Below are 56,887 nucleotides of genomic sequence, written 5' to 3'. Positions count from 1 at the left end.
AAGGTGGCCGACTATCCGTCGCTCGAGGATGCCGCGCGGCACTACCTCGACGGCCTGCCCGGTGCGGCCGTCGCCAAGCCGCGGCATGCGGCCATCGGGTTGGCGAATCCCGTGACCGGCGACCACGTCAAGCTGACCAACCACAACTGGTCGTTCTCGATCGAGGAGATGCGGCGCGCGCTCCGGTTCGACACGCTTGTCGCGATCAACGATTTCACGTCGCTGGCGCTGGCATTGCCATATTTGCCCGATGGCGAGCTCGTGCGCGTGCGCGCGGGAACGCCGGTCGCCACCGCGCCGCGCGCGCTGATCGGGCCGGGCACGGGCCTCGGCGTCTCGGGCCTCGTGCCCGCGCCTGGCGGCGGTGCCGTGGCGCTGGCGGGGGAGGGCGGCCATATCGAGATCATGCCCGTGACCGACGACGAATGGGTGGCATGGCGCGCGGCGCACGCCGCGCATGGACGCGTGTCGGCCGAGCGGCTGCTGTCGGGCATGGGACTGTCCCAGATCCATGCCGCGCTTGCCGCAGAAACGGGTACGCTTTTGCTCGCGCCCCTCTCGCCGGCCCAGGTCACGGAGGGTGCCGTCGAGCGCGGCGATCCGCTTTGCCAGCGCGCGTTTCGCGTGTTCTGCGGCCTGCTCGGCTCGGTCGCGGCCGATGTCGCGCTCGTGCTGGGCGCGCGCGGCGGCGTCTATATCGGTGGCGGCATCGTGCCGCGCTTTGTGGAGGCGTTCGCCGCATCGCCCTTTGCCGAGCGCTTCGCCGCCAAGGGCCGCATGGGCGCATACCTGGCCGATATCCCGGTGTACGTGATCACGTCCGAGTATCCGGCGCTGCCGGGGCTGGCCCACGCGCTGGCGGACCGGCTCGAAGGCGGCATGCGCCGCGATCCCTCCCGACGCTCCTGAAAGTCCCGAACATGCGTGTACTGCTGGTGGAAGACGACGCCATGATCGGCGAGAGCGTGAAGCTCGCGCTGCGTCAGGAGGGCTTTACGCTCGACTGGGTGCGCGACGGCGAGTCCGGGCTCGATGCCGCGTCCGGACAGGGCGCGGACGGCGGCCACTACGACCTCGTGTTGCTCGACCTCGGTCTGCCGCGCAAGTCCGGGCTCGAGGTGCTGCGCGCGCTGCGGGCGCGGAATAACCGCACGCCGGTGCTGATCCTGACCGCGCGCGATGCCGTGGCCGATCGCGTGGCCGGGCTCAACGCCGGGGCGGACGACTACCTCGTGAAGCCATTCGATCTGCAGGAGCTTGCGGCGCGCATGCATGCGCTGGCGCGGCGCGCGGAAGGCCGTGCCGAGCCCGTGCTGCGCTATGGCGACATCGTGGTCAATCCATCTACGCGGGAAGTCACGCAGGCGGGCGAGGCCGTCAAGCTGTCCGCGCGCGAGTTCGCGCTGCTCTCCGCGCTGATGGCGCGTCCGGGCAAGGTCTGGTCGGTCCCGCAGTTGCAGGAGCGCCTGTACGGCTGGGACGACGAAGTCGGCAGCAATACGGTAGAGGTGTATATCCACGCGCTGCGCAAGAAGTTCGGCGCCGCGCTGATTCGGAACATTCGTGGTGTCGGCTATCTCGTGCCGCAACTTGAAGAAGGAAGCGGGGACTGATGCGATCGATCCAGCGAACGTTGCTGTGGTGGCTCGCGGCCGGCCTGCTGGCGGGCATCGCGATTGCCACCGCGCTGATCTACGGCCAGGCGCGGCAGGAAGCCAATGCGCTGTTCGACTACCAGATGAAGCAGGTGGCCGCCGCTTTGCCGAGCCAGTTCAGCAATCCCGTCGCGCCGCCGTTCGACCCATCGGATGGCACGGGCGCGGATCTGCTCCACGGCGACGAGGACGTCGTCATCCATATCTGGGACGGTTCCGGCCGCAGCCTGTATCTCTCGCATGCCCATCCGGCGCTGCCGCCGCGCGCCGAACTCGGATTCTCGAACGTGCGGACCGATCAGGGCGAATGGCGCATCTACAGCGTCCAGCTAGGCCCGGCGGTCGTGCAGATCGCCCAGCCGCTCAGCGCGCGGCGCACGCTGGCCGCGCATATGGCGCTGCGCACGGTGGCGCCGCTGCTGTTGCTGTTGCCGTTGCTGGGCTGGCTGGTGTGGCTCGCCGTCGGCCGCGGGCTGCGGCCGCTGCGGCAGATTGCGAGCGAGGTGCGCACGCGCGATGCCAATACGCTCACCCCCCTCGCGCTGGGCCCGATGCCCGACGAGATCGCGCCGGTGGCTACGGCGCTCAACCAGCTGCTCGAGCGGCTCTCGCATGCCATCGACACGCAGCGCGCATTCGTTGCCGATGCCGCGCACGCGCTGCGCACGCCACTGACGGCACTGCAGCTGCAGGCACAGCTCGTGGAGCGCGCGGACAGCGCGGAATCGCGCCAGCAGGCGGTGGCGCAGTTGCGCGCGGGGCTCGAGCGGCTGACGCACCTGGTGGCGCAGCTGCTCACGCTCGCGCGGCAGGAGCCCAATGCTTCCGCGCCCGTGCACGATGCCGTCGACCTGCGCGCGCTGGCCGGCCGCGTGGTGGCGGACATGTCCCAGGCCGCGATCGATCGGGAAGTGGACCTCGGCCTCGAAGCCGCCGACGATGTGGTGGCGCACGTGCAGGGCGATGCCGATGCTTTGCGCATCCTGCTGACCAACCTCGTGGACAACGCGCTGCTTTATGTGCCGCGCGGCAGCCGCGTGGACGTGCGCGTTTGCCGCGCCAACGGGGCGGGCGAGGGTGGAGATTCGATCGATCTGGTGGTCGAGGACAATGGTCCCGGCATTCCGGCGGCCGAGCGCGCGCGGGTGCTCGACCGCTTCTATCGGTTGCCCGACGCGCCCACCGGCGGCAGCGGACTTGGGCTGTCGATCGTCGCGGAGATCGCGCAGCGGCACGGCGCGAGCGTGGCGCTCGAAGACGCCGCGCCCGGCCTGCGCGTGCGGATCAGGTTTCCGCTGCCGCGCGTGGATTGACGATCAGTCCGTGACGATCAGTTGACGGGCGCGACGAGCGCCTCGCCCGCGAAATGGCAACGGGCGTTCTCGATGAACTGTTCGATGGACGCGTTGATCGCCTCGGGCGACCATCCTGCCATGTGCGGCGTCAGCACGACGTTCGGGCAATCGAACAGTTCGACCGGCGGTGCCGGTTCGCTCTCGTAGACGTCGAGGCCCGCGCCGCCCACTTCACCGGCCTGCAGCGCATCGGCCAGCGCCGAGGTATCGACCACGCTGCCGCGCGCGATATTGACGAGGAAGCCCTGCGGGCCGAGCGCGCGCAGCACTTCGGTGTTCACGAGGTGACGCGTCTCGGCACCGCCCGGCGTGGCGATGATCAGGTAGTCCGCCCATTCGGCCAACGCCTTCACGTTATCGAAATAACGGTAGCTGGCGTCGGGCCGCTGCTTGCGATTGTGATAGCCGATCTCGCAGTCGAACGCGGCGCCGCGCTGCGCGATGCGGCGGCCGATCGTGCCGAGGCCGATGATCCCGAGCTTCTTGCCCGACACGTTCGGCGGCAGCGGCAGCGCGTTGCGCCAGATGCCGTCGCGCGTGGCGCGGTCGAGCGTGGGCACGCGGCGCACGGTGGCCAGCAGCAGCGCCATCGCATGATCGGCCACGCAGCTGTCGTTGGTGCCGGCGCCATTGCCGACCGCGATGCCGCGCGCGCGGGCATGCGCGATGTCGATATTCTCGTAACCCGCGCCCAATGCGCAGACCAGTTCGAGTTCCGGCATCGCATCGATCTCGTCGGACGTGAGACCCGTCGTGCCATTGGTCAGCACCGCGCGGAACGTTGGGCCGTGCGTGGCAATCTCGGCGACGCGGCCGGCGGTAGTGGGGGCGTAGCGGATCGCGTAGTGCTCGCCGATACGGGCGAGGTGCTCGGAATCCAGCTGAATCAGGATTAGCAGGGCGGGCTTCATGACGGGCAGGGGCGAGGCGATGGGAAGAAAAACTGACGCGCCATTCTAGCCTTCCGACGATGAAGATGCTTGTCGGACGTGTGATAGCTGCCCGATTATCGACCGGTTGATGGCACGCAGAAACGGGTACGCATCGCCACGGATGGCGCGCGAAAAGCCCACGCAGAAACGGGTACGCTTACGGGCCCACTTTGGCCGCGCCGGCCTATCGCAAGCGCGCCCGACGCGCTAGGCTTGCGGGCATGTCCTCGACGCCGCTGCCTCCCGCTCCGCCATCGCCGGTCGCGCCCCCGCCCGACGCGGGCCGCTGGCGCTGGCTGCCCGCGCCCGATAGCTGGCGCTATCACCTGCTGCTGGGCGCCGCGGGCATGCTCGTGCTCGGGCCGCTCGGCAGCGTGGCGGCGGCGTATATGAACTTCTCGCTCGGGTTCTTCGTCGGCGGGCAGGTGCTTGCCGGCATTCTCGGCTCCGCGGTGACCGTCGGATATGGCGCGGCCGGCCGCCACGGCGCGAATTACATCCAGACAGCCGCCGCGTCGGTGGCGGGCATGGGCGGCATGGCGGTGATCATCCAGGCGATGGGGTGGATGGGTCTGGCCGAGCCGCCGCTCTGGCAGCTGGTGGCCTACATGCTGTGCATCGGCATGTATGGTGTCGGCGTGGGCATGCTCTACACCCCGTTGCTCGTGGACCGCATGCAGCTGACCTTTCCGTCGGGACTCGCGGTGGCCAATATCCTGCGCGCGCTGACCGATCCCGTGCTGTTGCGGCGCTCGATCGCGCGGCTCGCGGGCGGAATGGGGCTGGGCGTGTTGTGCGGCATCGGCGCATCGCGTGTGGCGTTCCTCGGCGCGATCGACCTGTCCGCCTCGACGTTCGGCGCGGGCATGATCGTCGGCGCGCGCATCGGCCTGGCGGCGCTCGTCGGCGGGCTCGCGGGCTGGCTGCTGACGCCGTTCTTCGTATCGATCGGGTGGCTTGCGCCCGGCGATCCCTATCGCAAGATCACGTTCCTGATTGCGCTTGGCATGATCATGGGCGCCGCGGCAGTCGATGTGTCGCTGCTGCTGGCCCGCGCATGGCGCTCGCGCAGCGGGCCACCGCCCGATCTGGCGGCGCATGCGGCCTCGCGGACATCGCCGTCCCTGACGTGGGTCGTGCCATGGGTCGTCGTGTGGGGCCTCGCCGTGGTCGTGGCGGGCATGGTCTGGTTCGGTCAGCCGCTCGGCTACCAGCTGATGGCGGTGCTGCTGGTGCTGCTGTTCGCGCTCGTCAACGGTATCTCGGTCGGCATGGTCGATCAGAACCCGATCTCGTCGGCGTTCGTGCTGACCGTGATCCTGATGGCGGCCATGGGACTGCACCAGCCGCACGTGGGCCTGATCGCGGCCACGGTCCTACTGGTATCCACCTCGGTCGCGTCCGACATGCAGCAGGATCGCTCGACCGGCTGGCGGCTCGGCACGGACCGCGTGATCCAGTTCGGCTATCAGGTGGCGGGCATCGTGGTCGGCGCGCTGCTCGCGGTCTGGCTCGCGCGCCTGTTCATGGGCGCGTATCCCGTGCTGCGGCTCGACCAGACCGTGCTGCCGGCCGATCAGCAGCCCGCGCGCTGGACCTCGGCCATGACGTACAAGATCGTCGGCGCGCTGCGCAGCATGACCGAAGACCGGCCGTATCAGCGGCTGGCCGTATGGATCGGCCTTGCGATCGGGCTCGTGACCGAGATCCTGCGCAAGGCGATTCGCGCATCGGCGCGCTGGCGGCGGTTCGTGGCCGCGCGCCGCTCGGGAAAGATTGGCGACTTCCTGCTGGACGCCGCCATCCTGCCCTCTCCGTACGCGTCATCGTTCGGCGGCTTCGTCAATCTGCCCGCGGCCGCCTGGATGGCGGCGGGCGGCGTGCTCGCGAGCCTCGCCGACCATCGCGCCTCGAAGCGCGCGGACAGTGGCGAGCGTGTCGCGCTGCCGGAGGACATGACGACGACCTCGCTCGTAGGCGGTGGCCTGATCGCCGGCGACGCGCTGGCCGCGCTGGCGATCGGGCTGGCAGGTCTGGCCGCCGCGCTGGGCGGCTAGACCTCAGACTTCTTTCGTCATGCCCTTGAAGTCGATCCACTGGCCGAACTGTTCCTCGGTCACGTGGCTCGACGCGATCGCGGCTTCGCGCAGCGAAAGGTTCTTCTTCACGGCGAGCTTGGCGATGTCGGCGGCCTTGTCATAGCCGATATGCGGATTCAGCGCGGTCACAGACATCAGCGAGCGTTCGAGCAACTCCTGGATGCGCGCGCGATCGGGCTCGACCCCTTCGACCATATGCTCGGCGAAGCTCGCGGCCGCATCGGCAAGCAGCGTGACCGACTGCAGCAGGCTGTAGATGATGACGGGTTTGTACGCGTTGAGCTCGAGCGTGCCGAGGCCGTTCGCGAACGTCACGGTGGTGTGATTGCCGATGACGCGGCAACACACCATGGCGAGCGCCTCCGCCTGCGTGGGATTGACCTTGCCCGGCATGATCGACGAGCCCGGCTCGTTCGCGGGGAGGATCAGTTCGGCAAAGCCCGCGCGCGGGCCCGAACCCAGCAGCATGAAGTCTTTCGCGATCTTGAGGAACGACGACGCCGTGGTGTTGAGCGCGCCCGACAGATCGGCCAGTGCGTCATGCGAGGCCTGCAATGCGTAGCGGTTCGGTGCCGGTTCGAACGGCAGGCCCGTGTAGCCCGCGAGCGCGCGCGCGAACGCGGCGGCGAAACCGTCGGGCGAATTGAGGCCCGTACCCACCGCGGTGCCCCCCTGCGGCACGGGCATGGCGCGCAGCATCGCCTGCTGCAGCCGCGACTGCGCGTCGGCGACCTGCGTCATGTAACCCGAGAATTCCTGGCCGAGCGTCAGCGGGACCGCGTCCTGCAGATGGGTGCGGCCGACCTTGACGATATCGGAGAACGCATGGACCTTGCGCGCGAACGTCTGCTGCAGCATTTCCAGCGCGGGCAGCAGCTTCTGCTGGATCGCGCGTGTCGCGGCGATATGCATCGCGGTGGGAAAGCTGTCGTTGGACGACTGGCTCGCGTTCACGTGGTCGTTCGGATGCACGGGCTTCTTGCTGCCGACTTCGCCGCCGAGCATCTGGATCGCGCGGTTGGCGATGACCTCGTTGAGGTTCATGTTGGTCTGCGTTCCGGAGCCGGTCTGCCAGACGGACAGCGGAAACTCGTCCGGCCACTTGCCGCCGATGACTTCCTCGGCGGCGCGCTCGATCGCGTCGGCGAGCTCCGGCTTGAGTACGCCGAGTTCGCGGTTGGCGCGGGCCGCGCAAAGCTTGAGAATGGCGAACGCCTCGATCAGCGAGGGAGGCATCTTCTCGATGCCGATACGGAAGTTTTGCCGTGAACGCTCGGTCTGGGCCCCCCACAGGTGATCGGCCGGGACGGGAACATCTCCCAGGCTGTCTTTCTCGATGCGGGTGGACGTCTGGGTGGACGGTGACTTGTCGGACATGCGCGGACTCCTGATTCAGGAAAAGGGGCGACAGAGCCCTCTAGAATATCCGCGTTGTCCGCCAATCGTCGTGAAACACGCCGATGCCCCTGTCGGCTTCATGCGCATTGCGCGCGGGGTCTTCTACCGGCGTGTCATGCGCATGTCATGCTCAGGCGGTCATCTTGAGGCAGGCATCCATGCATGCCGCGCAGGCCTTCGCGCATTCCTGGCAGTGCCAGGCATCGTGATGCTCGCACTCTTCCTTGCACCATTTGCAGATCTCGGCGCAGTCCTCGCAGACGAGGGGCGCGAATTCGCTGTTGCGCAGCATATACGAGGCGGCAAGCGCGCAGATGCCCGCGCAGTCCATGTCGAGCGCGATGCAACGCGTCATCTTGCGCACGTCAGGTTCTTCGAGGCACGCCGCCGCGCACTTGAGACACGCGGCCGCGCAGGCATTGCAGGCATCGATGCATGCGGCATAACGGCTGAAGTTTTCCTGCACTGAGGGACGGATCATCGGGAATTCTCCTTGGGGGTGAGAGGCCGTCAGGCAGGCAGAACCACCGGACCGCCTGCTTTCACAATAGCAGCCGGGGTGGCGTTGCGCCGCGTTATACGCAGGGCGGCGCTACAATGACGCACCGCCGTACGTAAGCAACGGCGCACGCGCTCCGAGGGAACGCACATCGATCGAGATCGTGGGCGTTCAATGAATATTGGTAGGGTTTGGCGCGAGTCAGCCGCAGATAAGGATAGTTATCATGGGTGAAGCAAAGCGGCGCGGGACGCCCGAAGAGCGGGCGCAACAGGCACAGGCGCGCGTGGACGCGCTGCGGCCGCAGCAACTTGTCTGCGGCGCGTGCAAGACGGCATTCAAGGAATTCGAGGCGCTCGAGGCGCCGGGCCTGCGTGGCATCGACGCGATCTTCGGTGGGCAATGTCCGAACTGCGGCAACGACGTACTCGTTTTCAAGGGCGAGTCGAAGGCCGTGGCCGAAGCGATGCTGGCCTACGAGAAGATGATGGGAGAAGGCACCAAGCTCGGCTACCAGCATGCCGACGGCACGCATGTCGCGTTCGATGCAACCGCCCCGCAGGCATCGGACGCTTCGGACAAGTCCACCCCGCACTGAAGGCTGCCGAGGACCGCCGCGGCAACATCGGCCCGGCCAGCTTTCGGCGCTGAAAGCTGGTTAGAGCTCCGCCTCGAGCAGCTCCGACGGGCCAATCTCGTAGCGGCCGCGCCCCTGCGTCTTGGCGCGATAGAGCAGCACGTCCGCGCTGCGCATCAGCGCGTCCTCGGTCATCGCGCCGCCCTGGAACAGCGCGATGCCGATACTGACATCGACATCGGTCGGGACGCCGTCGAAATGGAAGCCGCGCGCCACGGCTTCGAGGATCGACTCCGCCACGCCGCGCGCGCTGGCGGCGCTCTCGATGTTCTCCAGAATCACCGCGAATTCGTCGCCGCCGAGGCGCGAGACCACGTCGGCATCCCGCACGCAGCGCCGCAGCCGCAGTGCGAACGCCTGCAGCAGCAGATCGCCGACCGCATGGCCGTGCTGGTCGTTGACGGCCTTGAACCGGTCCATATCGAGGAACAGTAGTGCCATCAGCCGCCCGTCGTCGCGGCAGCGCGACATGGCCGCGTGCAGATGCGACTCGAATGCGCTGCGGTTGAACAGCTGCGTCAGATGATCGGTCTGCGACATGCGCGACAACCGCAACGTTTCCAGCTTGCGCTCCGTGATGTCCTGCGCGTGGATATGCACGCCGACCACCTGACTGCCGTCTTCGCTCCATTCGGGGCGATACGTCATTTCCATCCAGTGCGGCTGCGGATCTTCATACTCGGCGTCGAAGCTGACGATATGGCCGGCGAGCGCGCGTTGCAGGTGCGGCCGCGCGCGCGCGTAGCGGGCCTCCCCGAGCAGCTCCCGCACGGTCTTGCCGCGGATTTGTTCCACGGGCATGCCATAGACGCGCTCGTAGGCGATGTTGTTGAAGACGTAGCGTTCGTCCATGTCGATGAACGCCAGCAGTGCCGGCAGCGTATCGGTGACCGCGCGCAGCCGGCGCTCGCTCCGGGCCAGCAGCAGGCCGCGCTGGCGGACATCGCGCATCAGCCGGACGAACGCGCGCGTGACGTCGCCGATTTCGTCGCGATGCGGGCGAGGCGGCAGCCGTTCGAACGCCGACGCGTCGCCGGCGCTGTCGCGCACCACCTGGTGCAGGCGCGACAGCGGCGCGAGCAGCCGCCGGATGACCAGCCACAGGAGGGCGGCCGCGACCACGAGCGCGAGGCCGGACAACAGCACGAAGCGTTGCTGCATCTGCTTCAGCGGCGCGAAGGCTTCCTTGGCGGGCAGGACGGCCACGAGCTCCCAGCCCGTGGTTGCCATCAGGTAGCGCGCGATGACGGGCCGCGTCGGCGTCAGGAATTCGAGCCAGGAGCCGTTGTCGTCCACGCCGCAGGTATCGCCGACCGCCCGCGCGGGCTGCTGGCGCTGGGCGGCATCCGGATGCTGCACGTAGACGGGGTCCGGTCCCGACGAGACCAGGCAATAGAAGCCCGTGTTGCCGAGCCGCACATGCGACAGTTCCACCAGAAAGTTCGAACTGGAAAGATCGAGCCAGCCACCCGCTATGCCGAGGAACGCGCTCGCGTCCGACAGTACGGGCACCGCCACGAGCACGCCGATCGTCCCGGAGACGCGCGCGCGAATGGGCGCGGTGACTACCGGCGACAGCGTGCGTGCGGCTTCACGGAAGTAGCTGCGGTCGGAAACCTCTACCGGCACGTTGAGCGCCGTCAGCACATGACCGCCCGCGTCGGCGACCATCAGTGCGTTGAACGCCGTGGGAATCGGGATCGAGCGCTGCAGCGTTTGCAGCAGTTTCGGACCCAGCACGGCGGCCGGTTGCGTGGGGCTGGTGGCGAGGTTGTCGCGCAGTTGCGGTGTCAGGTGGCTGAGCAGCAGGATGCGGTCGTCCATGGCCGTATCGAGCTGATCGGCAGTGAGCTTGACGATCGAATCCTGCTGGTTCTGAAGTGCCTCGCGCAGATCCCGATGGGCGTAATAAAGCGAGCCGAGGACAATCCCAGCTCCGAACACGGCGACGAGAGCCGCCGCCATCAGTGCGATCCGCGTTTTCAGCGACGGCAATAAACGAGGCATAAGGCAAAACGGAACACGGGGCTGCCCGGAGGGATGCAAATGTCGTTCCGGGTGGCAAGCCAGCCACCACGGTAGCACGCTGCATGGGACTCGGTCAGCCGGGGAAGCAGGGGTTTGACAAGCCGGGATTTGGCAAGCCCGCCATGCGGGTCTCCGCGCGGTGTGGCGCCAATGTGACCTGTGTGCGGCGCGGCACTGTCAGCGTTTGAGGCGGCAAGGTATAGTGCGCCGTCGCGTCGGGCCCCCTGGATAAGCCGGGCCCGCGGTGTCGGGCGCGCTGCCGCGCGCCCCGCCGTCGCCGGCATGTCCGCCCGCCGCCTTTATTTGTCCTGCCATGAAATTGCCGTTCCTATCGCCTGGGTTGCTTGCGCTGCTGGTCGCAGCGGGAGGGGCCTTGCTGACGGGCGGCGCATGGCAGCAGGCCAAACGGCTCGAAAACCAGGTCGCCCAGCAGGACGCCGCGGCGCTGCTCGATCGCACGGCCGACGCGATTCGTGCACGGCTGGAAGAGAACGAGCGTCTGCTGCGCGGTGCGGCGGCACTGATGGCCGCCGACCCCGCCACCACGCGCGCGCAATGGCGCGGCTATGTCTATACGGCGCAGTTCGATGAATTGCCCCCGGGTACGCTGTCGATCGGGTACGTCAAGCTGGTCACGGCGGAGCAGGTACCGGCGCTCATCGACGCCATCCGCGCCGAAGGTCTCGGCGACTTCGAGATCCATCCCGTCGGCGAGCGGCCGCTCTACGCGCCCATCGTCTACGTGGAACCGTTCGCGGGGCGCAACGCGCGCGCGGTCGGCTACGACATGCTCAGCGACGCCACGCGCCGTGCGGCCATGGAGAATGCGCGCGACACCGGTCATGCCACGCTCACGCAGGGTCTGGAGCTAGTGCGGGAGGTCGAGGCGCAGACGCACCAGCGCGGCGCCGTGCTGTACGTACCGGTGTTTCCGGCCGGCATGCCCGCCGCCACGCGCGACGAACGCCGCGCAGCGGTCAGCGGCTACGTCTATGCGACGCTGCGCCTGGGCGATCTCATGCGTGGGGTAAGCGGCCCCGCCGCGGGCGAGCTCGTGCTCAGCCTGTATGAAGGCAACGCGAAGACGGCGCCGAACCTGCTTTCGGGCGAAGGCACCGACGGCGAACGCCGCGCGGACGGCCGCAAGCCGATGGTCGAGGCCGAACGGCAGCTGCAGTTCGGCGGTGTCATGTGGACGCTGCACGCCGCCACGCGCCCGGCATTCGAAGCCACGCACCGCAGCCAGGCCGGCATGCGCGTGCTGGTGCTGGGGACGCTGGCCACGGCCTTCATGGCATGGCTTGCGGGATGGCTGGCGCGGCAACGGCGCGATGCGCGCGAGCATGCGGAACGGGCGCGCGATGCGAGCCTCGAGGAGAACGAACGTCTGCGCACCTCGCTGGGCAAGGCCGAACTCGATGCGGCAACGGCCGCGGCGCGCTACGTCCGCCTGCTCGACCATGCCGCCTTCTGCGTGATCACGTTCGACGAAGCCGGCATGATCACGAGCATCAATCGCGCGGGGCTGCGCATGCTCTGGTACACGGAGGCCGAACTCGTCAGCCGCATGCCGTATGCGAGTCTCTACGATCCGGACGAACTGGCCGCGCGCGCACGCGACCTGTCGCAGGATCTTGGCACGCTGGTCGCGCCTGGGCTGGCCGCGCTGGTGGCCAAGCCGCGGCTGGGCCTGGCCGATGAGCGCGAGACGACCTATCTGCGCAAGGGCAGCTCGCGCCTGCCCGTGCACGTGACGGTGACCGCGATGTCGGATGCGCGCCCCGGTGAGGGCGGGTATCTGGCGATTGCGCACGACCTGACCGAGCGCCGGCGCGTGGACGAATACATCCGCCACCTCGCGCAGCACGACGCGCTGACGGGGCTGCCCAATCGGACCGAGCTGCACGACCGCACCGAGACGCTGTTGCAGGAAGCGCGTCGCAAGGGCAACCGCGTGGCGCTGCTGCTGCTCGATCTCGACCACTTCAAGCACATCAACGAATCGCTGGGCCATCCGGTCGGCGACGATGTGCTGCGCACGATCGCCGACCGCATCCGCGGCGCGGTGCGCCCCCGCGACGTGGTGGCGCGCATGGGCGGCGACGAATTCGCGGTCGTGCTGGGCGATCTGCGCCACGACAGCGAGGCGGAACTCGCCGCGTCCAAGATTCTGGCGCGCGTATCGGAAGAGCTCCAGCTCGCGGGACAGGCGCTGCGCGTCACGCCCTCGCTGGGCATGGCGATCTATCCGGAAGACGGCGATTCGCTGACGGACCTGCTCAAATCCGCGGACTCGGCGATGTACGCGGCCAAGCAGGGCGGGCGCGCGCAGTTGCGCCGCTTCGCAAGCGAGATGGCGGAAGCGTCGCTCACGCGCTTTACGATCGAGGCGCTGCTGCGGCGTGCGCTGGCCGAGCACGAGTTCTATCTGCGGTACCAGCCGATCGTCGATGTGGGCACGCGGCATGTGATCGGCGTGGAAGCGCTGGTGGGGTGGGAAACGCCCGAGCGCGGCGTCATGCAGCCTTCGGAGTTCATTCCGATCGCCGAGCAATGCGGCCTCATCGGCGAACTCGGCGAATGGATTCTGGCGACGGCATGCCAGGACATTCAGGCGCTCCGTAACGAGCTGCACCGGGAGCTCGACGTCGCGGTCAACATCTCGCCGCTGCAGTTGCGCCAGCCGGGCTTCCCGGAGACCGTCATGCGCTGCCTCGATGCGGCGGGCCTGCCGCCCGACTGCCTGACGATCGAGGTGACCGAGGGCATCCTCGTCGAGGGCGGCGATACCACGATCGAAACGTTCCGCCAGATCCGCGACCTGGGCGTGGGGTTGTCGATCGACGATTTCGGCACCGGGTATTCGGGGCTTGGCTATCTGACGCGCCTGCCGATCAGCAAGCTCAAGATCGACAAGTCGTTCGTCGACGATGTGGCCTCACCGGGCCATGATCGCGCGGTGGCGGCGGCCATCATCACGCTGGGTCATCAGTTGCAGCTGCAGGTGGTGGCGGAGGGTGTGGAATCGCAGGCGCAGTTCGACGTGCTGCGTCACGACGGTTGCGACGCCGTGCAGGGTTTCCTGTTCTGTCCGCCCGTCGGCCTCGCGCGCCTGCGCGAGATCCTGTCCTCGGGACTCGAGGTGCCCATGCAGGAAGTGGTCACTGTGCGCATCTGAAATCACCACGCAGAAACGGGTACGCTTCGCGAATAAAAAACGGCATGGAGGATCCATGCCGCGTGTTCAGGTGACTTCAGCGCTCAGGTCTGGCTGGGCTGCAGCGTCTGGCTGCCGTCGGGGTTATGCAGGCGGCGGTAGAGTTCGTCGATGCGGGACCGGCTGCTCGCGAGTTCTTCGCGGCCCATCTCGGTCAGCAGGTAGACCCGGCCGATCCCGTCGCGCAACACGCTCTCCAGATAGCCTTCCATCTGCAGCGCTCGCAGCAGCGGGCGTACGGTGCCGATATCGACCTGGAACCCGTACTCGACGAGCATTTCCGCGAGCATGGCGACCGTGGCGGGCACCTCCAGGGCAAATTGCATCACATAGACGCGGGCCAGCAGGCCAAGGAACTGTCTTTTCATTTCGCAGGCAACGCAAAACTGGGGGTGGCGGTTGACGCCGGACAGTTTACGCCGGCTTACAAGCAGACGCGCGCGAACTCACCCCCCATCGCGCAGCGCCAGTAGCGTACGATACTCCATTCCCGCTCCGCACAAAAAAAGAAGCCGCCAGGAGGGCCTGGCGGCTTGTCGGGAATGCGTCGGAGGGGTCAATTAACTCTGGCGCAGGACAGAGTTTAAAGGAATCGAATACGCGATGTCACGTCTTGTGGTAGCGCCCCCTCCATTTGGGGGGTGCCGGCGTTCGCGATGTGATGCTGGGAACGCAGCATATCTGCAACAACGCCCGCGTTTGCCCCGTTCGCGTGCATAAAACGGCTGTTTTGCCACGGATTCCCGATTTCCATGGCGCGATATGACCCGGGCAGGGAAAGGTCCGAAACCGGCTTGCAGGGTGCTTCGGAAGCCGCTGTAATGCCTGTTGGACGCGGTAGCAGTGTTCCCAAAGGTATCGGGAAGGCGCTTTCCAGGCGTGCTGTGTGTTTTGCGCAACAATAAGCGGCAGCGTCGCGCTGCCATCCGTACGTCAGAGGCGTACGTCATCTCGTCATCTCTCCACTGCCGCATGAAACCAAACGATATCGTTCGCCTGCTCGCGCTGTCCGCGATCTGGGGCGCCAGCTTTCTGTTCATTCGCATTGGCGCGCCCGTGCTCGGACCGCTGCCGGCGGCGTTCTTTCGCGTGCTGATCGGCGCCGCCACGCTCGCGGCGTGCCTGGCGTTCATGCGCGTGCACTGGGACATGCGCGGCAAGTGGCGCGCGGTGATGACCCTTGGCGTCATCAACTCCGGCATTCCGTTCGTGATGTATGCCGTGGCCGCGTTATGGCTGCCGGCCGGGTACTCCGCGGTGTTCAATGCGATGACGCCGCTGATGGGCGTGCTGATCGGCGCGCTCTTCTTCGCGGAACCGCTGACACGCGCGAAGGCCATCGGGGTGGTGCTGGGTTTGCTGGGGGTGGCCGTGCTGACGCGGACCGGGCCCGTCACGTTCTCGCCGGTGGTGCTGCTGGGTGCGGCGGCCTGCCTCGTGGCAACGCTCTGCTACGGACTGGCCGGCTTTCTGACGCGCCGCTGGATCACGGCGCAGGGCGGGCTCGACAACCGTCTGGTCGCCGCGGGCAGCCTGATCGGCGCGACGCTTTTCCTGCTGCCGTTCAGCGCCGTTGCCCTGATGCGCGAGAACACGCTGCCGCTGGCGGGGGCGGGCGTCTGGGCCGCGATGCTCGCGCTGGGCATGTTCTGCACGGCCATTGCCTACGTCATGTACTTCCGGCTGATCGCCGACATCGGCCCGGTACGGTCGCTGACGGTCACGTTCCTGATTCCGCCGTTCGGCATCGTCTGGGGCTGGATCTTCCTCGGGGAGACGCTGTCGCCCGCGCATGCCGCGGGCATGGCATTGATTGGCGGTGCGGTATGGATGGTATTGCGGCCGGCAAAGCCGGCCGCCGAGGCGCGCACCGCCTGATAGCCGCGGGGCGCGACGGATGCGGTCAGCGATCAGTGATGATGCGGGCCGTGGTCGTGGTCGTACCCGGCGTAGTGGCCATGCGGGTCATGCCAGCCGCGCGGGCCGGGGCCACCATGACGGCCGCGGTCGTGCCACTCGCGGTACTCGTTGCGCGAATACCAGCGGCGGCCATCCCAGTAGCGGTCGTTATGCCAGCCGATCACGACGGGCGCGACGACGACCGGGGCCGGGGCAACGACGACCGGGGGCGGCGCATAGGCCGGAGCCGCGTAGACGGGGGCCGGGGCGGCATAGACCGGAGCCGGTGCGCCGATATTCACATCGACATCGACGCGGGCCAGTGCGGACGTGGAGGCGGTCAGCGCGGCCAGACCCAGGGCCGCGATGGTCAGGGTGGACGCGATCAGGGGACGCTTGTTCGGCTTGTTCATTGTGGTTCACCTGTAGTGTGATGCTGTACCTCCACTCTACCGGTGTGGCGTATTACGGTTCTAGCGCCTTTGTAACAAGCCCTCGCGATTCTGTAAGAGACGTTGTCGCCACGCGACGATTCAATCGTCCGTGGTGCGTGGCTGGCAGGCGGGGCACAGGCCGTAGAGCACGAGCATATGTTCGCGCAGCTCGAATTCGTTGTCCGCGGCGACCTGGCGCTGTCGGCGCTCGATCCCCTCGTCGCGAAACTCTTCTACCCGGCCGCAGTTCACGCAGATCAGGTGATCGTGGTGGCCGCCTTCGTTCAGCTCGAAGACGGCGTGATCGGCCTCGAACGTGTGCCGCAGCAGGATATTGGCCTGCACCAGCTGGTTGAGCACGCGGTACACGGTCGATAAGCCGGCATCGACGTCCTGCGTCAGCAGGATGCGATAGACGTCTTCCGCGCTCAGATGGCGGCGGTCGCTGGTACGAAACGCCTCCAGCACGTGCATGCGGGGCGAGGTGGCCTTGAGGCCGGCGTGCTTGAGACGGGGATCGGTACTCACAGGTGACAGGGACATGGAGCGATTCGCGCCGCAGCGCGTGTTAGGCGTCAGGGCGGACCATGGGCGGGAATCGCGCGCCCGGGCAGGCGCGAACGCATTCCCGCGGGGCGAAGGTTCGATTCGCCCGGCATCGGCAACCCATGACGGAATATTCAGGCTGACAGGACACCCGGGACGAGGTCGCCATGGCGGTCGTCCCGGGCGGTGCGCCGTGCCTGCACGGCGCGCGGAATAAAAAGGCGGCCTGGCTTGCCACCGAATGACGCGATCAAGAAAGCGGGGTCTGGATGCTTTCCTGATCTTCCGATGGCTGGCTACTGCCAAACGCTCCGCGTGACGGAGCGGTCCCCACAAAAGTCTGTAACGGGCAGTGCGTCGCACGAGATCCGCGTGGCACTGCCCAGAAATTCTTTACTGTCTGCCGGTGTCGTGCGCCGCGTGAACCAGACAGTGAGGCCATAGTAAATGCGAATCGATCTCATTACAAGCGTTCTTTTCGCAAGGCCATATGACCAGCGGGGGTACTAGTTCAGCGGAAAGCGCTTGGCCAGTGCCGTGAAGCGAGCATCTTCCTTGCGCACCTGCGCCGCGAACTCGTCGGGGGTGTTCACCAGCGGTTCGGCGCCCGCGGCGGTGATCGCGGTCTGCAGTTCCGGGTGGCGCATGGCTTCGCGTACCGCCTCGTAGATGCTCTGCGTGACCGCCGGCGGGGTGCCCTTCGGCGCAAACAGCCCGAACCACGTCGTGTACTCGTACTGCGGCATCCCGGTCTCGATCACCGTGCGGACATCGGGCGCGCCCGCAAAGCGATGCGTACCCTGGTTGGCCACGATCTTCAGCGTGCCGGCCTTCTGGTGCGGCAGGGCCGATGCCACGCCCGTCACCGCGAAGTTCACGTTGTTGGCGATCATGTCCGTGATGATCGCCGCCGTGCCCTTGTAGTTGACGACGATCAGGTTCGGCAGCACCTCCGCCTTCAGCTGCTGGCCGAAGAGCTTCGCGACGTTCTCGCCGGTGCCCATCGAACACGGCGTGGTGGCCGTCTTGCAGTACTTGATCAACTCCGGCAGGGACGTAGCCGGGAATTTGCTGTTGGCCACGATCACGCCGGGCGACTGCGCGATATTGGTTACGGGCACGAGGCTCGCGAGCGGATCGGTGCCCGTGAACGACGGCGCGTGCTTGGTCAGCACGATGGCCGGTGTCTGCAGCAGCAGCGTGTAGCCGTCGGGCTTCGACTCCGTGACCTTGCGCGTGCCGATGAGGCCGTCCGCGCCGGGCTGGTTGACGACGAGCACGGGCTGGCCCCACTGCTCGCCGAGCAGCTTGGCCGTCGCGCGCGCCGAGGCGTCGGTGCCGCCGCCGGGCACGTAGGGCACGACGATCGTGACGGGGCGGTCGGGCTTCCATGCGGGCTGTGCATGGGCGAAAGCGGTGACGGCCATCGCCGCGAGGGCGAGCGCCGTGGCGCGGAACGTGGTGTTGATGATGGGCATTCAGGTCTCCTCCGGATCGTTGTTATGGGGGCGGGGCGTCGCGACAGTCAGCGCGCCCAGCGCTTCTCGAAATCCCAGACTTCCTCGAAGCCGATCAGGCGGCAGAACTCGTTGAAGTCGGCCATGGGAATGTCCGGCGAGAGGCTCGTGCCGGATTCCTTGAGATGGCGCAGCGATTTCTCGATGGCGGCGGCGGCCACGAGGCTCGTCATCGCGGGGAAGATGGCGAGCGAGTAGCCGATCTCCTTCAGCACGCTTGCCGGCAGGATCGGCGTCTTGCCGCCATCGGCCATGTTGGCCATCATCGGCAGGTCGAAGGCTTCGCATGCGCGGCGCATTTCTTCCTCCGATTGCGGGGCTTCGAAGAACAGGATGTCGGCCCCCGCCTTCGCGTAGGCCTCCATGCGACGCATGGCGTCATCCACGCCGAGACTCGCGCGTGAGTCGGTACGGGCGATGATCAGGAAATTCTCCTTGTCCTGGCGCGCTTCCGAGGCGACCTTGATCTTCTCGACCATGTCCTCGATCGGCACACAGCGCTTGAACGGCGTGTGGCCGCATTTCTTCGGAAATTCCTGGTCCTCGATCTGGATCGCGGTGACGCCGGCTTCTTCGTAGCCGCGCACCGTGTGGTGCACGTTGAGCAGGCCGCCGTAGCCCGTGTCCGCATCGGCGATCAGGGCCGCCTTCGACGTCCGCGTGATCGTGCGCATGCGATCGACCATCTGCGTATAGGTGGCAATGCCGGCATCGGGCAGGCCGAGGCTCGACGCGGTGAGCCAGTAACCCGAACCGTAGATGATGTCGAACCCGACCTTGTTGGTCATGACGGTGGCGATCATGTCCTGCACGCCCGGGATGGTAATGAACTCGCCCGCGGCGAGCTTCTGGCGAAGAATGGGATTGGCCATGGCGGCTCCTGTAGGTGGATATGAGGTAAGGCGGCTCAGCCCATCGAGGCCAGCCACGGCTGTTCGCGCTGCACGCGTTCCTCGTAGGCGCGTAGTGCCGCATCGTGGGCCAGCGTGCGGTCGACTTCGTCCTCGGCGGACAGCAGCTGTTCCGCATGGCCGTCGGCGAGGACGATCGGCATGGTGCCGCCATCGGGCAACTGCAGCGTGCGCCCGGCCACGCGCAGATGCAACGGGGCATCCTTGTCGGCGGCGAGGGCCCGCAACAGGCGTGCATGATCGTCGGGCGTCACGATGGCCGCGACCACGCCGTTCTTCACGCAGTTGTTGCGAAAGATATCGCCGAACGAGAGCGCGATGACCGCCTTGATGCCATAGTCGGACAACGCCCACACCGCGTGCTCGCGCGAGGAGCCGCAGCCGAAGTTCTGCAGCGCGACGACCATGCGCGGCGGCGTGGCGTCCGCCATGAACGCGACCTCGGGCCGCCCTTCGGCCAGCCAGTCGGCGAATAGATGCGCGCCCATGCCCGTGCGTTGCACGAGGCGCAGGAAGCGGCCCGGAAAGATGGCATCGGTATCGATGTCGTCGCGCTGCATGACCGCGGCGCGGCCCTGGACTTCTGCGATCACGGCTTTCATGCGAGGTACTCCCGGGGATCGGTCAGCTGTCCCCGCAGCGCGGATGCGGCGACAGCGGCGGGGCTCATCAGATGCGTGCGGCCGCCTTGTCCCTGCCGGTTTTCGAAATTGCGGTTGGAGGTGGAGGCGCAGCGCTCGCCCGGCGCAAGGCTGTCGCCATTCATGCCGATACACATCGAGCAGCCGGACTCGCGCCATTCGAAGCCCGCATCGACGAAGACCTGCGCGAGCCCTTCGGCCTCGGCCGCGCGCTTGACGCTGCCCGAGCCAGGCACCACGAGCGCACGCACGCTGGATGCCACGCGGCGTCCGCGCACGACCTCCGCGGCAGCGCGCAGGTCCTCGAGGCGGCCGTTGGTGCAGGAGCCGATAAAGGCCACGTCGATCGGCACCGACGACAGTGCCTGTCCCATCTCAAGGCCCATATAGACGAGGTTCTCCTCGATGCGGTTGCGCTCGGCGGCCTCGTCCAGCGTGGCGCCGTCGCCCACGCGACCCGAGAATGCGGCGCTGTCGGCCGGCGTGGTGCCCCACGTCACGAGCGGCGCCACGGTGGCCGCGTCGAACTCGACGCGCCGATCGAAATCCGACGCGTCGTCGGTGCGCAACGTGCTCCAGACTTTGGCGGCCGGCTCGAAATGCTCGCGCGCGGCGCCCTGCACGCGGTCGCGCAGATACGCGATCGTGGTGGCGTCCGGGGCGATCAGTCCGAAGCGCGAGCCGGCTTCGATGGTCATGTTACAGAGCGTCATCCGCGCTTCCATCGACAGCGCTTGCACCGTCGGACCGAAGTACTCAACGCCGTAGCCGTTGCCGCCGCTGGTACCGATATGGTGAATGATGGCCAGCGCGAGATCCTTTGCATAAGTGCCGCGCGGCAGCACGCCCGAGATCGAGATGCCGAGGGTGCGCGGCTTGCGCATCCACAGGCTCTGCGTGCTCATCACGTGCGCGACCTCCGAGGTGCCGATACCCCACGCCACCGCGCCCATCGCGCCCAGCGTGGCGCTGTGCGAGTCGCCGCAGACCACGGTGCTGCCCGGTAGCACGTAGCCGAGTTCCGGCGCGATGACGTGGACGATGCCCTGCAGCGGATGGTCGAGGTCGTACAGGCGCATGCCCGTGGCCTGCGTATTGCGGCGCAGGGTCGCGATCTGCTCGCGGCTTTCCGCGTTCGGGATGTTCGTCAGCCGATCGGCCGTGGTGGGCACGTTGTGGTCCTGCACCGCGATATGGCGCGGCGACGAACGCAGCACGTGACCGGACTCGGCCATGCTCGCGAAGGCCTGCGGGCTCGAGACTTCCTGCACGAGGTGCCGATCGATATAGATCAGGTCCTCGCCGGCGCCATTGCGGGCAACCGCATGGGCCGCCCAGATCTTGTCGAAGAGTGTTGTCATGATGTGGGGTGCGCTCGTTGTGACAGGTCAGTCGAGACTGATATGCGCGGCCTTGGTGATCGCCTTGTTCTTCTGGAGGTCGCGCACGATCTCCTTGCCATAGGCGTCGGGCGTGCCCGGCGTGGCGACGATGCCGAGCGAGGCGAGGCGTTCCCGCATCGCGGGGTCGTTCAGCACCTTCTGCAGCGCGGCGCTGAGCTTGTCGAGCACGGGCTGGGGCGTCTTGGCCGGGGCCAGCAGACCGACCCACGAATTGATCTCGAAGTCCTTCAGGCCCGCTTCGATCAGCGTGGGCACGTTCGGCAGCGAGGGCGCGCGCTCGCGCGAGGTCACGGCCAGCGCCTCCACCTGACCGCTCTTCACGAACGGCATGGCACCCGTCACCGCCGCGAACGTGATGGGCAGCGTGCCGCCCACGACGTCGAGCAGGGCCTGGCCGCCGCCCTTGTAGGGAACGTGCGTCATGGCCATGCCGGTGCGCTGGTGGAACATCTCGCCGGCCAGATGCGTGGTGCTGCCGTTGCCGGCGCTCCCGTAGGACACGCCGCCGGGCAGGGTCCTGGCGTACTTCTGCAGGTCCGCGATGTTCTTGACGCCGAGCTTCGGATTGGCCGCGATCAGCAGCAGCGCGTCACCGATCTTGCCGATCGGCGCGAAATCCTTCACCGGATCGAACGGCACCTTCGCATAGACGTTGGGGTTGATGACGAGCGTGCCGTCATAGCCAAGCAGCAGCGTATAGCCATCGGGCTCGGCCTTGGCCACCATCTGCGTGCCGATATTGCCGCCCGCGCCGGGCTTGTTATCGACGACGATCTGCTGGCCCAGCTGCTGGCCGAGTTTCTCCGCCACGATGCGCGCGCTGGTGTCGGTCACGCCGGCATTGGCAAACGGCACGATCAGGCGGATCGGCTTGTTCGGATAGTCGTTCTGCGCGTGGGCGGCGGGCAGGCCGCAGACGGCCAGTGCGAGGGCGGTGGTGAGGACGGTGAGGGGATAGCGAGGCAGTTTCATATGGATGTCTCCTGTTTTGCTTTGGGGGGCAGGCATCTGTGTGCCCTGACGTGCCCGGTGATTAGTGTCCAGGCGCCTGCGCGCGCCGGGCCGCCGCGAACTCCATCAGTCGTTCGTCACGCCATGCGCGGCGCGATTCCAGATCCGCCTGCGACAGATGCTCGCGGCGTTGCGATTCCACGTGGCCGATCAGCTCGGCATCCCAGGGCGCTTCATGGCTGCCCGCGCGCGCGATGCGCTGGTAAAGCGCCCCCAGCCGCACGGCGTAATCCGCCACGCCGCCGGGTGCGTTCAGATCGATCGTCTCGAACGGCCCCATGAACGACCAGCGCCAGCCGAGGCCGTCGCGAATCGTCTTGTCGACGTCCTCGCAGCTGGCCACGCCGTCCTGCACCAGTGCCCAGGCCTCGCGCAGCAACACGGCCTGCAGGCGGTTCAGCACGAACCCTTCCACTTCCTTGCGCACGTGCACCACGGTCTGTCCGACCGCGCGCATCAGCGCATCGGCGAACGTGGCGGTGCGCGCGGAGGCTTCCGGCGAAGGCACGAGCTCCACGACGGGAACGAGGTAGGGCGGATTCACCGGATGCACGATCAGCACGCGGGGCGAGATGGCAAGGCCCAGCGCAAAGGCCGAGCCCGGAATACCGGATGTGGAGCTGCCGACGATGGCGTCGGGCGCGAGCAGCGCATCGAGTTCCTCCATCAGCTGGCGCTTGACGTCGACGCGCTCGAGCACGGACTCCTGTACGTAGGCGACGCCGTCGACGGCCTCGGCCAGCGTGGCGACCGGCGTAATGCGTGCCAGCACGACGGCAGGATCCTCGTCGATCAGCCCATGGCGGCGCAGGCCTTCGAGTTGCGTCTCGATGAGCGGCACGGCTTTGCGCGTGATTTCGGCATTGGCGTCGAACATCTTCACGTTCAGCCCGGCACGCGCGAAGACGATGGCCCAGCCCGCGCCGACCAGTCCCGCGCCGACGATCGCCACGGGGCGCCCGCCGCAAAGTGTTTGAAGGTCTTGCTTGTCGATCATGTTGTCTCGGGTGTCTCGTGTGTCTCGTTTTGGATGGGCCGGCGTGCCACGCCGCTCGCGCGCACGGTGCCGCGCTCGACCAGCACGCATGGCACGGCGACGCTGCGCGCCATCACCTCGCCGCCGATCTGCTGGAACAGCAGCGTGCGCGTGGCATCGACCATCTGCTCGACGTTCTGCTGCACGGTGGTCAGGTCGAACGACGGCCACGCCGCCTGCGGTACGTTGTCGAAGCCGACGACCGATACGTCGTGGGGGACTCGCATGCCGAGTTCGGTCCGCAGGGTTTCCAGCGCCGCGATGGCCATATGGTCGTTGGCGCAGAACAGCGCGTCGGGGCGGCTGGCGGGGTCGCGAAACATCGCGAGCACGGCGCGCCGCGCTTCGGCAAAGTCGTAATGGCCCACGCCGCGCGCATGCAGTTGCAGGCCGGCCGCGGAGAGGGCGTCGCAGAGTCCGGCCTCGCGTTCGCGGCTCGTCGAGGCATTCTCGGCGCCGGCCAGCCACGCGATGCGGCGATGGCCGTTGCCGGCGAGCAACTCGCCGACGAGGCGTCCGCCGTCCCGGTTCTGCGACGTGACCGAACTCGTCGAGTAGCCGCCCAGCGTGCCGATCTGCGCCACGCGGTTGAACAGCACGACCGGAATGCCGGCATGGATGCAGTCGTTGGCGAGCGCCGACGACAGCGTCGTCGATGCCATCACGATGCCATCGACCTGGTACTGCAGGATGTCCTTGAGGACGTTGTCGGCGTCCTCGGTCTCGCTGATGAACAGCAGCACGTGATAGCCGTCCTGCTGCAGCGCCTGGCACAGGCGCTCGATGACCACCGGATAGAACTGGTTCTCCAGGTAGCTCATGACGAGGCCGATGATCCGGCTGCGGCGTGTGATGAGGCTGCGCGCGATGGCATTGGGACGATAGCCGAGCTGACGCGCCGCGGTATGGATCCGCTCGCGCGTGTCGGGGGCCACGCTCGCGCCCGGCGTGAACGCGCGGCTGACGGCGGATTGCGACACCTCCGCCAGCCGGGCCACGTCGTGCGCGGTGACCTTTGCCTTCATGCCGCCGTCCACCCGCCGTCGAGCATCAGCGCGCTGCCCGTCATCAGGCTCGACGCATCGCTCGCGAGGAACACCACGGGGCCCATGACCTCGTCGATCGTACCGACGCGGCCCAGCGCGATCTTGTCGACGACAAAACGGCGGAATGCCGGATCCTCGAACATCGGCGCGGTGAACGCAGTCTCGATAAAGGTCGGGCACAGCGTGTTGACGCGAATGCCCGCGGGCCCGAGTTCCCAGGCCAGCGCCTTGCTCATGCCTTCGACCGCATGCTTGCTGGCGCAATACAGCGTCCGGCGCGGGCTGCCCACATGCCCCATCTGCGACGACACATTGATGATGGAGCCCGGCAGGCCGGCGGCCTGGAGGCTCCGGGCGACCTCGCGCGCGACGTAGAAGGTCGCTTTCACGTTCAGCGCGAACACCGCGTCGATGTCTTCGTCGGGCGTCTCGGTCAGCAGCTTGGGCCGGTTCATGCCCGCGTTGTTGACGAGAATCTGGTACGGCGGCCGGCTCTCGACCGCGCGCCGGACCGCGGCGGCATCGGTCACGTCCAGCACGAGCGCATCGGCGCTGCCGCCCTGCTCGCGAATGGCCGTGCAGGCCGCTTCGAGCTCCGCGCCGGACCGTGCCGCGAGCGTGACGGCGGCACCGGCCTGCGCCAGTGCCACACCCGCCGCCAGGCCGAGGCCGCGGCCCCCGCCCGTGACGAGCGCGCGCTTGCCGTCGAGCCGAAACCCGCCGAACGAAGGCAATGCGGAGGGCAGTGGCGTCGCGGCTGTCATCCCTGCAGCTCCGGCACCGGCTCGTACCAGGGCACGTCCGGGCGGTTGCCGTAGCGGCGCACGCGCAGGTTGGCCTGTTCGCCATGGCCGGCGAAGTTTTCCATATGGCACAGGCGCGAGCAGTACTCGCCGATTTCGGCGCTGGCCGCGTCCGTGGTCACGCGCTGGAACGTGCAGGTCTTCAGGAACTTGCCGACCCACAGGCCACCGGTGTAACGGGCGGCCTTGTTCGTGGGCAGCGTGTGGTTGGTGCCGATGCACTTGTCGCCGAACGCGACGTTCGTGCGCGGACCGAGGAACAGCGCGCCGTAGTTGGTCATGTTGTTCAGGAACCAGTCCGGGTCGCGCGTCATGACCTGCACGTGCTCGGAGGCGAGTTCGTCGGCCTTCTGCAGCATCTCTTCGCGGGTGTCGCAGACGATGACCTCGCCGAACTCGGCCCACGACCTGGCGGCGATCTCGGCGGTCGGGAGGATCTTGAGCTGGCGCTCGATTTCGGCCATGGTCGCGTGGGCCAGCGCTTCGCTGTCCGTCAGCAGCACGGCGGGCGAAGTCGGTCCATGCTCGGCCTGACCGAGCAGATCGACCGCGCACATCTCGCCGTCCACCGAGTCGTCGGCGATGACCAGCGTTTCGGTCGGCCCCGCGAACAGGTCGATGCCGACGCGCCCGAACAGCTGGCGCTTGGCTTCCGCCACGAACATGTTGCCCGGGCCGACCAGCATGTCGACCGGCGCGATGCTGTTGGTGCCGACGGCCATGGCGACCACGGCCTGCACGCCGCCGAGCACGAGGATCTCGTCCGCGCCGGCCATATGCATGGCGGCGACGATGGCCGGGTGCGGCTCGCCGTGGAACGGCGGCGCCGTGGCGACCACGCGCTTGACGCCCGCGACCTTGGCCGTCAGCACGCTCATGTGCGCGGAAGCCAGCAGCGGGTACTTGCCACCGGGGATATAGCAGCCGACCGCGTTCATCGGCACGTGGCGGTGGCCGAGGAACACGCCGGGGCGCGTCTCGACTTCCACGTCCAGCATCGAGTCGCGCTGGATCTGCGCGAAGTTGCGCACCTGGGTCTGGGCAAAGCGGATGTCTTCCAGCTCGCGCGCGGACAGGCTCTTTATCGCCTTTTCGATCGAGGCCTGCGACAGGCGGAAGTCCTCGGGCTCCCAGTTGTCGAACTTCTTGCTGTATTCGCGCACGGCGGCGTCGCCGCGCGTCTCGATGTCGCGAATGATGCCTTCGACGGTATTGCGGACTGCGGTGTCGTCGTCGGCACGCGCCTGAACGTCACGTCCACGTTTGAGGTAACGAATCATGGTGTCTCCTGGGAGTGTCTCTGTAAGGGGTGGTGCATACGTATGCAGATTAGTGTTCTTGCATTCGTATGCAAAGTCAGTGATTACCCTGAGCGTGCCCCGGAGGCCGCGTCAAAGTCAGGAAATGCCGAATTCGTTGTAATCCCTCGACATCGGTTGTATCGATTTGCCGACATGCTGGATGTTTACCAGTAACAATGATTATCATTACGCCCCATGAGTACTTCGGGTTCCGTCCTTCCGTCCCCCGTCGCCCCGCCCGACGTTGCCACCCTGTATGTGGACCACCATTCGTGGCTCAGGGGCTGGCTGCAACGCCGTCTCGGCAGCGCCGAACATGCGGCGGACCTGGCACAGGACACCTTCGTGCGGCTGCTCAACAGCGACCGCGTGCCGGCTCAGCTCGAGGAGCCGCGCGCCTACCTGACGACGGTGGCCAGGAACCTGATGTCGAATCACTGGCGCCGGGAGAAGCTCGAACAGGCCTACCTCGAGGCGCTGGCGCATGCCCCGCAGGACGTGGGCCTGTCGCCGGAAACGCGCGCGATGCTGCTGGAGACGCTGGTCGAACTGGACCGGCTGCTCGACGGATTGCTGCCCATCGTGCGCCAGGCGTTCCTGCTGTCGCAGCTCGATGGCCAGACCCATGCGCAGGTTGCGGAGACGCTCGGCATCTCCGTGCCCACCGTCAAGCGTTACATCGTCAAGGCGCTGCAGCGCTGCTACTTCGCCGATCTGTCGTTCGTCGGATGAAACGCCGATGAAGCCGTTCCGATGAAGCCATACTCTTACCCCGCGCAGTCGTCCTGGTATCAGGCGACCGCCGATGCCGCCTCCATCCCGCCGGCCGTTGCCGAGCAGGCGCTCGAGTGGCTCGTGGCGTTGCAGGATGCCGCCGTATCGTCCGAGGTCGTGGAAGCGTGGCAGCGCTGGCGGGCCGCCGATCCCGACCACGAGCGCGCGTGGCGCCGCATCGAGTCCGTGCAGGGCCGGCTTCAGCCGCTGGCCACCCCCGCCACCGCGGGCCTCGCGCGCGCGGCGCTGATGCCGAAGGCGTCGCCGGGCCGCCGCCATGCCATCAAGGCACTGGCGATCCTGGCCATCGCCGGTGGTGCCACATGGAGCGCCCGCGAGCAGCGGGGCTGGCGCCAGTGGGCCGCGGACTATCGCACCGGCGTCGGCGAGCGTCGCAAGCTGATACTTTCCGATGGGACCTCGCTGATGCTGAACACCTCGAGCGCGGTGGATATTCTCTTCAGCGCCACGGAGCGCCGCGTGCGGCTGATCTCGGGCGAGATCCTGATCACGACCGCGCCGGACCGCGAAGCGGTGCCGCGGCCGTTTCTCGTCGAGACCGCCTTCGGCACGGCCCGCGCGCTTGGCACGCAGTACGTGATGCGCCATCACGCGCACGACACCGGCGTGGCCGTCTACGAGGGGGCCGTGGAGATCCGCCCGCGCGACAATCCCGCGCGCAAACTCGTACTGCAGTCGGGTTACAGCGCCAGCTATACCGCGCAGACGATTACGGTGCCCGACGCGGCCAGCAAGGCCGGCATGGCATGGGCGGACGGCTTTATCGTCGCCCGCAGCATGCGCCTCGACGATTTCATCGCGGAGCTGGGCCGCTACAGCCGCGCTCCGCTCTCGTGCGATCCCGCGCTGCGGGACGTGCTCGTCTCGGGCTCGTTCCCGCTCGACGACGTGAGCAAGGTGCTCGACACGCTCGGGACCACCCTCAACGTGCGCCAGCAGGTCGTCAGCCGGTTCTGGGGCGACGACGAGATTCGCCTCGTACCGCCCGCCGGAAAAAATTTCGAGAAAAGCTGATCTCTTTTCGAAGCTCGCGGGTCAGGGAAGACAGGTACTTCAACTCTCTTCCATCGAAAGGTTTCACTCATGGGTCACGTCCGGACGCGCGAGCGTCAGTCTCATCGTGTCATTCGCCGTAAATTGCTGACGTCCATGGTGGGCCGTATCGTATTCGGCGGTGCAGTGGTCGCGCCGGCCGCCGTCATGCCGTTTGCCGCCCACGCGCAGGCCGCCGCCACGCGCGCCTATGCGATTCCCGCGGGCACGCTCGAAGACACGCTGAGCCGCTTTGGCCGCGATGCCGGCATCATGCTGTCGTTCAAGCCCGAGATTGCCGCAGGCAGGCAGAGCGCAGGCCTGAACGGCAGCTACTCCGCGCGCGGCGGTCTCGACACGCTGCTGGCGGGATCGGGCCTGACCGTGGTCGAGCAATCGAACGGCAGCTATCAGGTCGTCAGCCCTGCTGGCAACACCGGCAGCGGCGCCGATGGGACGCTGCCGCCGGTCACCGTGACCGCATCGGCCGATACGCGCCTGCAGCCCGAGTATGCGGGCGGCCAGGTGGCGCGCGGCGGCAGCCTGGGCATTCTCGGTTCGCTCGATGTCATGGACACGCCGTTCAGCACCATGAACTACACGGCCGAGACCATCGAGAACACGCAGGCCCGCACGCTGGCCGACGTGGTCATCAACGAATCGTCGGTGCGCACGCTGACGTCGACGGGCGGTTTTGGGGAGGACTTCCAGATCCGCGGCTATACCGTGGCGAGCGGCGACGTGGGCATCAACGGCCTGTACGGGCTGGTGTCGTCGAGCCGCATGCCGGCCGCGATCATGGAACGCGTGGAAGTGCTCAAGGGACCGGGCACTCTGATGAACGGCATCGGCCCGAACGGCAGCGTCGGCGGGGCGATCAATATCACCACCAAGCGCGCCGGCGACGAGCCGCTGACGCGCCTGACCACGACCTACGAGAGCAAGTCGATTCTCGGCGTGCAGGCCGATGTCGGCCGCCGGTTCGGCGAGGAAAAGGAATGGGGCGTACGCGTCAATGGCGTGTACAGGAACGGCCAGAGCAATCTTGACGCCGGCCGCCAGGAGCTGGGCCTCGGCGCGCTCGGCCTCGACTATCGCGGCCGCAAGCTGCGCTGGTCGCTCGATGCCTACACGCAGCACGAAGGCGTCGAGAACTTCCGTCCGCAGGTCGGTTTTGCCGCGGGCGTGACGTCGATTCCCGATGCACCCTCGGGCCACCGCAATTTCTTCCCGGGCACGCAGCTCTGGCTGCATGACTCGGCCGTGATGTCGCGCCTGGAGTACGACATCTCGCCGAACCTGATGGTCTACGCGGCAGGGGGCTATCGCGGAGGCACCGCGTACCAGACGTTCCCGTCGGGTCCCGTGGACGCGCTCGGCAATTTCCGCGTCAATAACTCGTACTACGATTCGTACAGCAAGACGAGCACGGCCGAAGTCGGCGCGCGCGCGATGTTCTCCACCTTTGGCGTGGGCCATACGCTGAACGTGGGCTTCACGCGGCTGGACCAGGAACTCGGCAATGCGTATATCGCGAACCCGCCATCGTCCGCGGTCGCCTCGAACATCTACAATCCGACGCCGCTGCCGGCCGTGATCGGCGCGCGTACCGATGCGCAGAAAGCGTCGGATACCGTGCTGACCAGCGTGGCCGTGACCGACACGCTGTCGTTCCTCGACGATCGCATCCAGCTGACCGGTGGCCTGCGCCACCAGAAGGTTTCGCTCGAGAACTATTCCACGACGACGGGCGCGCAGACCTCGAGCTACGACGCCAGCGCGATCTCGCCGCTCGCCGGCTTCGTGATCAAGCCGCTGCAGTACGTCTCGCTGTACGGTAACTACACGTCCGGCCTGACGCGCGGCGGTGTGGCGCCGACCACGGCCGCCAACGCGGGCCAGGTGTTCCCGCCGTACAAGTCGCGCCAGATGGAAACCGGCGTCAAGGTGGACTGGGGCCGCATCACGACGAGCCTGGCCGCGTTCCAGATCAAGCGCCCAAGCGCGGTGACCGATCCCGCCACGAATCTCTACAGCTTCGATGGCGAGCAGAAGAATCGCGGGATCGAACTGTCGGCGTATGGCGAGGTCGTGCAGGGCCTGCGCCTGATGGCGAGCGCCACGTTCTACGACGCCAAGCTTTCGCGCACCGCCGGGGGCGTCAACGACGGCAAGGACGCGAACGGCGTGCCCGACCACACCTTCAACTTCGGCGTCGACTGGGATATGCCGTGGGTGCCGGGGCTGAGCCTGTCGGGCCGCATCATCAATACCTCGGGCGTGTACTTCAACGCGGCCAATACGCTGCGCATGCCGTCGTGGACGCGCTACGACGTCGGCGCGCGGTATCGCACCAAGGTCATGGGCAAGTCCGTCGTGTTCCGCGCCAATGTCGAGAACCTGTTCAACTCGGACTACTGGCTCGTGAGCGGCACCTATGCGACAGTAGCGGCGCCTCGCACCTTGCTGTTGTCCGCGCAGATCGACTTCTGATGTTTGTTCGTTTGCCCCGATATAAGGAAATGCTGATGACCAAGACGACCGCCATCGCGTTCGCACTGATGGCCCTGTCCTCCGCCGCGCACGCGCACCAGATCTGGATCGAACCCGCCGACCAGCGCGCGGTGATTCGCTTCGGCGAGTTCGGCGACAACCTGCGCGAGGCCTCGCCGGGCCTGCTCGACAAGTTCGTGGCGCCGAGCGCGACGCTGCTCTCGCCGAAAGGCGAAAAGACCGCGGCGGGTGTGAAGACCGCCAACGGTTTCGTGCTGCCGTTCAGCGCCACCGCCGGCGAGTCCGTGGTGGCGCAGGACGCGAGCTATCCGCTCTACGCGTTCAAGCGCGCGGACAAGGACATGGCCAACTGGTACTACCCGGCCGCGCGCTGGGTCACCGACTTCGCGGCACAACAGCCGAAGCTGCCGCTCGACCTCGTACCCACGGGCGAAACCGGTGCGTTCAAGCTGTTCTTCCAGGGCAAGCCGCTGCCGAAGACCAAGGTGGCGCTCGTCACGCAATCGGGCTGGGCGAAGGAAGCCAATACGGACGAGCACGGCGCGGTGAAGTTCGAGATGCCGTGGAAGGGCACGTATGTGGCCGAGGTCCATCACAACGACCAGACGCCGGGCGAGCGCACCGGGGCCAACGGGGCCGAGCGTTATACCGCCGTGAACTACGTGACGTCGGTGACGTATATCAAGGCGGACGGCGTGGCGCCCATTCCCGCGCCGCCGGCGGCAACACCTTCCCCGGCAAAATAGCTTCAGGCGGTCTCCTAGCGTTTTTGCCAGACGCGGAGGCCGAACAAGGGGAGTACGCCATAGACGTGGTCGAACAGGTCCGACTGGACCTGTTCGTACGTTTGCCAGTCCGTCACGTTGACGAACAGGAAGACCTCGAGCGGCAGCCCCTGGCTCGTCGACTGCACGTGGCGGATCACCAGCGGCATGTCGGCGCGAATAGCTGGATGCTCGCGGAAGTAGGCCATCATGTACGCGCGCAGCATGCCGAGATTGGTGAGCGAATCGCGCACCGCCGCCGTGTCCAGCGCGGGCGGCAACCGTAGCGCCGGGCTCGCGCGCAACGCGCCGAGCAATGCGTCGTCGCACAGGCGCACGCTATCCGCATCGAACGGAATCGCATGCCGCACGCGGCGCGCACCCGAGTCCATCATCCCCCGCCAGTTCTTGACGCCGTTGCTGAGCAGCACATAGCTCGGCAGCGTGACGATCGTATTGTCGAAGTTCTGCACCTTGATCGTGTTGAGCGAGATATCGGTGACGACGCCGTCGGCGACATAGCCGGGCACCTCGATCCAGTCGCCGATGCGCAGCATGTCGTAGGCCGCCAGCTGGATGCTCGCGACAAAGCCGAGCAGCGAGTCGCGAAACACGATGATCAGCAGCGCGGTCATCGCGCTCACGCCCGTCAGGAAGTAAGTCGGCGATCGGTCGAGCAGCAGCGAGACGATGGCGATCAGCGCCATCAGATACAGCACAATGGTCGCGACCTGCAGGAAGCTCTTGATCGGCCGCTCGCTGGCATGCGGAAAGTGGCTGTAGCGATCCTCGATACTGGCGAGAAACGCAAAGCCCGCGCGCAGTGCCGCATAGACCATGAAGCACGCGGCAATCACGCCGACCGGGCGCCCCAGCATCGAGATGATCGGAAACGAGACGCCCGTGAGCAGCGGCGCCGACAGATAGACGATCCAGGCGGGCACGATCGGCGCAAGCCGGTCGAACACCTTGTGGCGCTCCGCCGCGCGCAGCCATTTGCGATGTTCGCCGCGTGCAAGCCGCCGCACGACCCACAGCAGGAGGATGCGCGTGACCGCATAGCAAAGCACGCTCGCCAGGGCGATGCTCAGCAACAGGCCCGCGACGATGACGATCGCCACGGGCAGGCTGTCGGTCTGGACGTAGATCCGTGGCCATCCGTCCGGGCCTTCGGCGAAGCGAAACATGTCTCCGAACATAGCTCCCTGCGGCGTGAAGGCCTGATGTCAAAGCATTGTAGTCGCCACCCCCAACGGCGCCATGGCGGCCGTAATGATCCGTAACACCACCCGGCAGAGGGTGCGTTGCTCTCCTAATTGAGAACCATTATCATCCTCCAGCCTGCGTTTTCCTTGTGACGCCGCTGTCACCGCAGTTGCGAGTCCCCGTTTCCATGATCGACACCCAGCCAGCTTCCGGCCAGCAGCGCCGCGCGTTCTGGCTCAAGCATCTGCACCAGTGGCACTGGATCAGTTCCGCGATCTGCCTGATCGGGATGCTGCTGTTCGCCGTGACCGGTTTCACGCTCAACCATGCCGGCCAGATCGAAGGCCGGCCGAAAGTCGTGACACGGCAGGAAACCCTGCCCGCCGACGTGCTGCAGGCGCTGCGGCGCGCGGTGCCTGCCCCTGCCGACGGTGCGCGCCGCAAGGGCGACGCGAAATCGGCCGTCCCGCCGGTGCTGGCCGAGTGGCTGGCGCGCACGCTCGACGTCGATGCCTCCGCACGCGAGGCCGAATGGTCGGCCGACGAGCTCTATGTTGCCTTGCCGCGGCCCGGTGGCGATGCCTGGGCCAGCGTCTCGCTCGACGACGGGGAGGTCCAGTACGAAGTCACGACGCGCGGCTGGATTTCCTATCTCAACGACCTGCACAAGGGCCGCAACACGGGCAACGCCTGGAGCTGGTTCATCGACGCGTTCGCCATTGCGTGCCTCGTGTTCAGCATTACCGGGCTGTTCCTGCTCAAGCTTCACGCGGGCGGACGGGCCGCCACGTGGCCGCTCGTCGGCTTCGGCGTGGTCCTGCCGCTGTTGCTGGCCATCCTGTTTATCCATTGATCGATCCCATCATCTCCACCTCTACCTTTATGGCTAGGAAAGGCTGTCCTGATATGCGCCGACTGCTCACCGTTACCCTGACCGGCATGGCCGCGATGCCCGCCGTGAACGCCATGGCCGCGGAAATGAACGTCAAGGTCGAGATTCCGCGTCTCACCGTTGCCGAGTACCACCGGCCCTACGTCTCCATCTGGATCGAGCGCGCCGACCAGAGCCCGGTTTCCACGCTGGCGGTCTGGTACGACGCCAAGAGCAAGGAGGACCACGGCACCAAGTGGCTCAAGGACATGCGCCAGTGGTGGCGCAAGGCCGGCCGCGACATGCAGATGCCGGCCGACGGGATTTCCGGCGCCACGCGCGCGCCCGGCGAGCAGACGCTGACGTTCTCGGACGGCAAGGCGCCGCTGGGCAAGCTGCCGGCGGGCAGCTACCAGCTCGTGGTGGAAGCCGCGCGCGAAGTGGGCGGACGCGAACTCGTACGCGTGCCGTTCACGTGGCCGCCGCAGTCGGCGCAGAACGCCCGTGCCCAGGGCGACCATGAACTGGGTGCCGTCAGCATCGACCTCAAGCCCTGATATCGAACCGGAGACGACCATGAAGAAACCTGCCCGTCCTCTGCAACGCCTCGCGCTGCGCGCCACGCTCCTCGCGCTTGCCGCCCTTGCGCCGCTCGCCGCGCACGCCCACCGTCAATGGCTGCTGCCGTCCTCCACCGTGCTCGCGGGCAACGATCCGTGGGTCACCGTCGATGCCGCCGTGTCGAACGACCTGTTCGTATTCGATCATTTCCCGATGCGGCTGGACAGCCTCGTCGTGACCGGTCCCGATGGCGCCGCGCTCAAGCCCGAGAACGCGTCCACCGGCAAGTTCCGCAGCACGTTCGACCTGCATCTGGCGCAACCGGGCACGTACCGCGTAGCCGTGGTGAACACCGGCGTGTTCGCGAACTGGAAGGTCAACGGCGAGACCAAGCGTTTCCGCGGCACCGCCGAGGCGCTTGCCAGCGCGGTGCCGCCGAACGCCGAGGCGCTGCAGACCACCGAGACGCTTGCCCGCGTGGAGACGTTCGTCACCGCGGGCAAGCCCAGCACGAAGGCGTTCGCGGCCACGGGCAAGGGTCTGGAACTGCAGCCCATCACGCATCCGAACGACCTCGTCGCCGGCGAAGCCGCGAACTTCCGCCTGCTGCTCGATGGCAAGCCCGCGAGCAACCTCAAGGTGGAAGTCGTGCCCGGTGGCATCCGCTATCGGGACAAGCTCAACGACATGGACGTGACCACCGACGCGGACGGCAAGTTCAGCGTCAAGTGGCCCGCGCCCGGCATGTACTGGATGGAAGCCGAGGTACGCGACGACAAGACGTCGAATCGCGCGATCAAGGCGCGACGTGCGACGTATGCGGTGACCGTCGAGGTATTGCCGCAGTAAGTCGAGCCGTCCGCCATGACGCATCGCGTATTGATCCCGCTCGCGCTGAGCGCGCCCCCCACGCCGGTGGCGCGCGCGCGCGCGTGGCAATGGGCGGGCGACACGATGGGCACGACCTGGTCGGTGGCGGCAGAGCTGCCTGCCGCGTGCGATCCGTCGTCGCTCGGTACGGGCATCCGCGCGGTGCTCGATGGCGTCATCGCGCAGATGAGCAACTGGTCCGCCGACTCCGATATCAGCCGCTACAACCGCGCGGCGCCTGGCGAGTGGGTGGTTCTGCCCGAGGACGCGCTCACGGTCCTGACCGCCGCGCTGCGCACCGCGCGCGAAAGCGGCGGCGCGTACGACCCGAGCGCGGGCGCCCTGGTCGATCTGTGGGGCTTCGGTCCCGCGGGCCGGCGCGATACCGCGCCAGCGGCCGACGCGATTGCGCGCACGCGGGCGCATTGCGGCTGGCAGCGCATGGCAGTCGACATCGAGCGACGCGCGGTGTGGCAGCCGGGCGGCATATCGCTCGACTTCTGCGCGATTGCCAAGGGGTTTGCGGTCGACGCCGTGTCGCGGTATCTGAACGGCGCCGGCGTGACGAGCCATCTGGTCGAGATCGGCGGCGAACTGAGTGGGCATGGCGTCAAGGCCGACGGCATGCCATGGTGGGTCGAGCTCGAATCGCCCCATGCAGACGGCCGAGGGGAAGGCCAGGAGCAGGACGCACGGACGCTGGTGGCGCTATGCGGGCTGTCGGTCGCGACGTCGGGCGACTATCGCCGCTATTTCGAGCAGGCGGGTCGCCGCTACGCGCATACGATCGACCCGCGCACCGGTTACCCGGCCACGCACGCACTGGCCTCCGTGACCGTGTTGCACGAGGAAGCGATGATGGCCGACGCGTGGTCCACGGCGCTGACCGTGCTCGGTCCCGATGCGGGGCTGCAGACGGCCACGCGTCACGCGCTCGCGGCACGCTTTCTCGTACGGACGCCGCGCGGTTTCGACGAACATGTCTCCCCGGCCTTCGCCGCGATGATGCAATGACGATGTTGCCATGAAATTCCTGACACCGATCGCGCCTATCGCCGTTTGTGCCGCCGGTACGGTCCTGGCGTTGACCGCGCATGACCGCACGGCGATCGCGGCCGGCGTGGTCGTGGCCTACCTCGCGTTCTGCGTGGGTATGCTCGCGCGCCACCGCCGGCGCCGCGCGGCACGCGCGGCATTCGGCAGCGCTGGCACCGGCGCGGATACCGACCGTCCCACGTTGATCGCGTTCGCGAGCCAGACCGGGTTTGCCGAGCAACTCGCGGAGCAGACCGCCCGCGCGCTGCAGGGTGCGGGCATGCCCGTGCGCGTGACGTCGTTCGCCGATCTCGACGGCAGGCAGCTTGCGGCCTGCGGGCAGGCGCTGTTCCTCGTCAGCACGACGGGGGAGGGCGATGCGCCCGACAGCGCGTCCGGTTTCACGCGCCGCATGATGGCTGGCGTGGCCCCGGATAGCCTGCGTCAGCTGCGGTACGGCATCCTCGCGCTGGGCGACAGCAGTTACGCGCGCTTCTGCGCATTCGGGCATACGTTGTCGTCATGGCTGCAGCGTCATCACGCGCAGCCGCTGTTCGATATGGTCGAGGTCGACAACGGCGACCCCGGTGCGCTCCGGCACTGGCAGAACCATCTGTCGGCAATGTCCGGCGGGGCCGAGATCGCCGACTGGGAGCGGCCGCGCTACGGGCGCTGGCAACTCGTCGAACGCCGCGTGCTCAACCCCGGTAGCGCGGGGGCGCCGGCCTGCCATCTGGCGCTCGTACCTGAAGAGGCCGAAGCCCTCGACTGGTCGGCGGGGGACATCGCCGAAGTCGGACCCTGTCATCCGCCCGGCGTCGTGGCCGCGCTGCTCGCGCGCCTCGCGCTCGACGGCACCACGCCGGTACGCTGCGACAGCCGCCCCACGACGCTGGCCGCGGCGCTGGCCACGCGCCTGCCATTGCCCGAGGCGCACCTCGACACGCTCGTGGGGCTGTCGCCGCAGCGCCTCGTCGACGCGCTGCCGGCCCTGCCGCATCGCGAGTATTCGATTGCCTCGCTGCCTGCGGACGGACGCCTCGAACTGCTCGTTCGCCAGACGCGTTACGACGATGGACGCCTTGGCCTCGCGTCGGGCTGGCTGACCGAACATGCGGCGGTCGGTACCGCGATTGCGCTGCGAGTGCGCGTCAATCGCGCCTTCCATCCACCGGCCGACGGCCGCCCGCTGATCCTGATCGGCAATGGCACGGGCCTCGCGGGCCTGCGTGCCCAGATCAAGGCGCGCGAAGCGGCGGGCCATCGTCGCAACTGGCTGCTGTTCGGCGAACGCTCGGCCGCGCACGATGCCTTCCACGACGCGGACATCGGACGATGGCATGCGAGCGGCGTGCTGGAACGCGTGGACCGTGTGTACTCGCGCGATGGCGGGCCGCTCCGTTACGTGCAGGATGCGGTGGCCGCGCATGCGATGGCGCTGCGCGAGTGGATTGCGGAGGGGGCGGCAATCTATGTGTGCGGCAGCCTGCAGGGCATGGCGGGCGGCGTGCATGCGGCACTGGTGTCGATCGCCGGCGACGAGGCACTGCAACAGATGACCGAAGACGGGCGTTATCGGCGCGACGTGTATTGATCGGGCGGTCCCAGAAAGCAAACGCGCGTTTGACGTGATGTCCTCGTCATGAGGCGCGGTGTTGACTATCCTCGATTGTTGAGCCCACAACACGTTGGGCCCACAACAAAAAGAGGAGACCCATGCATCGCCAGCGCATCACGCCTTCCCGCAAGCTTTCCCGGACGTTCTCGCATACCCTCGCCTGCCTCGCGCTTGCAGGCACCACGCATCTTGCATCGGCCGCTCCGCCAGACCGTTATGTCGCACCGGGTCTGGAGAAGCCGGCCAGCATCCTCGTCGATCGCTGGGGCGTGCCCCATATCTATGCCGGCACGCTGTACGACGCGTTCTACGCGCAGGGTTTCATGGCCGCGCGCGACCGGCTGTTCCAGATCGATCTTTGGCGCAAGCGCGGACTTGGCGAAATGGCGAAGGACTTCGGTCCCAACTACGTCGATGGCGACCGCATGGCGCGCGCCGTGCTGTTTCGTGGCGACATGTACCGCGAATGGCTCGCTTATGGCTCCGACGCCAAGCGCGTGGCCGAGGCGTTCGTGGCCGGCGTGAACGCATTCGTGTCGCAGACCGAAGCGCATCCGGAACTGCTGCCGCCCGAGTTCAAGGTCCTGAACTACAAGCCGTCGTACTGGCGCGCGGAGGACATCGTACGCATTCGCCACCACGGCCTGACGCTGAACTTCACGGGCGAGGTGGATCGCGCGCAGATCTATTGCGAGGTAAAGCCCGACGCCGTGCGTGCAGACTGGCTTCGCCGCGAGCTCGATCCCCCCGTGGAACCGAAGCTGCCGGAAGGCCTCGATCCCTGCGCGATTCCGGCCGCCGAACTCAAGCGTGCCTATGAACTCGCCACCGCCGCGCCGCGCTTTCCCAAGGACTGGTGGGGCCCTGCCCGGGCAGACCGCAAGACCGATGTACCGCTCGACGAACTCTACGTGCTGCAGGATGCGGCCAGCGATCTCGCGCGCAGTCTCGGCTCCAACAACTGGGTGATTGCCGGCGCGCGAACGACCACGGGCCGCCCGATTCTCGCCAACGATCCCCACCGCGCGCATGGCGCCCCGAGCCTGCGCTATATCAGCCATCTGAACGCGCCGGGCCTGTCGGTGATCGGCGCCGGCGAGCCGTTCCTGCCCGGCATCTCGATCGGCCACAACGGCACCATCGCATTCGGGCTTACGCGCTTCTACATGGATCAGGAGGATCTCTACGTCTACGAGACCAACCCGGCACAGCCGAGCGAGTACCGGTATCAGGGGCGATGGGAACCGATGAAGACCGTGACCGAGCAGATCGCGGTCAAGGGCGAGGCCACCCCGCGCACCGTCACCATCGACTACACGCGGCACGGGCCGCTGCTGTACGCCGACGCGACGGGCCATCGCGCGTACGCGTTGCGCGCGGCATGGCTCGACGTCGGCATGGCGCCGTACTTCGGCTCGATGGACTACATGCGCGCCCAGAACTGGGATCAGTTCCGCGCGGCGATGAATCGCTGGGGCGCGCCCGGCGAGAACCAGGTCTTCGCGGATCGTGGCGGCAATATCGGCTGGCTGCCGGGCGGGCTGACGGTCATCCGCCCCAACTGGGATGGCCTGACGCCGGTACCGGGCGACGGGCGCTACGAGTGGGCGGGCTACCGCAACATGGACGAGTTGCCGTGGACCTATAACCCACCGGCCGGATACGTGGTCACGGCGAACGAGAACAATATTCCGTCCGATCATCCCGCCGCGCAGAAGGGGGTCGGCTACGAGTGGAGCGACAGTTCGCGCGCACGCCGGCTCAAGGCCGTGGTCGGCGCCAATCCGCGCAGCTCGCTGGCGGATTCGATGGCATGGCAGACCGATACGGTGTCGCTGCCCGCGCAACGCGTGGTCGCGCTGCTCAAGGGCATCGACAGTACCGATCCGAAACTGCGCAGTGCACTGGATCTGCTGCGCGGGTGGGATGGCAACGAACGCGCGGACAGCGCGCCCGCCGCGTTGTTCGAGGTCTGGTTCAGCAAGCATTTGCGTCCGGCCGTGGTGCGCGCGGCGCTGTCGCCGGAGGGCGCCAGGCTCGTTGGCGCGGGCGATGCGGCACGCGTGATCGCGGTACTCGAGCAGCCGGGCCCCTGGATGGACACGACGAAGCGCAACGAGGTCATGCTTGCCTCGCTGCGCGGGGCGATCGTCGAGGTCGAGCAGAAGCTCGGGCCCGATATGCGCGCATGGCAATGGGGCAAGCTGCATACGGCCGTGTTCAACCATCCGTTGAGCCCGATCCTCGATGCGGATGCGCGCAGGCAATATGACGTGAACGCGGGACCGATCGGCGGCTCCGCCTTCACGCCGATGGCCACGACGTATCGCAACAGCGACTTCCAGCTGACCGCGGGCGCGTCATATCGCATGGTGCTCGACGTCGGCAACTGGGATGCATCGCGCGTGGTCAACACACCGGGGCAGTCGGGCAATCCCGCCAACCCACACTACCGCGATCTCGCGCCAGTGTGGGCCAAAGGGCAGTACTTCCCGCTCGTGTATTCGCGCAAGGCCGTGGAGAAGGAAAGCGTCGAGCGCGTGGAGCTGGTGCCGCAGGCGGCGCAGCGCTAAGGCTGCATCGCCATCTCGAGCACGCGCGCAACGTGTAGCGCTTCACGCTGCGCGCCGTCGTGGATCTGATGGCGGCAACTGGTACCGTCGGCGACGATCACCGCATCGTCGCCGGCCTTGCGCACCGCGGGCAGCAACGACAACTCGGCCATGCGCATCGACACGTCGTGATGCTCGGCCTCATAGCCAAAGCTGCCCGCCATGCCGCAGCACGACGACTCGATCAGCTCCGCCTTGAGGCCCGGAATCCATCCGAGCACTTGCTCGACCGGGCGCACCGCGTCGAACGCCTTCTGGTGGCAGTGGCCATGCAGCATCGCCCGCGACTTGCCGATGGCATTCAGGGTCGGCGCGAAGCGTCCCGCCGCGTGTTCGCGCACGAGGAATTCCTCGAACAGAAACGCATTGTCGGCCAGCGACCGCGCGGCATCGCCATAGCCATATTGCAGGAACTCGTCGCGCATGCTGAGCAGGCACGACGGCTCGAGCCCGACGATCGCCACGCCACGCGCGACGAACGGCAGCAGCGCATCGAGCGAACGCCTGGCCTCGGCCTTTGCCTCATCGACGAGCCCCGCGGCGAGGAACGTGCGGCCGCAGCACAGCGGACGCTCGCCCGGCACGCCGGACAGATGCACGGTATAGCCCGCACGCTCGAGCACGCGCTGCGCCGCGCGTGCGTTCTCGGGCTCCATATGATTGTTGAACGTATCGACGAACAGCACGACTTCCTTCCGTGCGTCGTCATGGGTCTCGGGCGTGGAACGGTACCGGGCATCGAGGAATGCCGGCTGCCAGCGCGGCAGCGAGCGCCGCGCGGAAATGCCGAACAGCCGCTCGCCGAGTTGCGGAAGGCCCGGAATGCGGTCGCGCAGATTGAACAGCCACGGCATGCGACTGGCCGCGCCCGCGTAGCGCGGCAGGAATGCAACGAGCTTGTCGCGCAGGCGCAGATGTCCCGCGCGCGCGTGCGCGGCGCGCACCTCGATCTTGACCTTCGCCATATCGACACCGGTCGGGCAATCGCGTTTGCAGCCCTTGCACGAGACGCAGAGATCGAGCGTCTCCTTCACGGCCGGATCGAGGATGCCTTCCGGCCCGAGCTGTCCCGACAGCGCCAGGCGCAGCGTGTTGGCACGCCCACGCGTCAGATGCTGCTCGTCGCGCGTGACGCGATAGCTCGGGCACATCGTTCCCGCATCGAACTTGCGGCAATGGCCGTTGTTGTTGCACATCTCGACCGCGGCGGCGAGACCGCGCGCGGGATCGAGCCCGGTGCCCGGCGCGCTTTCCGCTTCGGTGACCGGATCGCGCGTGACGTTCCACGCCGACCAGTCGAGCGCGGGCACGAGCGGCTTGACCGTATAGCCCGGCGGAAAGCGGAACAGCGTGGCATCGTCCATGCGCGGCGTGCGCACGATCTTGCCGGGGTTGCAGCGGTTGTCGGGATCGAACAGCGCCTTGACTTCCTCGAACGCGCGGTTCAGCGAGGGACCGAACTGCCACGCCACCCACTCGCCGCGGCAGATGCCGTCGCCGTGCTCGCCCGAGTAGGCGCCCTTGTACTCGCGCACCATGGCGGCCGCCTCTTCGGCGATGGCGCGCATCTTGGCCGCGCCATCGCGGCGCATGTCCAAAATGGGCCGGACATGCAGCGTGCCGACGCTTGCATGGGCATACCAGGTGCCGCGCGTGCCGTGCTTGTGGAAGACCTCGGTCAGCCGCGCGGTGTATTCGGCCAGATGTTCGAGCGGTACCGCGCAGTCCTCGATGAAGGAGACGGGTTTGCCGTCGCCCTTCATGCTCATCATGATGTTGAGGCCGGCCTTGCGCACTTCCCACAACGCCTTCTGCGGTCCCGCTTCGGGCATTTCGACGACGGATCCCGGCAGGCCGAGGTCCGCCATCAGCTCGACGAGCCGCGCGAGATCGCGCACGGTGCTATCGCGGTCGTCCCCGGCGAACTCGACGAGCAGGATTGCCTCGGGCTCGCCCACGAGCGCGCGCTCGATCACGGGACGGAACGCCGGGTTCCGGCGCGACAGATCGATCATCGTGCGATCGACGAGCTCGACAGCAGCGGGCCGCAAGGCCACGATATGCCGCGTCAGGTCCATGGCCTGATAGAACGTCGGGAAGTTCACCACGCCGAGCGTCTTGTGCGTCGGCAGCGGCGACAGTTGCAGCGTGATGCGCTTGAAGTACGCAAGCGTGCCTTCCGAGCCGACGAGCAGATGGGCGAGGTTGACACTGCCATCGGCGGTGTAGGGCCGCTCGCTCCGCGGCGAGAAGATATCGAGGTTGTAGCCGCCGACGCGGCGCAGCACGTGCGGATACATCTCGGCGATGGCATCGCGTTCGCGCTCGGCGATGCGCCGCACGCCATCGGCAATCGCACGATGCGCGGCACCCTCCGCGGGCCAGCTGCCGTCGAAGCGCACTTCCTCGCCGTTCGCGAGGATGGCGTCGATGCCGAGCACGTTGTGCACCATGTTGCCGTACTGGATCGAGCGCGATCCGCACGAGTTGTTGCCGGTCATGCCGCCGATCGTGCATTGCGCCGCGGTGGAGACATCCACCGGGAACCACAGGCCATGCGGCTTGAGCCATGCGTTCAGGTGATCGAGCACGATGCCGGGCTGCACGGTGACCGTACGCGCGACGGGATCGAAGTCGATGACCTGGTTCAGCCATTTGCTGTTGTCGATGACCAGTGCCTCGCCCACGGTCTGTCCGCACTGGCTCGTACCGCCGCCGCGCGGCAGCAGCGGCGCGTGCAGGTCGCGCGCGATATCGAGCGCGAGGCGCGCGTCGGCTTCGTCGCGCGGCACCACCACGCCGATCGGCATGACCTGATAGATGGACGCATCGGTCGCATACCGGCCGCGGCTCGCGGCGTCGAACAGGACGTCGCCACGCAATTCCGCAGCCAGCCGCCGGTAGAGCGGCGATTGCTGCATCGGTGCCGCGCCACCGCGCGGCATGAAGTGAAGCGGTTGCACGCCGGGTGGCGTGGGAGTGGTCGGCAAAGCCATGGACGTGGGGTCTCCGGTTGCTGCACGCACTCGGGCCACGCCGCGGGATCAGGCGGCGGCGCCCTGTACGCGTTCTAGTTCGGCGATCAGCGCGTCGCGCTTGTGTTTCAGGTGCGCGCGCAGGATGTCACGCAGGCCCGCGCCGTCGCGCTTCGCCAGGCAGTCGAGCATCGCGCCGTGCTCGAGCACGGCCATGTCCCATTTTTCCTGATCGAAGTTCGAGCGAAAGCGCAGTGCCTGGATACGCAGGTTGATGCGTCGATAGGTCTCCTCGAGGATCGGATTGCGCGCCGCCGCATTGATGGCATCGTGGATGCGGCGGTTCAACGCGTAGTAGTTGGGCAGATCGCGCCGCGCATGGCAGGCGAGCATCTCGAAGTGCAACGCGCGAATCTCGTTCAGTTCGGCGTCGGTAATGCGTTCGCAGGCGAGTTCGCCAGACAGGCCCTCCAGCGCGCCCATCATCTCGAACAGATGGTCGATGGTTTCCTGCGAGAGCTGGACCACCTCGGCGCCGCGGTTCGGCAGCAGCGTCACGAGGCCATCGCCGGCCAGCACCTTGAATGCCTCGCGCAACGGCGTGCGCGACACCTGCAGCTGTTCGCAGAGCACCCGCTCGTTGAGCCGTGCCCCGGGCGCGAGTTCGCCTTCCAGGATCATCGCGCGCAGGCGCTGGGCCACCGCCACATGCAGGATCTGGCGGTCCACGGCTTGGGAGGAAGGGGTCGGATTGAGACTCATCGGTGATATCGCGGCTTGACAGTATTGTATTCAAAACCTACTCTGAGGCAAGCACGAACTGCATGCCGGGGTCGCCGGGCACGCCGGATGCGGCGAAAAAGGCGACCAGAAAGACTGATAAATACTGATTTATAAGGACTTTTTACGGGATGGGCGGCGCGACCGCCCGCCAACATTATCCCGCAAGCCAGTCCTGTAGTGCACCCCTGTTTTTTGAATACAAAATTCAAATTGAGACACGAGGCGATATGATCCGACTGAATTCCCATCCGAGCGGCCGGCACTTCCTGCAGATCCCCGGGCCGACCAATGTGCCGGACCGGGTGCTCCGCGCGATGGACTATCCGACCATCGATCACCGCGGTCCCGAGTTCCAGCAACTGGGCAAGAAGGTGCTCGCGGACATCCGCAAGGTGTTCCAGACCGCGCAGCCCGTGGTGATCTATCCCGCGTCCGGCACCGGCGCGTGGGAGGCGGCGCTCGTCAACACGCTGTCGCCCGGCGATCATGTGCTGATGTTCGAGACCGGCCACTTCGCGTCGCTGTGGAAGCGCATGGCCGACAAACTCGGTCTGGTCTCCGAGTTCCTCGGTGGCGACTGGCGTCATGGTGTGGATGCAGCCGCGATTGGCGCCCGCCTGGCGGAAGACCGCCAGCACACCATCAAGGCCGTCTGCGTGGTCCATAACGAAACGTCCACGGGCGTGACCTCGGATATCGCGGCCGTGCGCCGCGCGATCGATGCCGCCAACCACCCGGCCCTGCTGCTCGTCGATACGATTTCCTCGCTGGGTTCGGTCGACTATCGCCATGACGAGTGGGGCGTGGACGTGACCGTGTCCGGCTCGCAGAAGGGGCTGATGCTGCCGCCGGGCATCTCGTTCAATGCCGTGAGCCAGAAGGCGATTGCCGCTTCCGCGAACGCGAAGCTGCCGAAGGCGTTCTGGGGGTGGGAAGAGATCATCGAGGCGAACAAGAACGGCTTCTGGCCGTACACGCCGGCGACGAACCTGCTCTACGGCCTCTCCGAAGCGTGCGACATGCTGTTCGAGGAAGGCCTGCCGAACGTGTTCGCGCGCCACAAGCGCCATGCGGAAGCCACGCGCGCCGCCGTGCGCGGCTGGGGTCTGGAAATCCTGTGCCAGAACCCCGCGGAGTACAGCCCCGCGCTGACCGCCGTGGTCATGCCGGAAGGCCATAGCGCCGATGCGTTCCGCAAGGTCGTGCTCGAGAACTTCAACATGTCGCTCGGCCAGGGGCTGTCGAAGGTGTCCGGCAAGATCTTCCGCATCGGGCATCTCGGCGACTTCAACGACCTTACGCTGATGGGTACCCTCGCCGGCGTGGAGATGGGCCTCGCGCTCGCAAACGTTCCGCACCAGACCGGCGGCGTGCTCGCGGCGATGGAGAGCCTGCGCGCCGCGGCGGCGCAACCGGCATTGCGCGCGGCCTGATTCTGGCGGAGTACGCACGGCGCCCTGAGGCGCGCGGCAGCTTTTGGCAACAAGAACCGATGCGGCATCAGACCGCACGGTTTCCATCAAAGGAGACAAGCCATGATGTTGCAAGGAAGGTTGCAGGGCAAGTTGCGGCAAACGGTTCGCGCGCTGGCGTGCGCGTCGCTGCTAGGTGGCATGGCGGCCCCGGCGTTCGCCTGGGAGCCCACCAAGCCGGTGGAGATGGTGGTGCCGTTCAGCGCGGGCGGCGCGTCCGACCAGATGGCGCGCTCGATCCAGGGCATCATCGCCAAGCACAAGCTGATGAACCAGCCGATCATCGTCGTCAACAAGGCCGGCGCGAGCGGCGCGGAAGGGCTGATGGACACCAAGGCGTCCAAGGGCGATCCGCACAAGCTGCTGGTCACGTCGTCGGCGCTCTACACGGTACCGATGATCAGCCAGTTGCCGTTCAACTGGCGAGACCTGACGCCGGTGGCCATGGTGGCGCAGGACGAGTTCGTGCTGTGGACCAATTCGCAGGACCCATACAAGACGCCGGCCGACTATCTGGCCAAGGCCAAGGAAAATCCGGGCAAGCTCAAGATGGGCGGCACGAGCTCCAAGCGCGAGGACCAGATCATCACCGCGCAGATGGAACGCAAGGCCGGCGTGCGCTTCATCTACATCCCGTACAAGGGCGGCGGCGAGGCGGCCACGCAGTTGTCGGGCAAGCATATCGACTCCAACGTCAACAATCCCTCCGAATCGATCGGGCAATGGCGCGCCGGCGAGCATCGCGCGCTGTGCGTGTTCGCGCCCGCGCGCATGCAGTATTCGGCCAAGATCACGGGCACGCAGAGCTGGGGTGACATTCCCACGTGCAAGGAAGCGGGCCTCGATGTCGAGTACGAGATGCTGCGCGTGTTCATGCTGCCCGGCGGCGTCACGCCCGACCAGCAGAAGTTCTACGTGGATCTGATGCAGAAGGTCGTGGCCACGCCAGAGTGGAAGGAGTACCTCGAGAAGAACGCGCTCAAGAACGACTTCCTGGTAGGCCAGAAGCTCACGGACTTCCTCGTCGCCGACGAGAACCGCCACAAGGACATCATCAAGGCCGCCGGCTTCGTTGCCGCCGCGCGCTGACGAGCGATGGCTGTGTCCCTCGCCTGCAACGGGCGAGGGGATTTCCGATGGCATTCAGGAGACCCGATCATGGGCGAGCATCCACAGGAGGCCGCGGCACCGGCGGCGATCACGGTACGGACGGCGGAGATCGCCGCGGCGCTGCTGATCGCGGCGGGCGCCGTGGTGGTGATGGTCAGCAATTACAGCATTGGCGCCGGCTGGGCGCCGGACGGCCCCGAGGCGGGCTATTTCCCGTTGCGCATCGGCGCCATCATTTTCCTCGCCTGCCTGTTCGTGCTCTGGCACGCATGGCGCATGGAACCTGGGGAGACCTTCGTCACGTGGCCGCAACTGAAGCAGGTCGCGGTGATTCTCGTGCCCCTGACGGTCTATGTGGCGGTCATCAGCTTTCTCGGCATCTATGTCGCGTCCGCGCTGTTCGTGATCGGCTTCATGATCCTGCTCGGCAAATTCTCGTGGTGGCGCTCGATTGCCACCGGCGTGCTGGTCAACGTGGCCCTGTTCTGGATCTTCGAGATGCAGTTCCGCGTGCCGCTGCCGAAGGGGCCGCTCGAAGCGGCCCTCGGGTTCTGAGGAGGCCGCGATGGATGAACTCAATGCATTGATGGGCGGCTTCGCGGTCGCGATGTCGTGGCACAACGTGGCGCTGATGCTCGCGGGCATCCTGCTCGGCATCGTGGTGGGCGTGCTGCCGGGACTGGGCGGTCCCAACGGCGTGGCGATCCTGTTACCGCTGACGTTCTCGATGGAGCCGACTTCGGCGATCATCATGCTCTCCTGCATCTACTGGGGCGCATTGTTCGGCGGCGCGATTACCTCGATCCTGTTCAATATCCCTGGCGAGGCGTGGTCGGTCGCCACCACGTTCGACGGCTATCCGATGGCGCAGCAGGGCGAGGCGGGACGCGCGCTGACGTCCGCGTTCACGGGCTCGTTTCTCGGCGCGCTGGCGGGCGTATTGCTCATTACGTTCCTTGCGCCGCTGGTGGCCAAATTCGCATTGCGATTCGGACCACCGGAATTTTTTGCGGTGTACTTCCTGACGTTCTGCAGTTTTATCGGCATGGGCAAGGAAGCGAAGGCCAAGATCGTCATTGCAATGTGCATCGGCTTCGCGCTCGCCGCCGTCGGCATGGATACCGTGTCCGGCACGCTGCGCATGACATACGGCTCCACCGAACTGCTGCGCGGGTTCGACTTCCTTGTCGTGGTAATCGGCCTGTTCGGGATCAGCGAGATCCTGATGACGATGGAAGAGGGCATTGCCTTCCGCGGCAAGCGCGCGAACATCGATCTCAAGGTCGTGCTCAAGACCTGGGCGGAATTGCCGCGCTACTGGATGACGCTGATCCGCTCGTCGGTCATCGGCTGCTGGCTCGGCGTGACGCCCGGCGGCGCCACGGCCGCATCGTTCATGGGCTATGGCGTGGCCAAGCGCTTCGCGCGCAATCGCGAGACGTTCGGACGCGGCAATATCGAGGGCGTGATCGCCCCCGAGTGCGCCGCGCACGCGGCCGGCACGAGCGCCTTGCTGCCGATGCTCGCGCTCGGCATCCCGGGGTCGGCGACGGCCGCGGTGCTGCTGGGCGGTCTCATGATCTGGGGCCTGCAGCCGGGGCCGCTGCTGTTCGCGGAGCAGAAGACGTTCGTGTGGGGCCTGATCGCGAGCATGTATCTGGGCAACCTCGCGGGGCTGATCGTGGTGCTGTCCACGGTGCCGCTGTTCGCCGCCATCCTGCGCATTCCGTTCGCGATCATCGCGCCGCTGATCCTCGTGGTCTGCGCGATCGGCGCATTCACCGTGCACAACGCGATGTTCGACGTCTGGCTCATGCTGATCTTTGGCGTCGTCGGCTACATCCTGAAGAAGCTCGACTATCCGCTGGCCCCGCTCGTGCTCGCGCTGGTGCTCGGCGATCGCGCGGAAGACGCGTTCCGCCAGACGATGCTGATGTCGCAAGGGCAGATGGATGTGTTCTGGTCCAATGGACTCGTTGGCACGATCATGGGCCTGGCGATCGTCGTGCTCGTGTGGCCGGTCTTCGGCGGCATGATGGATGCGCGCAAGCGTCGTCGCGCGTTGCAGACGCAGGGCGCCACCGAATGATCGCGCCCTGAACGACGCCGCTCCGAACGGCGCCGCGGCCCTTACAACGCCTGGAACGCCTTGAGCGTGCGGGCGTTGGCGGCCTTGGCCGCCGCATCGACATAGTGAATGCCGTTATTGCGCGCAAAGGCGTGCTGGCAGCCCGGATAGGTGTGGATCTCGACGTGCTTGTTGTCCTTGAGCGCTTCGATGATCTTCGCGCGGGCCTCGGCCGGCACGAATTCGTCCTCCTCGGCGATATGCATGAGCAGCGGGCTCTTGATCTTGCCCGCCTCCCCGAGGAACTTGTCGAGATTCACGCCGTAATACGACACCGCGCTATCCGTGTCGGTACGCGTAGCCGTCAGGAAGGCCAGCAAGCCACCGAGACAGAAGCCGACGGTACCGACCCCGCCGGTCACGCCCGGTAGCTTGCGCGTGTAGGCGATGGTGGCGGCGATATCTTCGACGCCCTTGTCGATATCGAACGCGTTGAGCAGCGCGAACGCCTTGTCCCACTCTTCCTTGGTCTTATCGGTCAGCTCGACGTTCGGCTCCAGGCGCCAGTACAGATCCGGACAGATCGCGACGAAGCCGTCGCGGGCAAAGTTGTCGCAGGTCTCGCGCATGTCCGCATTGATCCCGAAGATCTCCTGAATCACCACGATGGCCGTGCCTCTGGCATTGGCCGGATCCGGGGTGGCGAGGTAGGCGGCGAAGCTGCCGTCGGGGGTGGTGATGGTGATGCGTTGTGACATGGCGGGTCTCTCCGGGGTGGGGTCAGGGGACGAAGGTCAGGCATTGAGCTTAGCAGGCGCCGCCGCGGGGATCCATGGCGGGTGGCTGATCGCCGAAGCGCATTTCCACGCGGGCCAGGCGGGTGTCGATGCTTTGGACCTGGCGTTCTACCCGCTCCAGACGTACGTCCAAACGGTCCACCCGGGCCTCCAGGCGATTGAGGTGCTTGTCTACCTCCTCGAAGCGCCTGTCCACTTGCTCGAAGCGCTTGTCTACTTGCTCGAAGCGTTTGTCCACTTGCTCGAAGCGCTTGTCGATCTGCTCGAAGCCACGATTCATGGCATTGACCAGCAAGTCGAACCGCTTGTCCACCATGTCTGCGAAGAAACTCAACCGCTTGTCCATCATCCCCGCGAAGAACGTCACCCCACCAAAGATGGCCGTTCCCGTCGCTACGGCGACGCCCCCGATCATGCTCCATTGCTGAATATCCACGACTTCTCCTCTTCTTCAAGGTTTGCAATGCGCCGCATTTTTCCACCATCGCCGCGGCGCGTCATGGGCTATTCGTCGTGCATTTGATCTGGCGCAAACAGGTCCTGCCGCAGATAGAGTAATGAGATTTGTCTCATCGCGGAACAGCTATGTTTAAACCAAAAAAATTTTTTGGTTAATCAGTCTCATAGTCGCTTTTTTCTTCTTCCCGGCAGGGCGAGACTTGTGGCCGGGCAGCGCGTGCGGGCTGGGTCCGCAAGGCATCGTGCAGGCGTGCTCCCTTATAAAAAATATTCAGGAGACGACCGATGACCACCCACAATAGCCGGCGCCACGCGCTGCGCGCGACGCTATGCGTTCTGCTGACGCTCCCCTACGCCATTCCCGCGTTCGCCGCCTATCCCGACAAGCCGATCCGGCTCGTCGTACCGTACCCGCCGGGCGGCGCGACCGATGTGATCGGCCGCATCATCGCGCAAAAGCTCGGCGAAGCGCTGGGGCAGCAGGTGGTGGTGGACAACCGCGGCGGCGCCGGCGGGAATATCGGTGCCGAAGTGGTGGCCAAGTCCGCGCCGGACGGCTACACGCTGCTGATGGGCGCGCTGACCTCGCATTCGACGATGGCGACGCTCGAGAAGGGCAAGCTCCGTTACGACCTGATCAAGGATTTCGCGCCGGTGATGGTGGTGGGCTCGGTACCGCTGGTCGTCGTGGTCAATCCGAAGCTGCCCGTGAATACGCTGCCGGAACTGATCCAGTACGGCAAGGCCAATCCCGGCAAGCTCAACTACGCCTCGTCGGGCGCGGGCGCGCCGCAGCGCATGGCGGCCGAACTGTTCAAGAAGGAAGCCGGCATCGACATGGTGCACGTGCCGTACAAGGGCAGCGGCCCGGCAATGACCGATCTCGTGGCCGGCCAGGTCAACATGATGGTGGAGACCGTGCCCGCCGCGCAGCCGTTTATCAAGGCCGGCCAGCTGCGCGCGCTCGCGGTGGCGGCTCCCAAGCGCATCTCGATGCTGCCCGACGTGCCGTCCGCCACGGAAGCCGGCATGCCGCAGCTGGAAGTCGCCTCGACCTTCGGCGTGCTCGCGCCGGCCGGCACGCCCGCGGCGATCGTCGAGCGCCTGAACGCGGCGATCGCGAAGATGCTCGACAATCCGGAGGTCAAGGAGCAGTTCCTGAAGCAGGGTGTGTACGCCGCCGCGCCGACCTCGCCCGACAAGTCCGCCGAGCGGCTGCGTACCGAAGTCAGCCGCTGGGAGAAGGTGATCACGGACGCGCAGATCAAGTCCGATAGCTGATCGAGCGAACGGGATCGATCGAAATATTCTGTTGAAGAAAGCCTGAACACAATCATGACCCAGAAACCGAAGGACCCCACGAAAGACAACGCCCAGCAAGGCCAGCCTGTCGGCAATGCCAGCGGCCTGCGCAAGGGGCTGACCAACTACGGCGACCTGGGCTTCTCGCTGTTCCTGCGCAAGGCCTTTATCAAGGGCTCGGGCTATACGGACAGCGCGCTGGACCGGCCCGTGATCGGCATCGCCGACACGGGCAGTGCCTACAATCCGTGTCACGGCAACATGCCCCAGCTGATCGACGCGGTAAAGCGCGGCATCATGCTCGCGGGCGGGTTGCCGATGCCGTTTCCGACGATCTCGGTGCACGAAAGCTTTGCCGCGCCGACGAGCATGTACCTGCGTAACCTGATGTCGATGGACACGGAGGAGATGATCCGCGCCCAGCCGATGGACGCGGTGGTGCTGATCGGCGGCTGCGACAAGACCGTGCCCGCGCAGCTGATGGGCGCGGCGTCCGCCGGCGTGCCGGCGATCCAGCTCGTGACGGGCGCGATGCTGACAGGCTCGCACCGCAGCGAACGCGTGGGCGCGTGCACGGACTGCCGCCGCTACTGGGGCAAGTTCCGCGCGGGCGAGATCGACGAGCAGGAAACCGGCGAGGTCAACAACCAGCTGGTCGCGAGCGTGGGCACCTGCTCGGTGATGGGCACGGCCAGCACGATGGCCTGTCTTGCCGAGGCCATGGGCATGAGCCTGCCCGGCTCCGCGACGCCGCCCGCCGTGACCGCGGACCGCATCCGCATGGCGGAGCTGACTGGCGCGCGCGCGGTGGAGATGGCGAAGGAACGCCTGACGATCGATCGCATCCTCACGCCGGCCGCGTTCGAGAACGCGATGCGCGTGCTGCTGTCGATCGGCGGCTCCACCAACGGCATCGTGCACCTGGCCGCGATCGCGGGCCGCATGGGGCTCGATATCGACATGCAGGCACTGGACCGCATGGGCCGCGAGACGCCGGTGCTGCTCGACCTGAAGCCGACCGGCCAGCACTACATGGAAGACTTCCACAAGGCCGGCGGCATGGCCACGCTGCTGCGCGAACTGAAGCCGCTGCTGCGCCTGGATGCGCTGACGGTCACGGGCCGCACGCTCGGCGAAGAGATCGACGCGGCGGGAGAGCCGTTCAAGCAGGACGTGGTGCGCTCGATCCAGAATCCGATCTATCCGCAGGGCGGCATCGCGGTGCTCAACGGCAACCTCGCGCCGGGCGGCGCGATCATCAAGCAGTCCGCGGCCGATGCGAAGCTGATGGAGCATGAAGGCCGCGTGGTCGTGTTCGAGAATTCGCAGGATCTGGTCGAGCGTATCGACCTCGACGACCTCGACGTGAACGCCGACGATATCCTCGTGCTGCGCAATATCGGACCGAAGGGCGCGCCCGGCATGCCGGAGGCCGGCTACATTCCGATTCCGCGCAAGCTTGCGCGCATGGGTGTGAAGGACATGGTGCGGATCTCCGATGGCCGCATGAGCGGCACCGCGTTCGGCACGGTGGTGCTGCACGTCACGCCGGAAGCGGCGGTCGGCGGGCCGCTGGCGCTGGTGCGCACCGGCGACCGCATCCGCCTGAGCGTGAGCCGGCGCGAGCTGAGCCTGCTGGTCCCGGACGAGGAATTGCAACGCCGGCGCGACGCATCGCCGGTGGTGGAGCCGAGCGCTTCGCGCGGATATCTGAAGCTGTTCCTGCAGACGGTGACGCAGGCCGATCAGGGCGTGGACTTCGACTTCCTGCGCCTGCCCGAGGCACGCGGCAAGACGCCCGAGTGAGCATCGAACAGCGCGCGCGCCTCGTCGAGCAACGCCTCGGCGAGCGATGCGCGCGGTCCCTGCGTCGACCAGATCAGGCCCACGCGCCGGACTGGCGCGCGGTCGGGCAGCGGGCAGCGCGCGATGGCGAGCCCGCTTTCCCACATCGGCCGCCAGTCGGGCACGAGCGCCACGCCGAGGCCTTCGCCCACGAGCGCGGCGATCACCATCAGGCCATCCACCTCGAGCCGCTGCCGCGGGCGAATGCCATGATCGCGCAGGTACCGGTCCGCGAGCTGGCCGCCGAGGACCGAGCGGTCGTAGCGGATAAACGGCTCGTTCGCGAGCAGTTCGTGCGGGTCGCGTCCGGCCATGGCGGCAGGCGCCACCACCACGAGCGGTTCGGCCATGAACTCGGCCCACTGGTAACCCTTGGCCACCGCGAACTGCGGCTCGACGACGATCGCGGCGTCGAGCTCGCCACGCGTCAGGCTTTCGCAGAGCTCGATCGAACGCCCGGGTTTGACGAACAGGTTCACATTGGGATGACGGCGATAGAGTTGTCCGAGCAACGGCGGTACGATGCTGCCCATCGCCGTGACGAACGAGCCGAGGCGGAACTCGCCGAGCGAGGCATCGCCGGTGGCGACCGAACCCATGTCGCGGATATCGCGGATGACCTGGCGCGCACGATCGAGAATGCGGATGCCCGCTTCCGTGGGGACGACGGATCGGCCCGCGCGTCGCACGAGCGGCACGCCGAGCTCTTCCTCGAGCGCATGCAGGCGCGCGGCGATGGCGGCGGGCGTGAGGTCGAGCCGGCGCGCGGCCTCCGCGAGGGAGCCCACATCGACGACCGTGACGAAGCTTTGCAGGAATCGGACATCCATGCCGCCATGCTAACAAGTTTCATGGCGATATCCATTGCATCACGTATCGCATCACGACTTCAGGAGACATCATGCCGCTGACCCCCGACGCCAAGGGCGTCTTCCCGATCGCCCCGACACCGTTTCTCGACGACGGCAGCATCGACACCGCCTCGATCGACCGGCTCACCGATTTCTATCTCGAATGCGGGTCCACCGGCATCACAGTGCTCGGCCAGCTGGGCGAGGCCCCGAAACTCGAGCATGCGGAATCGGTCGATGTGGCGGCACGCATGATCCAGCGCGCGGGCAAGCTGCCGGTGGTCGTGGGCGTGTCCGCGCCCGGCTTCGCGGCCATGCGCGCACTGACGCGTGAAGTCATGGACCGTGGCGCCGCGGGCGTGATGATCGCTCCGCCCAACACGCTGCGCACCGACGACCAGATCGTCGGCTACTACCGGCAGGCCGTGGAGGCGATCGGCGACGACGTGCCGTTCGTCATTCAGGACTATCCGCTGACGTTCTCGGTGCAAATGACGCCGGGCGTCATTCGCCGAATCGTGACCGAGCTGCCGTCGTGCGCGATGCTCAAGCACGAAGACTGGCCCGGGCTTGAAAAGATCTCGACGCTGCGTGGCTTCGAGAAGGATGGCTCGATGCGCCATATCTCGATCCTGTGCGGCAACAACGGCCTCTTTCTCGATTACGAGGTGGAGCGCGGCGCGGACGGCGCGAACACGGGCTACTGCTTCCCCGACATGCTGTGCGACGTCGTGCGCCTGAACGCGGCGGGCGAGCGCGAGGCCGCGCACGATCTGTTCGATGCGCACCTGCCGCTGCTTCGCTACGAGCAGCAGCCCGGCGCGGGACTGGCGGTTCGCAAGTACGTGATGATGCGGCGCGGGCTGCTGACGTCGGCCGCGCAACGCAAGCCTGCCGCCGTGATGTCGGCCACCGCGCGTGCGGAGGTCGATCATCTGCTGCGCCGGCTCGCGCGGCACGACCCGCGTGCCGCGCTTGAGTGAGCCCCGCCGGAGCGCCTAGCGCTGGAAGACGGTGTGGATCGATCGTCCGCGCGCATCGACGGCCACGGTGACCGGCATGTCCTCGACCTCGAACTCGTACATGGCCTCCATGCCAAGGTCGGGGAAAGCCACGACGCGGGATTTGCGGATCGCGCGAGAGATCAGATAGGCGGCACCGCCGACGGCGGTCAGGTACGCGGCACCGTTGTCGCGTATCGCATCGATCGCCGCCGGCCCGCGCTCGGCCTTGCCGACCATCACGCGCAGGCCGGTTTCGGCCAGCAGGCGCGGCAGGAACTTGTCCATGCGCGTGGCGGTGGTAGGTCCGGCCGGACCCACGGCCTCATCGCCGACGGGATCGACCGGCCCTACGTAATAGATCGTTCGGTCGCGCAGCGGCACCGGTAGCGGTTCGCCCGCATCGAGCATCGCCATCAGACGCTTGTGGGCAGCATCGCGCGCGGTCAGCAGGCGGCCGCGCAGGCGCAGCGTCTGGCCCACCTTCCATTGCGCGACGGTGTCCGCCGTCAGCGTATCGAGGTCCACCGTCAGGGCATCGGCCTCTTCGGGCATCGCATCGGGGATATCGCGCCAGAGCGACGGGTCCGGCGGCGTGAATGTCGCGGGCCCGTTGCCGTCGAGCGTGCACCGCACGAAGCGCGTGGCCGCGCAGTTCGGAATCAGGGCAACGGGCAACGCGGCCGCATGGCTCGGCAGCGCGCCGACCTTGACGTCGAGCACGGTGGTCAGCCCGCCCAGGCCTTGTGCGCCGATGCCGAGCGCGTTGATGCGGTCATGCAACGCCAGCCGAAGCGCCTCGACGTCATCGTTCGCGCCGCGCGCGCGCACGGTCTGGATGTCGATCGGCGCGAACAGCGATCGCTTGGCCGCGCGCATCGCCTGTTCGGGCGTGCCGCCGATGCCCACGCCGAGCACACCGGGCGGACACCAGCCCGCGCCCATCTGCGGCACGGCATCGAGAATCCAGTCGACGAGCGAGTCGCTCGGATTGAGCGTGGTGAACTTCGCCTTCACGTCGCCGCCGCCGCCCTTGGCCACCACGATCATCTCGACGGTATTGCCGGGCACGAGTTCGACGTCGACGAAGCCGGGCGTGTTGTCGCCCGTATTGCGGCGGGCGCCGAGTGGCGACGCGACCATCGTCGCGCGCAGCGGGTTCGCGGGCAGCGTATAGGCGCGCCGCACACCGTCATTGACGACGTCCTGAAGGCTGCGCAGGGCGCTGCCGTCGCGCGTGGCGAGGCGTACGTCCATGCCGACGCTCAGGAAAACCTGCGCAACGCCCGTGTCCTGGCACAGCGGCCGGTGACCGCGCGCGGCCATGCGGCTGTTCACGAGCAACTGCGTCAGCGCGCTGCGCGCGGCGCCTGGCGGCTCCGCCTCCCATGCGCGGCGCAATGCCTCGACGAAATCGGCGGGGTGGTAGTAGCTGATGAACTGCAGCGCATCGGCGACGCTGTCGGCGATGTCTTCCTGATAGACGACGGTCATGCGGGGCGCTCCGGCATTCTCTAGCGGAATATGTTTGAACATATTCGCATAAAGCGACGCCGCGCGGAAGGCCCGTTCAGACCGCCTGCCGCTGGAGCACCGTGGAATACGAGAACCGGTCGGCAGGATGCACGCTGACCACCACTTCGAACAGCCGGTCCGACTGATCGTAGTACCGCCGCACGAACTCGAGGGCGTGGGCACCGGGCGCGGTCCCGAGCGTCTGCGCCATTGCCGCGGGGATGCCGATCGCGCGCACGGTCTGGTGGATTTCCTTCACGACGCGTCCCGACGTCTGGCCGACGAGCTCGCAGATCAGGCCCTCCGACGTCTTGAGCTTGCTCTTGATCTTCGCGCCGTCGTCGGCCGTCACGTACACGTCGGACCACGCGACCGGATGATCGGGTGCAGCGGGATTGGTGCGCGACGTGGGAATGTGCAGCCAGCGCGAGCCGGGCGGACAGCCCAGATGCGCGGCCATCTC

Annotated in this window: 48 protein-coding genes (2 of these 48 running past the window's edge); 24 read left to right on the top strand and 24 right to left on the bottom strand. The window is 66.9% G+C overall.

Annotated features, from left to right (window positions below; translation table 11 throughout):
• The 3 genes in view from FOB72_RS26675 to FOB72_RS26665 are tightly spaced (at most 11 nt apart) and all read left to right on the top strand, a layout consistent with a single transcriptional unit that may run on beyond the window.
• Positions 1–909, top strand: the 3' portion of a protein-coding gene (locus FOB72_RS26675) for a glucokinase (protein ID WP_150375902.1). It extends 120 nt beyond the left edge of the window; 909 of the gene's 1,029 nt are visible here — the last part of the coding sequence; the start codon falls outside the window, past its left edge; its stop codon occupies positions 907–909.
• Positions 910–920: 11 nt separating this feature from the next.
• On the top strand, positions 921–1,613 hold the full coding sequence (locus tag FOB72_RS26670; protein WP_150375900.1) for a response regulator transcription factor: 693 nt from the start codon (positions 921–923) through the stop codon (positions 1,611–1,613).
• Entirely contained in the window at positions 1,613–2,968 is a 1,356-nt protein-coding gene (locus FOB72_RS26665) for a sensor histidine kinase (protein WP_150375898.1), read from the top strand. The genes FOB72_RS26670 and FOB72_RS26665 overlap by 1 nt, the downstream gene beginning before the upstream one ends.
• Positions 2,969–2,985: 17 nt before the next feature.
• Here FOB72_RS26665 and FOB72_RS26660 read toward each other — a convergent pair whose 3' ends face one another.
• Positions 2,986–3,921 carry a 2-hydroxyacid dehydrogenase gene (locus FOB72_RS26660; protein WP_150375896.1) on the bottom strand — a complete coding sequence of 312 codons (936 nt, stop codon included), beginning with the start codon at positions 3,919–3,921 and terminating at the stop codon, positions 2,986–2,988.
• Positions 3,922–4,163: 242 nt separating this feature from the next.
• Between FOB72_RS26660 and FOB72_RS26655 the strand changes: the two genes are divergently transcribed.
• Positions 4,164–5,999 carry an OPT/YSL family transporter gene (locus tag FOB72_RS26655; RefSeq protein ID WP_150375894.1) on the top strand — a complete coding sequence of 612 codons (1,836 nt, stop codon included), beginning with the start codon at positions 4,164–4,166 and terminating at the stop codon, positions 5,997–5,999.
• 3 nt (positions 6,000–6,002) lie between these two features.
• Here the strand turns inward: FOB72_RS26655 and fumC are convergent, their stop codons facing one another.
• The gene (fumC, locus tag FOB72_RS26650; RefSeq protein WP_150375892.1) at positions 6,003–7,418 is read right to left on the bottom strand and encodes a class II fumarate hydratase; all 1,416 of its coding nucleotides are present in this window, start codon (positions 7,416–7,418) and stop codon (positions 6,003–6,005) included.
• Positions 7,419–7,569: 151 nt separating this feature from the next.
• A complete protein-coding gene (locus FOB72_RS26645) occupies positions 7,570–7,920 on the bottom strand; it encodes a four-helix bundle copper-binding protein (protein WP_150375890.1) in 351 nt (116 codons plus the stop codon).
• Positions 7,921–8,164: 244 nt separating this feature from the next.
• Here FOB72_RS26645 and FOB72_RS26640 point away from each other — a divergent pair, with 244 nt between their 5' ends.
• Positions 8,165–8,536, top strand: coding sequence for a hypothetical protein (locus FOB72_RS26640; protein ID WP_150375888.1), 372 nt, complete (start codon positions 8,165–8,167; stop codon positions 8,534–8,536).
• 60 nt (positions 8,537–8,596) lie between these two features.
• Here FOB72_RS26640 and FOB72_RS26635 read toward each other — a convergent pair whose 3' ends face one another.
• On the bottom strand, positions 8,597–10,582 hold the full coding sequence (locus tag FOB72_RS26635; protein WP_150375886.1) for a diguanylate cyclase domain-containing protein: 1,986 nt from the start codon (positions 10,580–10,582) through the stop codon (positions 8,597–8,599).
• Between the two features lie 334 nt (positions 10,583–10,916).
• Here FOB72_RS26635 and FOB72_RS26630 point away from each other — a divergent pair, with 334 nt between their 5' ends.
• Positions 10,917–13,781 carry an EAL domain-containing protein gene (locus FOB72_RS26630; protein WP_150375884.1) on the top strand — a complete coding sequence of 955 codons (2,865 nt, stop codon included), beginning with the start codon at positions 10,917–10,919 and terminating at the stop codon, positions 13,779–13,781.
• An 83-nt stretch (positions 13,782–13,864) separates the two neighbouring features.
• Here FOB72_RS26630 and FOB72_RS26625 read toward each other — a convergent pair whose 3' ends face one another.
• Entirely contained in the window at positions 13,865–14,188 is a 324-nt protein-coding gene (locus tag FOB72_RS26625; RefSeq protein ID WP_150375882.1) for a PadR family transcriptional regulator, read from the bottom strand.
• 604 nt (positions 14,189–14,792) lie between these two features.
• Between FOB72_RS26625 and FOB72_RS26620 the strand changes: the two genes are divergently transcribed.
• Positions 14,793–15,698 (top strand): DMT family transporter, encoded by a 906-nt coding sequence (locus FOB72_RS26620; RefSeq protein WP_150375880.1) that lies wholly within the window; start codon positions 14,793–14,795, stop codon positions 15,696–15,698.
• Between the two features lie 32 nt (positions 15,699–15,730).
• Here the strand turns inward: FOB72_RS26620 and FOB72_RS26615 are convergent, their stop codons facing one another.
• From FOB72_RS26615 to hisD, 11 genes are all read right to left on the bottom strand, one after another.
• Positions 15,731–16,132 (bottom strand): hypothetical protein, encoded by a 402-nt coding sequence (locus FOB72_RS26615; RefSeq protein ID WP_150375878.1) that lies wholly within the window; start codon positions 16,130–16,132, stop codon positions 15,731–15,733.
• Positions 16,133–16,252: 120 nt separating this feature from the next.
• The gene (gene fur, locus FOB72_RS26610) at positions 16,253–16,696 is read right to left on the bottom strand and encodes a ferric iron uptake transcriptional regulator (RefSeq protein WP_150375876.1); all 444 of its coding nucleotides are present in this window, start codon (positions 16,694–16,696) and stop codon (positions 16,253–16,255) included.
• 509 nt (positions 16,697–17,205) lie between these two features.
• Positions 17,206–18,177 carry a tripartite tricarboxylate transporter substrate binding protein gene (locus FOB72_RS26605; RefSeq protein WP_150375874.1) on the bottom strand — a complete coding sequence of 324 codons (972 nt, stop codon included), beginning with the start codon at positions 18,175–18,177 and terminating at the stop codon, positions 17,206–17,208.
• A gap of 47 nt (positions 18,178–18,224) precedes the next feature.
• Positions 18,225–19,088 carry an oxaloacetate decarboxylase gene (locus FOB72_RS26600; RefSeq protein ID WP_150375871.1) on the bottom strand — a complete coding sequence of 288 codons (864 nt, stop codon included), beginning with the start codon at positions 19,086–19,088 and terminating at the stop codon, positions 18,225–18,227.
• Positions 19,089–19,123: 35 nt separating this feature from the next.
• Entirely contained in the window at positions 19,124–19,729 is a 606-nt protein-coding gene (leuD, locus tag FOB72_RS26595; RefSeq protein WP_150375869.1) for a 3-isopropylmalate dehydratase small subunit, read from the bottom strand.
• The gene (gene leuC / locus FOB72_RS26590; RefSeq protein WP_223851581.1) at positions 19,726–21,129 is read right to left on the bottom strand and encodes a 3-isopropylmalate dehydratase large subunit; all 1,404 of its coding nucleotides are present in this window, start codon (positions 21,127–21,129) and stop codon (positions 19,726–19,728) included. The genes leuD and leuC overlap by 4 nt, the downstream gene beginning before the upstream one ends.
• Positions 21,130–21,156: 27 nt before the next feature.
• Complete coding sequence (locus FOB72_RS26585; RefSeq protein ID WP_150375865.1) at positions 21,157–22,143, bottom strand: Bug family tripartite tricarboxylate transporter substrate binding protein; 987 nt, start codon at positions 22,141–22,143, stop codon at positions 21,157–21,159.
• A 61-nt stretch (positions 22,144–22,204) separates the two neighbouring features.
• Positions 22,205–23,179 (bottom strand): 3-hydroxyacyl-CoA dehydrogenase, encoded by a 975-nt coding sequence (locus tag FOB72_RS26580; protein WP_150375863.1) that lies wholly within the window; start codon positions 23,177–23,179, stop codon positions 22,205–22,207.
• Positions 23,176–24,243 carry a LacI family DNA-binding transcriptional regulator gene (locus FOB72_RS26575; RefSeq protein ID WP_150375861.1) on the bottom strand — a complete coding sequence of 356 codons (1,068 nt, stop codon included), beginning with the start codon at positions 24,241–24,243 and terminating at the stop codon, positions 23,176–23,178. Before FOB72_RS26575 ends, FOB72_RS26580 begins: the two co-directional genes overlap by 4 nt.
• Positions 24,240–25,028 (bottom strand): SDR family NAD(P)-dependent oxidoreductase, encoded by a 789-nt coding sequence (locus tag FOB72_RS26570; protein ID WP_150375859.1) that lies wholly within the window; start codon positions 25,026–25,028, stop codon positions 24,240–24,242. Before FOB72_RS26570 ends, FOB72_RS26575 begins: the two co-directional genes overlap by 4 nt.
• Positions 25,025–26,347 (bottom strand): histidinol dehydrogenase, encoded by a 1,323-nt coding sequence (gene hisD / locus FOB72_RS26565; RefSeq protein ID WP_150375857.1) that lies wholly within the window; start codon positions 26,345–26,347, stop codon positions 25,025–25,027. Before hisD ends, FOB72_RS26570 begins: the two co-directional genes overlap by 4 nt.
• 216 nt (positions 26,348–26,563) lie before the next feature.
• Between hisD and FOB72_RS26560 the strand changes: the two genes are divergently transcribed.
• The 4 genes from FOB72_RS26560 (at position 26,564) to FOB72_RS26545 (ending at position 31,455) form a co-directional block, all read left to right on the top strand.
• Complete coding sequence (locus tag FOB72_RS26560) at positions 26,564–27,100, top strand: sigma-70 family RNA polymerase sigma factor (RefSeq protein ID WP_150375855.1); 537 nt, start codon at positions 26,564–26,566, stop codon at positions 27,098–27,100.
• A gap of 21 nt (positions 27,101–27,121) precedes the next feature.
• Positions 27,122–28,177: a FecR domain-containing protein gene (locus FOB72_RS26555; RefSeq protein ID WP_150375853.1), complete on the top strand. Its 1,056-nt coding sequence runs from the start codon at positions 27,122–27,124 to the stop codon at positions 28,175–28,177.
• A gap of 135 nt (positions 28,178–28,312) precedes the next feature.
• Positions 28,313–30,688, top strand: coding sequence for a TonB-dependent receptor (locus FOB72_RS26550; RefSeq protein ID WP_223851580.1), 2,376 nt, complete (start codon positions 28,313–28,315; stop codon positions 30,686–30,688).
• Positions 30,689–30,723: 35 nt separating this feature from the next.
• A complete protein-coding gene (locus FOB72_RS26545) occupies positions 30,724–31,455 on the top strand; it encodes a DUF4198 domain-containing protein (RefSeq protein WP_150375849.1) in 732 nt (243 codons plus the stop codon).
• Between the two features lie 14 nt (positions 31,456–31,469).
• On the opposite strand, the gene FOB72_RS26540 is transcribed toward FOB72_RS26545, so the two are convergent.
• Positions 31,470–32,660, bottom strand: a complete 1,191-nt coding sequence (locus FOB72_RS26540) for a mechanosensitive ion channel domain-containing protein (protein WP_223851579.1) — start codon at positions 32,658–32,660, stop codon at positions 31,470–31,472.
• 206 nt (positions 32,661–32,866) lie between these two features.
• On the opposite strand from FOB72_RS26540, the gene FOB72_RS26535 reads away from it, so the two are divergent.
• The 6 genes from FOB72_RS26535 to FOB72_RS26510 all read left to right on the top strand — a co-directional run bounded on the left by FOB72_RS26535 (position 32,867) and on the right by FOB72_RS26510 (position 40,207).
• Positions 32,867–33,532 (top strand): PepSY-associated TM helix domain-containing protein, encoded by a 666-nt coding sequence (locus tag FOB72_RS26535; RefSeq protein ID WP_150375845.1) that lies wholly within the window; start codon positions 32,867–32,869, stop codon positions 33,530–33,532.
• A gap of 53 nt (positions 33,533–33,585) precedes the next feature.
• On the top strand, positions 33,586–34,107 hold the full coding sequence (locus FOB72_RS26530) for a DUF2271 domain-containing protein (protein ID WP_150375843.1): 522 nt from the start codon (positions 33,586–33,588) through the stop codon (positions 34,105–34,107).
• 19 nt (positions 34,108–34,126) lie between these two features.
• Positions 34,127–34,960 (top strand): DUF4198 domain-containing protein, encoded by an 834-nt coding sequence (locus tag FOB72_RS26525; RefSeq protein ID WP_150375841.1) that lies wholly within the window; start codon positions 34,127–34,129, stop codon positions 34,958–34,960.
• Positions 34,961–34,975: 15 nt separating this feature from the next.
• Positions 34,976–35,995 (top strand): FAD:protein FMN transferase, encoded by a 1,020-nt coding sequence (locus tag FOB72_RS26520; RefSeq protein ID WP_150375839.1) that lies wholly within the window; start codon positions 34,976–34,978, stop codon positions 35,993–35,995.
• A gap of 10 nt (positions 35,996–36,005) precedes the next feature.
• Entirely contained in the window at positions 36,006–37,610 is a 1,605-nt protein-coding gene (locus FOB72_RS26515) for a sulfite reductase subunit alpha (RefSeq protein ID WP_150375837.1), read from the top strand.
• Between the two features lie 122 nt (positions 37,611–37,732).
• Complete coding sequence (locus FOB72_RS26510; RefSeq protein WP_150375835.1) at positions 37,733–40,207, top strand: penicillin acylase family protein; 2,475 nt, start codon at positions 37,733–37,735, stop codon at positions 40,205–40,207.
• Here the strand turns inward: FOB72_RS26510 and FOB72_RS26505 are convergent.
• Positions 40,204–43,242 (bottom strand): FAD-binding and (Fe-S)-binding domain-containing protein, encoded by a 3,039-nt coding sequence (locus tag FOB72_RS26505; protein WP_150375833.1) that lies wholly within the window; start codon positions 43,240–43,242, stop codon positions 40,204–40,206. The genes FOB72_RS26510 and FOB72_RS26505 overlap by 4 nt on opposite strands.
• A 48-nt stretch (positions 43,243–43,290) precedes the next feature.
• Positions 43,291–43,983 (bottom strand): GntR family transcriptional regulator, encoded by a 693-nt coding sequence (locus FOB72_RS26500; RefSeq protein WP_150375831.1) that lies wholly within the window; start codon positions 43,981–43,983, stop codon positions 43,291–43,293.
• A gap of 248 nt (positions 43,984–44,231) precedes the next feature.
• Between FOB72_RS26500 and FOB72_RS26495 the strand changes: the two genes are divergently transcribed.
• The 4 genes from FOB72_RS26495 (at position 44,232) to FOB72_RS26480 (ending at position 48,675) form a co-directional block, all read left to right on the top strand.
• Entirely contained in the window at positions 44,232–45,437 is a 1,206-nt protein-coding gene (locus tag FOB72_RS26495) for a pyridoxal-phosphate-dependent aminotransferase family protein (RefSeq protein WP_150375829.1), read from the top strand.
• Positions 45,438–45,539: 102 nt separating this feature from the next.
• A complete protein-coding gene (locus FOB72_RS26490; RefSeq protein WP_411859848.1) occupies positions 45,540–46,565 on the top strand; it encodes a Bug family tripartite tricarboxylate transporter substrate binding protein in 1,026 nt (341 codons plus the stop codon).
• Positions 46,566–46,634: 69 nt separating this feature from the next.
• Positions 46,635–47,141 carry a tripartite tricarboxylate transporter TctB family protein gene (locus tag FOB72_RS26485; protein ID WP_150375827.1) on the top strand — a complete coding sequence of 169 codons (507 nt, stop codon included), beginning with the start codon at positions 46,635–46,637 and terminating at the stop codon, positions 47,139–47,141.
• 10 nt (positions 47,142–47,151) lie between these two features.
• The gene (locus FOB72_RS26480) at positions 47,152–48,675 is read left to right on the top strand and encodes a tripartite tricarboxylate transporter permease (protein WP_150375825.1); all 1,524 of its coding nucleotides are present in this window, start codon (positions 47,152–47,154) and stop codon (positions 48,673–48,675) included.
• A gap of 41 nt (positions 48,676–48,716) precedes the next feature.
• On the opposite strand, the gene FOB72_RS26475 is transcribed toward FOB72_RS26480, so the two are convergent.
• Both FOB72_RS26475 and FOB72_RS26470 read right to left on the bottom strand, forming a co-directional pair.
• Complete coding sequence (locus tag FOB72_RS26475; protein WP_150375823.1) at positions 48,717–49,412, bottom strand: dienelactone hydrolase family protein; 696 nt, start codon at positions 49,410–49,412, stop codon at positions 48,717–48,719.
• A gap of 49 nt (positions 49,413–49,461) precedes the next feature.
• Positions 49,462–49,887, bottom strand: coding sequence for a hypothetical protein (locus tag FOB72_RS26470; protein WP_150375821.1), 426 nt, complete (start codon positions 49,885–49,887; stop codon positions 49,462–49,464).
• Between the two features lie 308 nt (positions 49,888–50,195).
• Here FOB72_RS26470 and FOB72_RS26465 point away from each other — a divergent pair, with 308 nt between their 5' ends.
• Together FOB72_RS26465 and FOB72_RS26460 are read left to right on the top strand one after the other, a co-directional pair.
• Positions 50,196–51,191 (top strand): Bug family tripartite tricarboxylate transporter substrate binding protein, encoded by a 996-nt coding sequence (locus tag FOB72_RS26465; protein ID WP_150375819.1) that lies wholly within the window; start codon positions 50,196–50,198, stop codon positions 51,189–51,191.
• A gap of 54 nt (positions 51,192–51,245) precedes the next feature.
• Positions 51,246–53,018: an IlvD/Edd family dehydratase gene (locus FOB72_RS26460; RefSeq protein ID WP_150375817.1), complete on the top strand. Its 1,773-nt coding sequence runs from the start codon at positions 51,246–51,248 to the stop codon at positions 53,016–53,018.
• On the opposite strand, the gene FOB72_RS26455 is transcribed toward FOB72_RS26460, so the two are convergent.
• Entirely contained in the window at positions 52,958–53,887 is a 930-nt protein-coding gene (locus tag FOB72_RS26455) for a LysR family transcriptional regulator (RefSeq protein ID WP_150375815.1), read from the bottom strand. The two genes, FOB72_RS26460 and FOB72_RS26455, sit on opposite strands and share 61 nt — an antisense overlap.
• Before the next feature lie 71 nt (positions 53,888–53,958).
• On the opposite strand from FOB72_RS26455, the gene FOB72_RS26450 reads away from it, so the two are divergent.
• A complete protein-coding gene (locus FOB72_RS26450; protein WP_150375813.1) occupies positions 53,959–54,891 on the top strand; it encodes a dihydrodipicolinate synthase family protein in 933 nt (310 codons plus the stop codon).
• A gap of 15 nt (positions 54,892–54,906) precedes the next feature.
• On the opposite strand, the gene FOB72_RS26445 is transcribed toward FOB72_RS26450, so the two are convergent.
• Both FOB72_RS26445 and FOB72_RS26440 read right to left on the bottom strand, forming a co-directional pair.
• Positions 54,907–56,403, bottom strand: coding sequence for a fumarate hydratase (locus FOB72_RS26445; protein WP_150375811.1), 1,497 nt, complete (start codon positions 56,401–56,403; stop codon positions 54,907–54,909).
• Between the two features lie 76 nt (positions 56,404–56,479).
• Positions 56,480–56,887: the 3' portion of a GntR family transcriptional regulator gene (locus FOB72_RS26440; protein ID WP_150375809.1), read on the bottom strand. Its footprint extends 324 nt past the window's final position; only the last 408 of its 732 coding nucleotides appear in the window; the start codon falls outside the window, past its right edge; it ends in the stop codon at positions 56,480–56,482.

The organism is Cupriavidus pauculus (genome assembly GCF_008693385.1).
In the GTDB taxonomy this organism is placed as follows: Bacteria; Pseudomonadota; Gammaproteobacteria; order Burkholderiales; family Burkholderiaceae; genus Cupriavidus; species Cupriavidus pauculus_D.
Note: the sequence above shows the minus strand (reverse complement) of the source record. Positions and strands in the feature narration are given on the sequence as shown.

What these genes read in the sequence shown, in the direction of transcription:
- FOB72_RS26635 (WP_150375886.1), bottom strand. Translation starts at nt 10,582, where the DNA reads ATGCCTCGTTTATTGCCGTCGCTGAAAACGCGGATCGCACTGATGGCG.
- FOB72_RS26560 (WP_150375855.1), top strand. Translation starts at nt 26,564, where the DNA reads ATGAGTACTTCGGGTTCCGTCCTTCCGTCCCCCGTCGCCCCGCCCGAC.
- fumC (WP_150375892.1), bottom strand. Translation starts at nt 7,418, where the DNA reads ATGTCCGACAAGTCACCGTCCACCCAGACGTCCACCCGCATCGAGAAA.
- FOB72_RS26455 (WP_150375815.1), bottom strand. Translation starts at nt 53,887, where the DNA reads ATGGATGTCCGATTCCTGCAAAGCTTCGTCACGGTCGTCGATGTGGGC.
- FOB72_RS26660 (WP_150375896.1), bottom strand. Translation starts at nt 3,921, where the DNA reads ATGAAGCCCGCCCTGCTAATCCTGATTCAGCTGGATTCCGAGCACCTC.
- FOB72_RS26600 (WP_150375871.1), bottom strand. Translation starts at nt 19,088, where the DNA reads ATGGCCAATCCCATTCTTCGCCAGAAGCTCGCCGCGGGCGAGTTCATT.
- FOB72_RS26515 (WP_150375837.1), top strand. Translation starts at nt 36,006, where the DNA reads ATGAAATTCCTGACACCGATCGCGCCTATCGCCGTTTGTGCCGCCGGT.
- FOB72_RS26520 (WP_150375839.1), top strand. Translation starts at nt 34,976, where the DNA reads ATGACGCATCGCGTATTGATCCCGCTCGCGCTGAGCGCGCCCCCCACG.
- FOB72_RS26485 (WP_150375827.1), top strand. Translation starts at nt 46,635, where the DNA reads ATGGGCGAGCATCCACAGGAGGCCGCGGCACCGGCGGCGATCACGGTA.
- FOB72_RS26465 (WP_150375819.1), top strand. Translation starts at nt 50,196, where the DNA reads ATGACCACCCACAATAGCCGGCGCCACGCGCTGCGCGCGACGCTATGC.
- FOB72_RS26480 (WP_150375825.1), top strand. Translation starts at nt 47,152, where the DNA reads ATGGATGAACTCAATGCATTGATGGGCGGCTTCGCGGTCGCGATGTCG.
- FOB72_RS26570 (WP_150375859.1), bottom strand. Translation starts at nt 25,028, where the DNA reads ATGACAGCCGCGACGCCACTGCCCTCCGCATTGCCTTCGTTCGGCGGG.
- FOB72_RS26655 (WP_150375894.1), top strand. Translation starts at nt 4,164, where the DNA reads ATGTCCTCGACGCCGCTGCCTCCCGCTCCGCCATCGCCGGTCGCGCCC.
- FOB72_RS26625 (WP_150375882.1), bottom strand. Translation starts at nt 14,188, where the DNA reads ATGAAAAGACAGTTCCTTGGCCTGCTGGCCCGCGTCTATGTGATGCAA.
- FOB72_RS26670 (WP_150375900.1), top strand. Translation starts at nt 921, where the DNA reads ATGCGTGTACTGCTGGTGGAAGACGACGCCATGATCGGCGAGAGCGTG.
- FOB72_RS26490 (WP_411859848.1), top strand. Translation starts at nt 45,540, where the DNA reads ATGATGTTGCAAGGAAGGTTGCAGGGCAAGTTGCGGCAAACGGTTCGC.
- FOB72_RS26505 (WP_150375833.1), bottom strand. Translation starts at nt 43,242, where the DNA reads ATGGCTTTGCCGACCACTCCCACGCCACCCGGCGTGCAACCGCTTCAC.
- FOB72_RS26525 (WP_150375841.1), top strand. Translation starts at nt 34,127, where the DNA reads ATGAAGAAACCTGCCCGTCCTCTGCAACGCCTCGCGCTGCGCGCCACG.
- FOB72_RS26665 (WP_150375898.1), top strand. Translation starts at nt 1,613, where the DNA reads ATGCGATCGATCCAGCGAACGTTGCTGTGGTGGCTCGCGGCCGGCCTG.
- FOB72_RS26535 (WP_150375845.1), top strand. Translation starts at nt 32,867, where the DNA reads ATGATCGACACCCAGCCAGCTTCCGGCCAGCAGCGCCGCGCGTTCTGG.
- FOB72_RS26540 (WP_223851579.1), bottom strand. Translation starts at nt 32,660, where the DNA reads ATGTTTCGCTTCGCCGAAGGCCCGGACGGATGGCCACGGATCTACGTC.
- FOB72_RS26615 (WP_150375878.1), bottom strand. Translation starts at nt 16,132, where the DNA reads ATGAACAAGCCGAACAAGCGTCCCCTGATCGCGTCCACCCTGACCATC.
- FOB72_RS26450 (WP_150375813.1), top strand. Translation starts at nt 53,959, where the DNA reads ATGCCGCTGACCCCCGACGCCAAGGGCGTCTTCCCGATCGCCCCGACA.
- FOB72_RS26645 (WP_150375890.1), bottom strand. Translation starts at nt 7,920, where the DNA reads ATGATCCGTCCCTCAGTGCAGGAAAACTTCAGCCGTTATGCCGCATGC.
- fur (WP_150375876.1), bottom strand. Translation starts at nt 16,696, where the DNA reads ATGTCCCTGTCACCTGTGAGTACCGATCCCCGTCTCAAGCACGCCGGC.
- FOB72_RS26495 (WP_150375829.1), top strand. Translation starts at nt 44,232, where the DNA reads ATGATCCGACTGAATTCCCATCCGAGCGGCCGGCACTTCCTGCAGATC.
- FOB72_RS26445 (WP_150375811.1), bottom strand. Translation starts at nt 56,403, where the DNA reads ATGACCGTCGTCTATCAGGAAGACATCGCCGACAGCGTCGCCGATGCG.
- leuD (WP_150375869.1), bottom strand. Translation starts at nt 19,729, where the DNA reads ATGAAAGCCGTGATCGCAGAAGTCCAGGGCCGCGCCGCGGTCATGCAG.
- FOB72_RS26580 (WP_150375863.1), bottom strand. Translation starts at nt 23,179, where the DNA reads ATGATCGACAAGCAAGACCTTCAAACACTTTGCGGCGGGCGCCCCGTG.
- leuC (WP_223851581.1), bottom strand. Translation starts at nt 21,129, where the DNA reads ATGACAACACTCTTCGACAAGATCTGGGCGGCCCATGCGGTTGCCCGC.
- FOB72_RS26475 (WP_150375823.1), bottom strand. Translation starts at nt 49,412, where the DNA reads ATGTCACAACGCATCACCATCACCACCCCCGACGGCAGCTTCGCCGCC.
- hisD (WP_150375857.1), bottom strand. Translation starts at nt 26,347, where the DNA reads ATGATTCGTTACCTCAAACGTGGACGTGACGTTCAGGCGCGTGCCGAC.
- FOB72_RS26630 (WP_150375884.1), top strand. Translation starts at nt 10,917, where the DNA reads ATGAAATTGCCGTTCCTATCGCCTGGGTTGCTTGCGCTGCTGGTCGCA.
- FOB72_RS26530 (WP_150375843.1), top strand. Translation starts at nt 33,586, where the DNA reads ATGCGCCGACTGCTCACCGTTACCCTGACCGGCATGGCCGCGATGCCC.
- FOB72_RS26585 (WP_150375865.1), bottom strand. Translation starts at nt 22,143, where the DNA reads ATGAAACTGCCTCGCTATCCCCTCACCGTCCTCACCACCGCCCTCGCA.
- FOB72_RS26510 (WP_150375835.1), top strand. Translation starts at nt 37,733, where the DNA reads ATGCATCGCCAGCGCATCACGCCTTCCCGCAAGCTTTCCCGGACGTTC.
- FOB72_RS26640 (WP_150375888.1), top strand. Translation starts at nt 8,165, where the DNA reads ATGGGTGAAGCAAAGCGGCGCGGGACGCCCGAAGAGCGGGCGCAACAG.
- FOB72_RS26620 (WP_150375880.1), top strand. Translation starts at nt 14,793, where the DNA reads ATGAAACCAAACGATATCGTTCGCCTGCTCGCGCTGTCCGCGATCTGG.
- FOB72_RS26555 (WP_150375853.1), top strand. Translation starts at nt 27,122, where the DNA reads ATGAAGCCATACTCTTACCCCGCGCAGTCGTCCTGGTATCAGGCGACC.
- FOB72_RS26550 (WP_223851580.1), top strand. Translation starts at nt 28,313, where the DNA reads ATGGTGGGCCGTATCGTATTCGGCGGTGCAGTGGTCGCGCCGGCCGCC.
- FOB72_RS26460 (WP_150375817.1), top strand. Translation starts at nt 51,246, where the DNA reads ATGACCCAGAAACCGAAGGACCCCACGAAAGACAACGCCCAGCAAGGC.
- FOB72_RS26575 (WP_150375861.1), bottom strand. Translation starts at nt 24,243, where the DNA reads ATGAAGGCAAAGGTCACCGCGCACGACGTGGCCCGGCTGGCGGAGGTG.
- FOB72_RS26545 (WP_150375849.1), top strand. Translation starts at nt 30,724, where the DNA reads ATGACCAAGACGACCGCCATCGCGTTCGCACTGATGGCCCTGTCCTCC.
- FOB72_RS26500 (WP_150375831.1), bottom strand. Translation starts at nt 43,983, where the DNA reads ATGAGTCTCAATCCGACCCCTTCCTCCCAAGCCGTGGACCGCCAGATC.
- FOB72_RS26605 (WP_150375874.1), bottom strand. Translation starts at nt 18,177, where the DNA reads ATGCCCATCATCAACACCACGTTCCGCGCCACGGCGCTCGCCCTCGCG.